We start from the raw sequence: 56710 nt of genomic DNA, 5'->3' as shown, positions 1-56710 counted from the left end.
TCGCGAGCACCGAGGCCGGCAAGATCGCGATGCGCGCGGGCAGCGCCGACATCATCCTGTCGGACTGGCTCTGGGTGTCGCGCGAGCGGGCGCTCGGCGCCAAGCTCACCTTCTACCCCTATTCCAGTGCGCTCGGCGCGGTGATGGTACCCGCATCCTCGCCGATCAAGACGCTCGCGGACCTGAAGGGGCGCAAGCTCGCGGTCGCGGGCGGAGCGATCGACAAGAGCTGGCTGCTGCTCCAGGCGCGCATGAAGCAGGACGGCATCGACCTGAAGTCGGAGGCGACCATCGTCTACGGCGCCCCGCCCCTGATCGCCGCCAAGGCGCTCGACGGCGAGATGGAGGCGAGCCTCAATTTCTGGAACTTCTGTGCCCAGCTCGAGGCCAAGGGTTTTCGCCGCCTCGCCGGCATCGAGGAGATTCTGCCGAAGCTCGGCGCCAAAGGCGCGGTCTCCGCTGTCGGCTATGTCTTCGACGAGAGCTGGGCGGCGAGCCACAAGGACGCGGTGGCGCGCTTCATCGCGATAACCCGCAAGGCCAAGCAACTGCTGGTGACCTCGGATGCTGCCTGGGACAAGATCGCGCCCCTCACCGGCACGGCCGATGCCACCCTGCTCAAGACCTATCGCGAGCGCTATCGCGACGGTATTCCGCGACGGAGCATCACTGAAGAGGAACAGGACGCGCGCGTGCTGTATCGCGTACTGGCCGAGACTGGTGGCCGCGACCTCGTCGGCCCCGCGGCCGAGCTCGATCCCGGCACGTTCTATCACGCCGTGCCTGGAGACTGAGGTGCTGCGTCTTCTGTCGTTCGCCCTGTTCCTCGTGATCTGGTGGATTGCCGCGCTGTTCGTCGGCGGCGCAAAGCTGCCCTCCCCGCCGGCCGTACTCGAGGTGATGATCGCGGAAGCATCAACCGGCGCGCTGTTCCTGCATCTCGGCGCGACGCTGGCGCGCGTGACCCTCGCCTTCGTGCTGGCGATGTCGCTCGGCAGCGCCATCGGCTATTTGATGGGACGGGTCAGGCTCGCGGACAAGCTCGGCGATCCCTGGCTGATCCTGCTGCTCAATCTGCCGGCGCTGGTCGTGATCGTGCTGGCCTATATCTGGGCCGGACTGACCGAGACCGCCGCGATCGCGGCGATCGCCATCAACAAGCTGCCGACCGCGGTCGTCACCTTGCGCGAGGGCACCCGCGCGCTCGACCGCTCGCTCGACGAGATGGCGAGCGTGTTCGCGATGCCGCGCTGGCGCGCGTTCCGCCATGTCGTGCTGCCGCAGCTTGCGCCCTATATCGCAGCCTCCGCCCGCTCCGGGCTGTCGCTGGTCTGGAAGATCGTGCTGGTCGCCGAGCTCCTGGGGCGTCCGAACGGCGTCGGCTTCGAGATCGGCGTCGCCTTTCAGCTGTTCGACACGCCGCGGCTCTTGGCCTATTCGCTGACCTTCGCCGCGGTCGTGCTCGTGATCGAAACCCTGCTGGTGCAGCCGTTCGAAGCCCGCGCAACACGGTGGCGGCCCCGTGCGGCTTGAGATCGACATCACCGGCAAGACGTTCAGGAGTACCGCGGGCGGAACGCACGAGGTGCTCGCGCCGCTCAAATTCGCGCTTCAATCCGGCGAGGTCGGCGTGCTCATCGGCCCCTCAGGCTGCGGCAAGAGCACCATGCTGCGCATCATCCTCGGGCTCGATGGCGATTTCAGGGGCCATATCGCGCGTCCACCGCAGGCGCGGATCGGCATGGTGTTCCAGGAGCCGCGGCTGCTGCCGTGGCGCTCGGTCGAGCAAAATGTGCGGCTGGCCGCGCCTGACGTGAGCGAGGCGAAGTTGTCGGAGCTGTTCAGGATTCTGGAGCTGGACGCGCATCGCAACCATTTTCCCGGCGAGCTGTCGCTCGGCCTTGCCCGGCGCGTCGCGCTCGCCCGCGCCTTCGCCGTCGAGCCCGATCTCCTGGTACTCGACGAGCCCCTCGCCTCGCTCGACGACGCGCTCGCCGGCCGCCTGCGCGATGAGATCGCGACGCTGGTGGCGAGCCGTCCGATGATGACGCTGCTCGTCACGCACAGTCTCGACGATGCAATCCGGCTCGGCGACCGCCTGTTCTTCCTGTCGCCGCGGCCCGCGCGCATCGTGCAGGAAGTCCCGATTGCCGTTCCACGCGCGATGCGCAGCGAGGCCGAACTCGGCAGGATCAGGGCGGAGCTCGCAGCGTTGCAGCTTGAATCGCAATGAAAACTCGTGGTCAACTGGACCAAACGTTGACGAGGGAGGCTTAACTCATGCGGCGTAGGCTGATTGCGATCGGCATCCTCTTGGTTGCGCTGCCGGGCGTCGCGCTGGCGCAGACCAAGGGCAAGGGCATCAGGCTCTGGAACCTGACGGCTGAGACGATCTCCGGCTTCCAGCTCTCGCCCGCCGGCAAGACCGAGTGGGGCCCGAACCAGTGCCTGAACGACAAGGACAAGGAGGTCGACCACGACGAGCGGTTGCGGATCACCGGTGTCGAGCCCGGCCGCTACGATGCCAAGGTCGGCTATCCCAACGGACGCCAATGCGTCGTCCGCGACATCGAGATCAAGGCCGATGGGATATTCTCGATCGCCGACAAGGATTTGAAGGACTGCACCAAATAGCGAGCCGCGTTACGCCTTGTCGTTCGGGTGCGGATATTCGCAGCGCCATTTCACGGCCTGCCACTTCGGATGATCACCGACCCATTGCGCGATATAGGGCGGCGCGGCCATCGCGCATTGCCGCGGCGACCCGCCATAGTTGAACATCAGATGCTGCTCTTCGCAGGTCGCAGGCGAGAGCACCGCACATACAGTCACCACCAAGTCGATCGGGTTCATGCCGGGATCCTCTTGCGGGGGCGATTCAGATTAGCATGAAAGGTTACGGTCCACGGAGATGGAAGTTTCAACTTGCCGGGAGCGGGAACCCCTCCGTCGCGGTGACTGGCCGGACTAAAAGTTGACCCCGAAAATCATCCGGGCCTGATGGCGCTCGAAGTTGACGAGATCGAGATTTGCGGATGACCCGGCCGGACGGCCCCAAGCCTGCATGCTCCAGCTCAGGGTGAGCCGGGAACGCTCGGACAGCTGGACATAGGCCGTCGGCCCGACGAACAGGGCCTGGCCTGAAAACTCCCCGAGCCCAATGCCTTCATATTGCCGGAAGTATCGCAGCTCGCCGCCGAGCAGCACATTGGGCCGCACGCGCACCAGGCCGGCAAACGCCGCGCCGATGGTCGAACTCTTCTCGGACACACCCGCCACCTCGAAGCGCGCCCATTCGGGCTGATAGATCAAATTGAGTGCGCCGATGGCGAAGTTCGGGATCAGCTCGCGGTCGATGGCCAGCGCGAACTCGGTGCCGTACATCCGCCCTTTCGCGCCGCTGGTCTCGTCGATGCGGTCGCCATGAAGCTCGGCGGCGATGGTGAGGCCGAACGGCGCGCGCTCGCGGTCGAGCAGGCGATAACGCAGGTCGAGCGACGCCCCCTGGAAGTTGAATTGGCGGCGGTCGTCGATGTCAGGGACGCCGGTGATGTCGTGCAGGCTGGCGACGCCGCCGAGCTCGATGCGGAAGTTCGGCAGCGGCACGATCTCGATCTCGACTTCGTGCTCCAGGGCGCGATAAGTGCCGCCACCTTTGCCGAAGCGCCCTGTCGTCTGAGTCTGAAGCTCGCGCTCGCCGGGATTGCCGACATCGGTGCCGATCATGAAGCCGAAGATGTGCTCGGTGTCGAAGCCTTCTTCGGCGCTGACGCATACGGGCAAAAGCGCGACCGTGCAGGCAGCAATGGTCCAGAAGCTGGTGGCTCTCGCGCGCATTCCCGACACTACCACGGCTTCGACGGCGTTTGCCATCGAAGCCGCGGCAGGTCGTCAGACTTACTTGCGCGAAGCGCAGGCGTACATGTTGATTTCCATGCCGACCGACACTTCCACGATCTTCGGAGCTTTCCAAGCCATTCGGGGTCTCCCCAAGTATTGAGCGCGACATCGCGCGGCGCAAAACCTAGGGCTGCCTCAAATGCAGTTCAAGCCTCGATTCGTCTGTCGAGCGGGTCCGTGTCGATTCTTCGCGAGCGCATTTCTCTCTGGGGCAAAGCCAGTTCTCTCTTGGTCAAACACGACGTGCAACAGGCTGCCTTGTGCGACGCACCGCGCGTCGAATCGCCACCGACGGCGCCGCGCCGTCAGCAGCCCTTGTCGGCCGTTGCGGCATTCGGCTTGGCACCTTCGGCCCGCTGAGCGGCCGTCGGCTCGCTCTGCATCTGCCGCTGCGCATCTTCGGATGACGCCGGGGTTTCGCCGCTCGCACGATTCATCGTGCTGGTCGGCGGATGCTGGCTGCTGTCGCCCGCAGAGCCGGACGCGTGCGATTGCGCCGAGCCTACGGTCACCGGACCGGAGCCGGCATCCTTGTCAGTGCTGGCGCTGCCCGTGTTGCACGGGCCGGCGATAGCAACGCCGGCGCTCAACGTCAGGATCGCGCAAGCGGCAAGAACGGAACGTTTCGGGTTCATCGGCATCTCCTCTTCTCCCGCGGCGCTGCCCCGGCGCCTGACAGGACATTGCGAGGAGAACAGGCCGAGCTGCCTGATGTTCCGAATGCCGGGGTGGAAATGCGCGCAAGAGCCGCCCTCGTCACGTCTGTTACGCTTGGGCTCACCGCAACAATCGCAGCAGCGCACGGCCGGCGCGCGCATTCAGTTCCTTCGCATCCAGCGTTCCATCCTTGTCGGGATTGGCTGCATTGAAGCGCTGCTCGACCACGGACAGATATTCGTCGAGCGTCAGGGTGCCGTCGCGGTCGGGATCGGCGGCAGCGAGCTCTTTCGCCGAAAGCCGTCCGCGCAATTCGCGCGCATCGAGCGTGCCGTCATGATCGGGATCGAGCTTGGCGAACAGTGCCGCCCCCGCCTTCTTCACTTCGGCAAGATCGAGCGTGCCGTCATTGTCGGTATCGAACAGTTTGACCGCATTGCCGGAGGCCGACCATGCCGGACCGGATAGCAATGCAATCGTGAGCGCGAGCGCAACTGAGCGAGGCGAAATCATCAAAGACCTCCGAGACGATGAGCCCTGGTTCGGGCGGGACGGAAACGACATAAGTCCACAAGAGGCCGCCGGTTCAAGTCCGAAATTGCAACTTGCGCGCGCGACAACCCGGGAACCGAACCCTCTCGCGGCCTCACGCCAGTCCAGAGCTGCTTCGCGGCACGGAATTTTCTCAGCGTCTCCGCGCAAGTGGACTCGCTGCCGTCAGGTTTCCGTCAGGTGACCATCACCTGCGTTCAACGATATCAGCACGACGCATGCGACTTTCGTATTGACGCGTTTTGGTTTCCGACGGAGTGTTGCTCCCGCAGCGTCAAAAGGCGCGCATATTGGGAGGAACGGATGAAACGCTTTGCGATGGCCGCGAGCCTCGTCATGCTTGCATCGACTTGTGCAAGCGCACAGACCACCGAGCAGCTGGTCAAGGGCGCGACTGATACATCGAACGTTCTCAATTACGGGATGGGCTACAATCTGCAGCGCTTCTCGACGCTGAACCAGATCAACAAGGACACCGTCAAGAACCTCGTCCCGGTCTGGAATTACTCCTTCAACGACGATCGCAGCGAGGAATCGCAGCCGCTGGTGTACCAGGGCGTGATCTACGTGACCTCGCACAACGCGACCATGGCGGTCGACGCCAAGACCGGCAAGCAGATCTGGAAAACCAAGGTCGAATATCCCGCCGAAACACCCCGCATCGTCTGCTGCGGTATCATCAACCGCGGCGCCGCGCTGCTGGATGGCAAGGTCTTCCGCACCACCCTCGACGCCAACGTGATCGCGCTCGACGCCAAGACCGGCAAGGAGCTGTGGCGGCAGAAGGCCGCCGACATCAAGGAAGGCTATTCGATGACGATCGCGCCGCTGGTCGCGGACGGCGTGGTCATCACCGGCGTCTCCGGCGCCGAGTTCGGCACCCGCGGTTTCATCGACGGCTGGGATCCCGCAACGGGCAAGCACCTGTGGCGAACCCATTCGATCCCCTCGCCGGAGGAGCCCGGCGGCGATACCTGGAAGGGCGACACCTGGAAGCTCGGCGGCGGATCGACCTGGATCACCGGCTCCTACGATCCCGAGCTGAACACGATCTATTGGGGTATCGGCAATCCCGGACCGTTCAACGCGGCGGTGCGCCCCGGCGACAATCTCTACACCTGTTCGGTGCTGGCGATGGACCCCAAGACCGGCAAGATCAAGTGGCACTACCAATTCTCGCCGAACAATCCGTTCGACTATGATGCGGTGGCCGAGATGGTGCTCGCCGACATGAATGTCGAGGGCAAGCCGACCAAGACACTGATGAATGCCAACCGCAACGGCTTCTTCTACGTGCTCGACCGCACCAACGGCAAGCTGCTGGCGGCCAACCCTTACGTGAAGGTCAATTGGGCAACCGGCGTCGACATGAAGACCGGCAAGCCGATCGAGACCGATGTCGCCAAGGAGGCGCGTGAAGGCAAGAAGGTCACGGTCTATCCGTCGATCCTCGGCGGCAAGAACTGGGAGCCGATGTCGTTCAATCCGCAGACCGGTCTCGCCTACGCCAACACGCTCAACTTCGGCGGCAAGTACAAGGCCGAACCCGTCACCTTCAAGCAGGGTGAATGGTATCTCGGCATGGACCTGACCGATCCCTGGGAGTTCGGCGACGGCCCGCGCGGTTACCTCAAGGCGATCGACCCGATGACCGGCAAGGCGAAATGGGAGGCGCCGAGCGACATTCCACGCTTCTCGGGCGTGCTATCGACCGCGGGCGGCGTCGTGTTCTCGGGCGCCCTGACCGGCGAGTTCGAGGCCTTCGACGCCGACACCGGCAAGAAGCTCTGGCAATTCCAGACCGGGTCCGGGATCGAGGGCCAGCCGGTGACCTGGCAGCAGGATGGCGTGCAATATGTCGCGGTGACATCGGGCTATGGCGGCGTCTATTCGCTGTTCTCCGGCGACGAGCGGCTTGCCAAGGTACCGCCCGGCGGCTCGCTGTGGGTCTTTGCGGTCAAGCAGTAATCCACGGCATGATGCTGAGAGAAATGTCTCACGGGACGGCGGCGATCTTCGCCGCCGCCCTGGCGCTGACGGTCGCGCTTGCGGCGACCGTTCGTGCCGCCGACGAGCCCACCGCCAATCCCATGCAGGCGCAGATCGACCACGGCAAGTCGACCTATGCCGAGAAATGCTCGCACTGCCACGGCCCGAACCTGATGAACTCCGGCACCATCACGCCGGATCTGCGCGTCTTCCCCGACGACAAGACACGCTTCGTCACGACGGTGAAGAACGGCAAGAACAACAGGATGCCGCCCTGGGGCGACATCCTCAGCGACGACCAGATCGGCGATCTCTGGGCCTTCATCTCCAGCCGGAGGAAGCCATGAGGGGCCGGCACGTTGCGTGGAGCGTTGCGGCCGTTCTGTCGACCATGGCGTCGGTCGCGCTTGCGGCCGACGATCCCCTGAAGATCTGTCTCGACGAGGACCGGCCGCCGCTCTCGATGCATCACCGCGGCAAGCCCGATGCCGGCTTCGACGTGCTGCTGGCGCAGGCCGTGGCTGAGCGGCTCGGACGGGCGCTGGCGATCCAGTGGTTCGAGAGCAAGCTGGACGAGGATTCCAGCCCACAGCTCGAGGCCAACGCACTGCTCTCCGACGGGCGCTGCGCGCTGGTCGGCGGCTACGCGCTGACGCAGGATTCGCTGGTCGCCCCCGGCATGAAGACGGCGCGCCTCCCGGACTTCGCCGGGGCCACACGCGACGACCGGCGGCGCCGCGTCGCGCTCGGCGTGCTTGCCCCGAGCCAGCCTTACGTCTATTCGCCGATGACGGTGGTGCTCGGGCCGAAGGCACGCGGCCGCAAGATCGGCGACATCGGTGATCTCACCGGGCTTCGTCTGGTCATCGAGAGCGGCTCGCTCGGCGATGCCATTCTGATGACCTTCGACAAGGGACGGCTGATCGACAACATCACCCATCTCGTCCCCGGCCGCGACGATCTGCTCGGCGCGCTGCAGCGTGGCGACCATGATGCGACGCTGATCGACCTCGCCCGCTTCGACGCCCATCGCGCCGCGCACCCCGACACGGCGCTCACGGCGTCCGGCTATTACTATCCGATCGGCGCCAATCGCGGTTATGTCGGGCTCGCCAGCGATGCCGCGCTGATCGAGGCCGTCAACAAAGCGCTGAGCGGACTCGCGGCCGAGGGCAGGATCGCCGAATTCGGCCGGCAGTCCGGCCTCACCTACCTGCCGCCGCGCGAGCCCGCGATCCTGGGCGACGTCTGGACCAAGATCATCCAGCGGTAGGTCTCGTGTCCCGGACGCGGTGCGGCACGCAGTGATACGCGGCTGAAGGAGCGCTGCGCCGCGCCCGGTGCACGAACTCTGCTCCCGCATCCCAGACCGACGCCGTAGCGAATGCGCCAATCTGTCTCGCCTGACGCCGATGGCAGCGCCAGCCTGGTGCAGTACCCTGCGGGGAACCGGGAGAGAATCATGTCCAAGACAATCGATCGCCGCCACTTCATCGCCACTGGGGCCGGCGCCCTCGCGATGCCTTTCGTCTCGCGTAGCGCCTCGGCGCAAGCCGGCTGGCCGTCGCGGCAGATCCGCATGATCTGCAGCTATCCCGCCGGCGGGCAGACCGACCTGCTCGCGCGCGCCTACGGCGAATTCATCTCCAAGCAGGTCGGCAAGACCGTGGTGGTCGAGAACAAGCCCGGCGCGTCCGGCGCGATCGGCACGGCGGAGGTCGCCCGCGCCGAGCCCGACGGCCACACCATGCTGTGCTCGATCTCCACCACCTACATCATGAACCGCGTGGTGATGAAGAATCCCGGCTACGACATGGACAAGGATCTGACGCTCGTCAGCGTCATTCCGGGTGCCGGCCTGTTGCTGGTGGCGAACCCCAAGACCGGGGTCAAGACGCTGGAGGATTTCGTCGCCTTCGCGCGCAAGAGCGGCAAGGTGAATTTCGGCACCTATAGCGCGGGCTCGGCCCCGCACATGACGATCAACGAGCTCAACAAGCAATACGGCCTCAACATCGAGCCGGTCCATTACCGCGGCGAGGCCCCGATGTGGACGGGGATGCTGGAGGGCACGCTCGATGCCGCGATGGGAAGCTACACGGCAGCACAGTCGGTCCTGCAAAGCGACCGCGGCACCGTGTTCGCGGTGCATTCGAAGAAGGTCGACGCGATCCCCGCGATCAAGACCCTTCCCGAGCAGGGCGCGACCTCGAAATTCTTCACCGTCAGCGGCTTTTCGGGGTGGGCCGTGCCCAGGGCGACGCCGCAAGGGGTCGTCGACCGCCTGGCGGAGCTGTGTGTCGCCGCCAACAACGATCCGAAAGTGAAGGAGGTGCTGGCGACCTTCGTGCTCGAGCCCGCGATTAGCTTCAAGGAGACCAACGCGCTGTATCAGCGCGAACTGCCGATCTGGATCGAGAGTGCGAAATCACTCGGCCTCGAGCCGGCCTAGAGCTTCGGAGCGGCGGCCGGCGTGCCGGGCCGCCCTCCCCGTCCCGGAATCCGACCAAAGCCTAGTGTCGGACGCGCATTTTCCCGCTATGATTGCGCACCTCTGCGGACAACAAGGGCCGATCGCATGACACCGGATGCAGTCGCCGTCGCCGTTATGGTCATTCTGCTGTTTCCGATGGGCTATTTCACGCTGGCCTCACCCGCCTTCCTGCTGGTGAGGCTCGATATTCAGCCCGTCGCCCAGTTGCTGCGCGGAATGTTCAACGCCCATTTTCTGGTGATGCGCGTTGCCGGAATCATCGCGACACTGGCATTGCTGCTCGACGGCCGCCCGCTCGCCGCGATCGGCGTCGGCCTGCTTGCAGCTCTCGCGATCGGCGGACGCCGCTGGTTCATGCAGCGGATGGACGAGCAGCTCAACGCCGGCAAAGCCGGCGATACCGATGCCGCGGGTCGGCTGCGGCGGCTGCATTGGAGCGGAATGCTCTGCAATGCCGCGTTGCTTGCCGCTCTGCTGGTCAGCATTCCCTACGTTGCGGCATCTGCGTGACCGGCATTCGATCGCCGGAACGGCGCGATCGCCGGAGCGGCTTGATCGCCAGGGCGACTTCCGTACCTGCCTAATGCTCGCCCGAACTCGCGACGCCTTGCTGCGCCTTGTGGATCGAGGACGGCACCACGCCAAAGTATTTCCGGAACACCCGGCTGAAATGCGATGAGCTGGAGAAGCCCCAGGAGAACGCGACGTCGGTGATGGTCTTGCCGGCGTGAGCCTCGAGTTCCTGGCGGCAGTTCTGCAAGCGCGCCTGCCAGATGTAGTCGCTCACCGTGGTGCCACGCTCCGAGAACAACATGTGCAGATAACGCTTGGAGCAGCCGAGCTCGGTCGAGATCTGGTCGATGCACAGATCGGGATCGCGCAGGTGCTCGCGGATGAAGAACTGCGCGCGCACATACATCGCTTCGGGCCCGACGCGGTCGAACATCGTGTCGGCTTCGCGCAGCGGCAGCAGCAACAGGTCGATCAGCGAATCGGCGACGCCGACCGCGCTGTTCGCCGACAGCTTGGCCGCCTCGTCGAAGGTGGCATGGACGAAATCGTGCGCGATCCGGCCCGTGCCGGTCTTCGCCGTCAGCTTGCAGGCGGGCATCCGCTGCGAGGGGAATCCGCGGTCTCGCAGCAGTGCCTTCGGCACGATCACCACGTCGTGTCGCGTGAAGGCCGGGCTGATGATCGAATGCGGGCAGGAGACGTCATAGGCGATGATATCGCCGGGGTTGATCTCGATGTGACGGCCTTCCTGCTCGAAATAGGACACGCCGTAGGTCTGGAAATGGATCTTGATGTAGGGGTGTTCATTGGCCTTGGCGCGCGCCAGCGTGTGCGCGATGCGGTGCTGGCTCACCTCGATCTGGCAGAGCTTCAGGCGCGAGACGCTCGTGTAGTCGATGCGGCCTTCGAGCGAGGACGCCTCCAGCGGGTCGACGTCGAAATGCCCGCACAGGCTCGTCAGCCCGTCGATCCAGCTCTGGATCTGGCGCTTCGGCGTCATACCGGTCGTCGAAAGCGTGTGAATGGTGTCGGACATTAATCCAGCCACTGGTTTGATCCGGAGATTCGACGCGAATCGCGACCAGCGCTTGCTGGAGCCCTCAGCCGTGATTGCGTGACGTTTACCTCGATTTTGAGCGGTCTCTTGGCACGAGCGCCATCGTTCCATCGCCACCCTTGAAAGTTAATCCTCCGCCTTAGTTGCAGCGCCGTCAAGGGGAACCTGAGCGTTGAAAGCGGCTGTCATGGCGCGCGGAAGCCGCTGAATTCGCTACTGCAAAATCAAAATCTTTTCCTCCGTGCGCTGTCGAGCAAAGCAGCTTCCCTCTTGGGCAAGTTTCCCGATGGCGAAGTCGTTAGGGATTGCGGCAGGAACAACAAGAACGGGCCGCTCCTGCACGTGGACCCGTGGCTCTCATCAGGAGGAGGAAACAGCACAGCATCGTTTCTGGTCGCAATCGTGACCGCCCTGCACGAGCAGACGCCGGACGAGAAGCCCGGTGAATCAGTGATACTTCGGAAACAATAAACGAGACCAACGGAGGAATGACTATGCGCAAGGTGCTACTGGCGACCTTTCTTGGCTCAGCGGCGGCTCTCGCCGTCGGGAGCGCATCGGCCAATGACGAGCTGATCAAGATGTCGCAGAACCCGAAAGACTGGGTGATGCCGACCGGCGACTATGCCAATACCCGCTATTCCAAGCTCAACCAGATCAACGCACAGAACGTAGGCAAGCTCCAGGTTGCCTGGACCTTCTCGACAGGCGTGCTGCGCGGCCACGAAGGCGGCCCGCTGATCATCGGCAACATGATGTACGTCCACACCCCGTTCCCGAACAAGGTCTACGCCATTGACCTTTCTCAGGAGAACAAGATCGTCTGGAAGTACGAGCCGAAGCAGGATCCGAACGTCATCCCCGTGATGTGCTGCGACACGGTCAACCGTGGTCTGGCCTACGGCGACGGCAAGATCTTCCTGCATCAGGCCGACACCACCCTCGTCGCGCTCGATGTCAAGACCGGTCAGGTCGCATGGACCGCCAAGAACGGCGACCCCAGCAAGGGCGAGACCGGCACGTCCGCGCCCATGGTCATCAAGGACAAGGTGCTGATCGGCATCTCCGGCGGCGAATTCGGCGTCCAGGCTCATATGTCGGCCTACGATATCAAGACCGGCAAGCTGGCATGGCGCGGCTATTCGGAAGGGCCGGACAACCAGATCCTGGTCGACGCCGAGAAGACCACCGCGCTCGGCAAGCCGGTCGGCAAGGACTCGAGCCTCAAGACCTGGCAAGGCGATCAGTGGAAGATCGGCGGCGGCGCCACCTGGGGCTGGATCTCCTACGATCCCGAACTGAACCTCGTCTATTACGGATCGGGCAACCCCTCGACCTGGAATCCGAAGCAGCGTCCCGGCGACAACAAATGGTCGATGACGATCTGGGCACGCAACCCGGATACCGGCATGGCCAAGTGGGTCTATCAGATGACGCCTCACGACGAGTGGGACTATGACGGCGTCAACGAGATGATCCTCTCGGATCAGGCGATCAACGGCCAGCCCCGCAAGCTGCTGACGCATTTCGATCGTAACGGCCTCGGCTATACGCTCGATCGCGCCACCGGCGAGCTGCTGGTCGCCGAAAAGTACGATCCGAAGGTGAACTGGACCTCCGGCGTCGACATGGACAAGAACTCGCCGACCTATGGTCGTCCGAAGGTGCTCGACGCAGCTTCGACCGACAAGGCGGGCGAAGACCACAACGTGAAGGGCATCTGCCCGGCCGCGCTCGGCACCAAGGACGAGCAGCCGGCAGCCTACTCGCCGGACACGCAGCTGTTCTACGTTCCGACCAACCACGTCTGCATGGACTACGAGCCGTTCAAGGTGAGCTACACCGCGGGTCAGCCCTATGTGGGTGCGACGCTGTCGATGTATCCGCCGCAGGGTGAAAGCCACATGGGCAATTTCATCGCCTGGGACGGCAAGACCGGCAAGATCGTCTGGTCGAACAAGGAGCAGTTCTCGGTCTGGTCGGGTGCGCTCGCGACCGCCGGCAACGTGGTGTTCTACGGCACGCTCGAAGGCTACCTGAAGGCGGTCGATGCCAAGACCGGCAAGGAGCTCTACAAGTTCAAGACTCCCTCCGGCATCATCGGCAACGTCACGACCTATGAGAACGGCGGCAAGCAGTATGTCGCAGTGCTCTCCGGCGTCGGCGGCTGGGCTGGCATCGGTCTGGCGGCAGGTCTGACCGATCCGACCGCAGGCCTCGGCGCAGTCGGTGGCTACGCGGCCCTCAGCAACTACACGGCGCTCGGCGGCACGCTGACCGTGTTCTCGCTGCCGAACTAGGCCCATCAGCATCGCTCCGGCGCGTGGATCAACCCCACGCGCCGGCTCGTCTCCCCCGGGCACCTTCGAGGATAAATCTCTTGCGTAAAATCTGCTCTCTCATTGCTGCGACGATCTTTGTTGCGTCCGGAGGAATTGCGGTCGCGGACGGTCCGGGCGACCCGACCGCCGTGAAGAAGGAAGACGACGGAAAGTGGCTCGATAAGGAGGGAACGCCGACCTACAAGATTTCGGCCGACGGCACCGTGGACTGGTTCACCTATTCCGGATACCGCCGCTACCACTCCGACTGCCACGTCTGCCATGGGCCCGACGGCATGGGCTCCACCTATGCGCCGGCGCTCAAGGATTCCGTCAAGACGATGAGCTATGGCGACTTCCTCGGCGTGGTCGCCTCCGGTCGCAAGAACGTCTCGACGGCGCAGGAGAACGTCATGCCGGCGTTCGGCGACAACCCGAACGTCGCCTGCTACATGGACGATCTCTACGTCTATCTGCGGGCCCGCTCCACCGAAGCCTGGGGCCGCCAGCGCCCGGCCAACAAGGAGGCGAAGACGGAAGCCTACACCAAGGCCGAAGACGCCTGCATGGGCAAGAAATGAACGTTACTGGGATTGCCGAGACGAATTCTTGGCGCCCGATGAGAATCTGAGGAGTTTACGATGAAGACACGTGCCGCCGTCGCTTTCGAGGCCAAGAAGCCGCTTGAGATCGTCGAGCTCGATCTGGAAGGCCCGAAGGCCGGCGAAGTCCTTGTCGAGATCAAGGCCACCGGCATCTGCCATACCGATGCCTATACGCTCGACGGCTTCGACAGCGAGGGAATTTTCCCATCGATCCTGGGCCATGAGGGTGCAGGCATCGTCCGCGAGATCGGCCCCGGCGTGACCTCGGTGAAGCCGGGTGACCATGTCATCCCGCTCTACACGCCCGAATGCCGGCAGTGCAAAAGCTGCCTCAGCCAGAAGACCAACCTCTGCACCGCGATTCGCGCGACGCAAGGCAAGGGCGTGATGCCCGACGGCACCAGCCGCTTCTCCTACAAGGGCAAGCCGGTCTACCACTACATGGGCTGCTCGACCTTCTCGAACTTCACCGTGCTGCCGGAGATCGCGGTCGCCAAGATCCGCGAGGACGCCCCCTTCGACAAGAGCTGCTACATCGGCTGCGGCGTTACCACCGGCGTCGGCGCCGTCGTCAACACCGCGAAGGTCACGCCGGGCTCCAACGTGGTCGTGTTCGGTCTCGGCGGCATCGGCCTCAACGTGATCCAGGGCGCCAAGATGGCCGGCGCCGACAAGATCATCGGCGTCGACATCAACGATGCCAAGGAAGATTGGGGCCGCAGGTTCGGCATGACCGAGTTCGTCAATCCCAAGAAGGTCACCGGCGACATCGTCCAGCATCTCGTCGGCCTCACCGACGGCGGCGCCGACTACACGTTCGATTGCACCGGCAACACCACGGTGATGCGCCAGGCGCTGGAAGCCTGCCATCGCGGCTGGGGCACCTCGATCATCATCGGTGTTGCCGAGTCCGGCAAGGAGATCGCCACCCGCCCGTTCCAGCTCGTCACCGGACGCAACTGGCGCGGCACGGCCTTCGGCGGTGCGCGCGGCCGCACCGACGTGCCAAAGATCGTCGACTGGTACATGAACGGAAAGATCCAGATCGATCCGATGATCACCCACGTGCTCAAGCTCGAGGAGATCAACAAGGGCTTTGACCTCATGCACGAGGGCAAATCCATCCGTTCAGTCGTCGTGTACTAACTCGAAAGCGTCACCCCAAGGAGGATCGACCCATGACTGTTGCACTCCATCCCTCGATCGACAACGGCCTCAAACAGGGCAGCGGCAGCTTTGCCGGCGGCACGCTGGCCTGCAAATGCAAGGACCACCAGGTCAAGGTCGGCATCAAGGGCGACGTCGCCCATAATCACGCCTGCGGCTGCACCAAATGCTGGAAGCCGCAAGGCGCGACGTTCTCCGTCGTCGCCGTGGTGCCGCGCCAGAACGTCACTGTGCTCGAGAACGGCGACAAGCTCCAGATCGTCGATCCCTCCGCGGTGATCCAGCGCCATGCCTGCAAGGCTTGCGGCACGCACATGTACGGCCGCATCGAGAACACGGGCCACCCGTTCTACGGTCTCGACTTCATCCATCCCGAGCTGTTCCAGGAGCAGGGCTCGCAGGCGCCGCAATTCGCCGCCTTCGTCTCCTCGGTGATCGAAGCGGGCGTGAAGCCGGAGCAGATGGCGGGCATCCGCTCGCGGCTGAAGGAAATCGGGCTCGAGCCCTATGATTGCCTGTCACCGGCGCTGATGGACGCGATCGCGACCCACGTCGCCAAAGCCAAGGCGGCTTGAGTAGGGCCGCTTGAAGGCTGCCTGAGCAAGGCCGCCAGACCTTCGCCGAACCCCGTCCGCTCGCTGGCCTCGATCCGTGCCAGCGGGCCGGACGGCCCGGCTCCCGGGACGATCGCGGCGATGCCGCCGCCTCTGCGATCTACGTGTCCACGAGGGTGATGAGCTCCCTCAGTCCTGGTCTCTGAATGACTGCGCAGCGCCGCCAACTTCCATCCTGAAGTTCCGGCCCTGCGTTTCTCCCTCCCTCGACTGAGGCATCCTGCTTCGTCCGCGCAGTCATTCTGTCGGACGAAGCTTTTTTTCGTGGCAGCTCCTATTTTGCAAACGCGCGGCCCACGCGGCGCGATGACGCGCCCTGCTTTTGACAAACCATCGATGCAATCTTTTCCCGGTGAGAACACCCGGCTGTGAACGCCGGGCCGGCGCGATCTCTGTTACGGTCGCGCCGTCACGATGCCGCGCGGAATACAATCAATTAAGAACAAAACGGGAGGTATCGAACACATCCGGACAATCGAGATTCACGTTCCTGCCTCCTGCCGGGATCTGCCCGTGCAGGGCCGCGGGCGAAATGTGAACGACACGACGCAACCGGCATTGCGCCGATGGGCGTCGGCACGTTTTGAATTTGGCATGCTTATGAAGAGCGAGGGATGATCATGATCAAGGTGAAGATCAACGGCCAGGAACAGAGCTGGGACGGCGACCCGGATCTCCCGCTACTCTGGTTCCTGCGTGACGAAGCCGGGCTGACCGGCACCAAATACGGCTGCGGTCAGGCCCTGTGTGGCGCCTGCACCGTCATCGTCGACAAGGAGGCCGTGCGCGCCTGCATCACGTCGGTGAAGGACGTCTCCGGACGCGAGGTCACGACGATCGAGGGGCTGCATCCGAACGGCGACCATCCGGTGCAAAAGGCCTGGCGCCAGGTCAACGTGCCGCAATGCGGCTTCTGCCAAGCCGGCCAGATCATGCAGGCCGCGGCACTTCTGATGGACAACCCGAAGCCCTCGCATGACCAGATCCGCGAGGCGATGTCCGGCAACATCTGCCGCTGCGGTTGCTATCAACGCATCGAGAACGCGGTCCATCTCGCATCGACGGGAGTGTGACATGAATTTCATCGACAATCCCCGCAAGCTTCGCGGTTTCGAGAAGCACGTCAGGGTCGAGAAGATCTCGCGCCGCAGCATCCTGAAGGGACTCGGCGTCACGGGCGGCTTCGTGCTCGCCGCCCCCGTGATGTCGCGCCAGGCGCTCGCCTATGAAACCGGTGCCGGCAAGATGCCGCACGGCGTCGTGGTCGATCCCCGCGTGTTCGTTTCGGTCGCCCCCGATGGCATTGTCACCATCATCGGACACCGTTCCGAGATGGGCACCGGCGTGCGCACCAGCCTGCCGCTGATCGTGGCCGAGGAGATGGAAGCCGACTGGTCCAGGGTCAAGGTGCAGCAGGCCCATGGCGACGAGGTCAAGTTCGGCAACCAGGACACCGACGGCTCGCGCAGCACGCGGCATTATCTGATCCCGATGCGCCAGATCGGCGCCGCCGCCCGCACTATGCTGGAGCAGGCCGCGGCCAAGCGCTGGGGCGTGCCGGCGACCGAGGTCAAGGCCGTCAATCACGAGGTCGTCCATAGCGCCAGCGGCCGCAAGCTGGGCTTCGGCGAGCTCGCCGCCGATGCCGCCAAGGAATCGGTGCCTGCAATCGAAGGCCTCAAGCTGAAGGACCCCAAAGACTTCCGCTATCTCACCAAGGGCCAGGTCGGCATCGTCGATCTCCACGACATCACTACCGGCAAGGCGCGTTACGGCGCCGACGTGCGGTTGCCAGGCATGAAATATGCCGTGATCGCGCGCCCACCGGTGACCGGCGGCACGCTCGTCTCGTTCGATCCGGACGCGGCGCTGAAGGTCCCCGGCGTCGAGAAAGTGATGAAGGTTCAGGGCTGGCCGTGGCCGTCAAAGTTCCAACCGCTCGGCGGCGTTGCCGTGATCGCGCGCAACACTGGCGCGGCGATCAAGGGCCGCGATGCGCTGAAGCTGGTCTGGGACGACGGCGCCAACGCCAAGTACGATTCGGTCGCCTATCGCAAGGAGCTCGAGGAAGCCTCGCGCAAGCCGGGCCTCGTCGTGCGCAAGGAGGGCGACGCGGATGCTGCGCTGAAGGGTGCCGACAAGGTGATCGTCGGCGAGTACTACATCCCGCATCTTGCCCATGTCAGCATGGAGCCACCGGTGGCGGTCGCCGACGTCAAGGGCGACAAGGCCGAGATCTGGGCGCCGGTACAGAGCCCGGGCGGCACCCGCGACGACGTCGCCAAGACGCTCGGCATTCCCGAGGGCAACGTCACCGTCAACGTGACGCTGCTCGGCGGCGGTTTCGGCCGCAAGTCGAAATGCGACTTTGCGCTCGAGGCCGCCCTGCTCTCCAAGGAGCTCGGTGCGCCGGTGAAGGTGCAGTGGACGCGGGAGGACGACATCCACAACGGGTTCCTGCACACGGTCTCGGTCGAGCGCATCGAGGCCGGCCTCGACAAGAGCGGCAAGGTGATCGCTTGGCGCCATCGCAGCGTGGCCCCCAGCATCGCCTCGACGTTTGCGGCCGGCACGGTGCACCAGGCGCCGTTCGAGATCGGCATGGGCCTCGCGGACATGCCGTTCGAGATCGCAAACATCTCCTGCGAGAATCCGGAAGCCGCCGCGCATACCCGCATCGGCTGGTTCCGCTCGGTCTCCAACATCCCGCGTGCCTTCGCGGTGCAGTCGATGGTCGGCGAGATCGCGCAGGCGACGGGGCGCGACCAGAAAGACATGCTGCTCGAGCTGATCGGCAGCCCGCGGATCGTCAAGCCGGCGGTGAAGGACCTCTGGAACTATGGCGAGCCCCAGGACAGCTACCCGATCGACACCGCGCGCCTGCGCAAGGTGGTCGAGCTGGTCGCCGAGAAGGGCGAATGGGGTCGAAAGGTGCCGAAGGGCCACGGTCTTGGCATTGCCGTGCACCGCAGCTTCGTCAGCTACATCGCGACCATCGTCGAGGTGGCCGTCGACGACAAGGGCAAGCTGACAGTCCCGCGGGTCGATACCGCCATCGACTGCGGCACCTATGTCAACCCCGAACGCATCGCCTCGCAGATCGAGGGCGCCGCGATCATGGGGCTGAGCCTCGCCAAATACGGCGAGATCAGCTTCAAGGACGGCAAGGTGCAGCAGAAGAATTTTGACGACTTCCAGGTCGTCAGGATCGACGAATCTCCTGTTGTGACCAACGTCTATATCGTGCCGCCCGGTCCCGACACGCCGCCGAGCGGCGTCGGCGAGCCCGGCGTGCCGCCATTCGCGCCGGCGCTGATCAATGCGATCTTCGCCGCGACGGGAAAGCGCATCCGCTCGCTTCCGATCGGCAAGCAATTGGAGGCTTGAGGCGAAACTGAAGCGCGAGACGGAACACCAGGCGTCTCGCGCCGTTTCCATCGATCTGACAGGAGCAGATCGATGACCAACATCTCAAGGGCGCTCGCAGTCTCGCTGTCGAGCGCCTTTCTTTTGACGGCCTCAGGCGCATTCGCCCAAAGCAGCACAACGCCGCCAACCACGGCAACGCGCCCAGGCACGCCGGACCAGACCTCACTGCCAAACGCCAGCGCCCCGCCCGCCTCGACCACACAGACAACTGGGCAGCACAATCCCGATCCGAAGGTTCAGGAAATGAACCAGAAGGAAAAGGACAAGGTCGACCGCCAGGGGAAATAGACCTTCTGGTCCTTCACGCAGTCATGGCCGGGCTTGTCCCGGCCATCCACGATCTTTGCCGCGACCCGAAGAGCGTGGATGCCCGGGACGAGCCCGGGCATGACGAAGAGTCCGCGGGCCGTCCATCACAAAAATGCGGCGGACGTTGCCGTCCGCCGCATTCACCACCCCCCTGCTACTCCGCTGTCTTCGATCCGCCCGCGGAGCTACTTCTTGAGCGCGAACACCCAGATGACGCCGCCTTGCGGCACGTTGGCTTCGATGCCGATGTTGTTGGTCACCAGTGCATCCTGGATGCGCTGCGCGTCCACGCCCCAACCCGACTGGATCGCGATGTACTGCGTGCCGTCGATCTCATAGGACACCGGCATGCCCATGATGCCGGAGTTGGTCTTCTGCTCCCACAGCAGCTCGCCGGTCTTGGCATTGAAGGCGCGGAAGTTGCGATCATTGGTGCCGCCGACGAAGATGAGATCGCCCGCGGTCGCCGTCACCGAGCCGAACAGCTGCGATTTCGGGAAGTTGTGCTGCCACACCTTCTTGCCCGTCGAAGGATCCCAAGCCTGCAGCTCGCCGAAATGATCCGCGCCCGGCTTCACCTTCAGGCCGATGTCCTCCGGCTTGGTGCCGAGCCAGAGCTCGCCCGGCTTGAGCGCGACTTTCTCGCCGGTGAACCCGCCGCAGAAATTCTCGTTGGCGGGCACGTAGACGAGGCCGGTCTTCTGGCTGTAGGCCGCCGACGGCCAGTCCTTGCCGCCCCATAGCGACGGACAGAACTCGACGCGCTTGCCGATCACCGGCTTGTGCGCGGGATCGACGATCGGCTTGCCGCTCTCGGGTTCGATACCCTTCCAGACGTCGGTGGAGACGAACGGCCAGCCGGCGACATAGTTGATCTTGGTCGGCGTGCGCTCGAGCACCCAGAAGATCGCATCGCGGCCCGGATGGACCAGGCTCTTGATGTTCTTGCCGTCGCGCTGCAGGTCGATCAGCATCGGCGCCTCGACCTCATCCCAGTCCCAGGAATCGTTCTGGTGATATTGATGATGGGTCTTGATCTTGCCGGTGTTGGGATCGAGCGCGAGCACCGAGGAGGTGTAGAGATTGTCGCCGGGATGGGTCTCGCCGGGCCATGGCGCGGCGTTGCCGACGCCCCAATAGATCGTCTTGGTCTCCTTGTCGTAATTGCCGGTCATCCAGGCCGAGCCGCCGCCGTTCTTCCAGTCGTCGCCCTGCCAGGTTTCATGGCCCGGTTCGCCTTCGCCGGGAATGGTGAAGGTCCGCCATAGCTCCTTGCCGTCCTTGGCGTCGTAGGCGGCGACATAGCCGCGCACGCCGAACTCGCCGCCGGAGCCGCCGACGATGACCTTGCCGTCGACGATCAACGGCATCAGGGTCATGTACTGGCCCTTCTTGTAGTCCTGCACCTTGGTGTCCCACACCACCTTGCCGGTCTTGGCATCGAGCGCGACGACGTGGTCGTCCGTGGTGGCGAGGAAGAGCTTGTCCTCCCACAGACCGACACCGCGGCTGGTCGGGTGCAGCTGGAACAGATCGTCGGGGAGCTGCCGCTTGTAGCGCCAATATTCGTCGCCGGTCTTGGCATTCAGGGCGATCACCTGCCCCATCGGGGTCGCCACGAACATCACGCCGTTGTTGACGATCGGCGGCGCCTCGTGGCCTTCGACGACGCCGGTGGCAAAAGTCCAGACCGGCGTGAGGTTCTTGACGTTGGAGGTGTTGATCTGCTCGAGCGGGCTGTAACCGTGGCCGTCATAGGTGCGCCGATAGAGCATCCAATTGCTTGGCTCCGGATTCTCCAGCCGCTGCGCGGTGACCGGCGTGTAGCTCTCGATCGGGCCAGCCGCAGCGGCGGTCGAAACAAGGCAGGTGAAGGCGACGAAGCCGGACAGGTAGAATTGCTTCCTGGTCATGGAAGTGTTCATGGACGTTCCCCTTTTTCATCCGTTTGAATTCTTGTGTTGAATTCTTGTCGTTCGTCCCGTCGTCCGCCCGTCGGCGGATACGACCTTTCGTGACGCGGGCGCGGGGCCCGCACCGTCCGTCATCCTGGCTGCGCGCCACCTACCTTTCCGATGAAATTGCCGGCGACGCTGAGCGAGCCGTCAGCGAGCGCGAGCGGCAGCGCCGCGAGCCGTCGCGGCGCCGGTCCGAACACGACCTGTGCGCCCGCACGAGGATCGTATTCGGAGTTGTGACACATGCATTTGAACACCTCCTTGTCGCCGACATCGCTCTTCACCCAGGCGGTGACGGGACAGCCGGCATGGGCGCAGATCGCCGAATAAGCGATGATGCCGTCGACGGCGCGCTCGCGTGTCTTGTCGTCGAGCTCCGCCGGATCGAGCCGGATGATCAGGATCTCGTTGAGCCGGGAGGCGCTGCGCACCACCGATGTCTTGGGGTCCTTCGGCCAGGCATGCACCGGCGGTCCGCCGGCCGGCAGGTCGGCCGCGGTGATCAGTTTTCCTTCCTTGTCGCCTTCGGAGAAGACGAGCACATCGCCCTTCTGCGGCCGCTCGTCCGAGCCAGGCGGATCCTCGCCCTCGCCCGCCCGCGCGGGCGGGGGACAACCGAGGCATGCCGTGGTGGCGAGCGCGCCGAGCAGCACGGTTCGCCGCGTCTGCTCACAGCACGCGTCGGCGTTTGGTTCCGTGGAGTTCTCGGACGATGAGAGGTCGGTCGTGAACGATGCGCGGGACATGCCCACAAGCAGGCGCTGGAACTCTGCCGAAAACAAGGCGGAGAATTGGCGCCGCAGTGCATCAATATGGCTTCACTCGCGTTGATTGAATGAGAATGAACGCATTCAAACGCGTTTTCGCAAAATCAACGTCATGCCGCGCGATCGGCATGATGATTTTGCAGATCAGACCGATGATGTCGGAATTGGTGCAGCGCTCTATCGATCGCGCTGCGCAAAAACGCACCGCGATACGTTTGCACACTCTGCAGGCGTCAGGGCCTCAGCACGTGACGCGGCGCGGCGATCGAGCCGGCGACGGTCGCCGACGCCATCTCGAAACTGTCGGCGATGCGGCGCGCCTTGTCGATGAACAGGCTGGCGGCCGGCGGCGGGCAGACCTCGCGCGCAGTCTGCTCGAACAGATCGAGCCAGCGGTCGAAATGGCCACCCACCAGGCTCAGGGGCAGATGCGCCCGCATCGGCGAGCCGTGATAGCGGCCGCTCATCAGCACGACCGAGGACCAGAAATCTTTGAGCTTGGCGAGATGCTCGTCCCAGTTTTGCACGACGCCGAACACCGGCCCCAGCAGGGTATCTTCGCGCACGCGTCCGTAGAAGCGGGTGACGAGTTCCCCGATCATCTCCTCGGTGATTCCGGTGCGCTCGATCGCATCCTGGGTCAACAGGTTCCGCCGCGCGGCCGCAGCTTCCCGCTCGGCCTTCAGTCGATCCGACATGTCCTACGTTATCCGTTCCGTTGTTCCGCAAGCCGCCCGTTCAACATTGTCGAGCCAATTGCGCGCGTCGTCTTTGTCGCAGCGCAAAGTGCGGAATCCGGCGGCGGACCAGGGCCCGCCGCCGACGCCCTGATCAGGCGCCGTAAGAGTAAAAGCCCTGCCCGGTCTTGCGACCGAGATGGCCGGCATCGACCATCTCCTTCAGCAGCGGCGCTGGCCGATATTTGGGGTCGTTGAAGCCCTTGTAAAAGACCTCCATCACCGAAAGCATGGTGTCGAGCCCGACGAGATCCGCCAGTGCCAGCGGTCCAATCGGATGGTTGCAGCCGAGCTTCATGCCGGCGTCGATCTCTTCCGCCGTCGCGATCCCCTCCTGGAGCGCGAAGATGGCCTCGTTGATCATCGGGCACAGGATGCGGTTGACTGCAAAGCCAGGGCTGTTCTTCGCCGTGATCGCCACCTTGCCGACGCGCTGGGCGAAATCGAGCGCCTTGGCGTGAGTGTCGTCCGAGGTCTGCAGGCCGCGGATCAGCTCCAGCAGCGCCATCACCGGCACCGGGTTGAAGAAGTGCATGCCGATGAAGCGGTCGGGACGGTCGGTCGCGGCAGCGAGCTTGGTGATCGAGATCGACGAGGTATTGGTCGCGACCAGCGTACGCGGCGAGAGCGTTGCGCAGAGATCCTTCAGGATCTTGACCTTGAGCTCCTCGTTCTCGGTCGCGGCCTCGATGACGAGATCGCAATCGGCTAGCTTCGCCCGGTCGGTGGTGCCGGTGATGCGCTTGAGCGTCGCATCACGATCGGCCGCCGACATCTTCTCCTTCTTGACCAGGCGCTCGAGGCTGCCGCCGACGGTCGAAATCCCGCGGTTCACCGCCGCATCGGAAATGTCGACCATCACAACCGAGAGCCCGGCTGCCGCGCAGATCTGCGCGATGCCGTTTCCCATGGTCCCTGCCCCGATGATGCCAACGGTCTGGATCATTGCCTCATATCCTTCATCCTTGCGGCTCGCGCCGGGACGGCACGGCCCATTGTTCCTGCACCAGGGTCTAGCACCGCCACCGGGCGGCTGCGACCTGATCCTGCCCCTTCCTTAAAGCATCCATGGCCGGAATAAAGCCGCCTCGAAGCGCGAAAAGACCTGAATTTGGCGCCTTCGAGGGCAATCCGCGCCGAATTCGGCGCATGGTCCTTGCCCGGCGCAGGGACTGCGGGGAGCGGCCCGGATCGCCTGAGATCTACACCAATCGGATGACGCGGCGACCGCTGACGGTGTGCTGTAACCGGTGCGCCATGGCCAGCGCGAACGCCTCGCGATCGGGTTGTGACATGGACCACATCGGCCTCGTGCCCCAGCTGTTAGCTCTGCGCATATGAACAAACATATTGCACTTCCAATTATCTTCACCGCCCTGCTCGTCGCAACCCAAGGCCTGTCAACTCAAGGCTCGGCAGCCGAGACCAAAGGGGCGGGCTCAACCTTCGTCTCGCCGGTGATGGCGAAATGGACCGACGCCTATAGGGCGAAGACGGGCAACGCCGTCAACTATCAAGCGGTCGGCTCGAGCATCGGCATCGGCTTGGTCAAGAAAGAGGCCGTCGATTTCGGCGCAAGCGACATGCCGCTCGATCCCAACGAGTTGGACAAGCTCGGCTTGATGCAATTCCCGATCGTGATCGGGGGCGTCGTTCCCGTGGTCAATATCGACGGCGTCAAGCCCGGCCAGATCCGCTTCACCGGACAGATGCTCGCGGACATCTATCTCGGCAGGATCAAATCCTGGAACGATCCGGCGATCGGCGCGATCAACCCCGAGATCAGATTGCCGAACGCGCCGATCACGGTGATCCATCGTGTCGACGGCTCCGGCACGACGTTCAACTGGTCGAACTATCTCTCGAAAGTCAGCCCGCAATGGAGATCGCGCGTGGGCGAAGGCACCTCGGTCGAGTGGCCGCTTGGCCTCGGCGGCAAGGGCAATGACGGCGTCGCTTCGCTCGTCAGTCTCATTCCCGGCGCGATCGGCTATCTCGAATACACCTACGCGCTGCAACGGCTGGACCGGATTTCCTTCGGAATCGTGCAGAACAGCGCCGGCAATTTCGTCGTCCCCGACGCCGCGTCCTTTCAGGCCGCGGCCTCCAGCGCGGACTGGAAGGCGGAGAAGGATTTTCACCTCGTGCTCACAAACGCACCCGGCGAAGATGCCTATCCGATCACGGCGACGACCTTCGTGCTGATGCCGAAGGGCCCCAAATATCCGGAGCGTTCCGCCGCCGCCATCGACTTCGTTCGCTGGGCACTCCAGAACGGCAAGTCCCAGGCCGAGACGCTCAACTACGTCCCGCTTCCACCTGCCTTGATCGACCAGATCGAACGTTATTGGCGGGAAAGCATTGGAGCAGCCTCGACGGTTTCGGCTTCGGCCACCGTCAAGCGCTGAGGCCGAATGCGGCCCGGTTAAATCCGGTTTCCAAACCGCTCCATGTGAGTATTCTGTGATCGGCCTGCTGCCGGGAAACCCCTTCCCGGCGGCAGGCGAAGCCACGAGGTGCCAGACCAACGCGACCGCGCCGCTGCCTTGCACCAGGATACTCGCAGGAAATCTTACGTGAAACGCCTTCGCAGTCCCGACCCCGACGCCCCCGAGGCATTGCGGCCGGCGCCGACGTCCAGACCTGGATGAACGACTTCTCGCAATCCATCGCTGCCGCCTTCACGCTCATCGGCGAAGCCGACGCCGAGCTGCTCGGCGTCGTCGCCCTGTCGGTGCGAGTCAGCCTGACCGCAAGCTTCATCGCGCTCGTGATCGGCGCGCCGCTCGGCGCCATGCTCGCGATTACCCGTTTCCGCGGGCGACAGGTCGTCATCGTCCTGACCAACGCGCTCCTCGGCCTTCCGCCGGTCGTGGTCGGACTCGCGCTCTATCTCCTGCTATCGCGGTCCGGCCCGCTTGGGGCAGCCGGACTGCTGTTCACGCCGGCTGCCATGGTGATCGCGCAGACGCTGCTGGCCACCCCGATCGTGGTGGCGCTGGTGCACCGGCCCGCGAGCCTGCTGTGGGCGGAATATGGCGATCTGGCCCGGATCGACGGCCTGTCGGCCTTCCGGAGCATGGCGCTGCTGTTCGCACTCGGCCGAACCTCGCTGCTGACGGCCTTTCTCGCGGCGTTCGGGCGCGCCATCGCCGAAGTCGGCGCCATCATGATCGTCGGCGGCAACATCCGCGGCTTCACGCGCACGATGACGACCGCGATCGCGCTGGAGACCAGCAAGGGCGACCTGCCGCTGGCGCTCGGGCTGGGGCTGATCCTGCTCGCGCTCAGCGTGGCGGTGTCGACAATCGCCTTCCTGCTAGTGGGACGCGTTGGGGAAAAATAGCTGCTCGCCGCCGACCTTGTAGCCGGCGATCGCCTCCTGCCCCCGAGACGAGACGAGCCACTCGATAAAGGCCTGACCGTCCTTGGCCTTCACGTTGGGGTGCTTCTCGGGATTCACCAGCATGACGCCGTATTGGTTGAAGAGCCGCTTGTCACCCTCGGTCAGGATAGCAAGCTCGCCGCGGTTCTTGAAGGACAGCCAGGTGCCGCGGTCCGACAGTAGATAGGCGTTCGACGAGGAGGCCATGTTCAACGCCGGGCCCATGCCCTGGCCGATCTCGCGATACCAATTGTCCTTGCCGGCACTGAGATCGACACCGGCCTCTTTCCACAGCCTCAGCTCGGCTGCGTGCGTGCCGGACTTGTCGCCGCGCGAAATGAACGGTGCCTTCGCCGCTGCGATCTTGCGCAGCGCGTCCGCAACGTCCTTGCCACCGGCGATTTTTGCAGGATCGCTCTTCGGACCGACGATGACGAAATCGTTGTACATGACGTCGAAGCGCTTGACGCCCTGCCCTTCCGACATGAACTTGTCTTCGGCGGGCCTGTCATGGACGAACACCACATCGGCATCGCCGCGCCGCCCGATATCCAGCGCCTGGCCGGTGCCGACGGCGACGACCTTCACGCCAATGCCTTCGGCCTTGGTGAACAGCGGCAGCAGATGGCCGAACAGGCCCGATTGTTCCGTCGAGGTGGTCGAGGCGACCGTGATGGTGCGATCCTGCGCGAATGCGATGGTAGACCAGAGCAGAAGCGCTCCGACGGCGGCAATCTTCCTCATGCGTCGTTCCCTGACCAACAATGACGGTCCTGCATAGCCCCTGCCGATGACAACGGGAACCCCGACGTTAGGCCGCATAGAGTTGAACGGACGGCTGCAACGCGACAGGAACGTCGCTGACGCAGGCGGATTGTCTGGGCATGTAAAGTCAAGGAGAATCCCATGAAGAAGCTCATCTTGGCATCCGCATGCATCATGGCGCTGGCGACCGGTGGCGCCGTCGCGCAGACACAACCCGCTCCAGGCGCCTCCGGCCAGGGCGACGTCGGCCCGTCATCGCGAGGTCCCGCTACCAAAGGCATGACGACCGGACGTTCGTCGAACATGCAGAACGAAGCCGCCGACAGCAAGGGTGCGCAGCAACCCTCGGCCGGCGGCACCAACACCAACAACACCAACACCAACAATATGGGCAGCCAGGCTGGCGGCGGTGCCGGCTCCGGCAAATAGTCGAAAAGTTCGCGGATACCGGGAGGGGACGTCGTCCCCTCCACGGTCCGACAGGGGTCGATCAACGACCGGGACAATATCTCATCACGCGGCGGACGCCCTGTGACTCCGGCTCCTTCATCCAATCGATCTTCCACGCCAGCCAGAGCTTGTCGTCGTCGATGACATAGGCGAACGTCGATGTCGAAAAGCCCCGGGGATTGCGAACCGTGACCTCGCCGCAGACCACCTCGATCGCGCGGCCCTCGGGATCGGATGCAGGACTGGTCCAGGAGATGTGGATCTCCGGATTGGGCGGAATGAGGTGAGCGGCGATTTTAGGCGTGAGATCGTCGGCAAACGCCGGCACGCCCATGGATGCGGCGAAGGCCGCAGCAAGACAAATCTTGTGGATCACTTCCCTCTCCTACCGCTTCGGAAGGAGCGTGCCTGCTTCGGCGCGGCTGTACTGTGGTCGCGGTCACGCTGGTTCGGCCAAACCGTGGCCTCTACGACGATGACCGCGTCGCCGTGATGGCTGACACGTCGCACGCGCCGAATGCGCGGATGTTCTGCAATTGGTCTCACCTAGATTGACAGGGGTGTGACGGCCGGGGCAGTTTTTCACATTGCTGGCGAATCAGCGATTGCCTCACGTCGAGGACTTCTTGGACAACTCCTAGTGCTTTCGAGACTGATATCGTTGCTGCGCCGCATCCCCGCGGTGAAATGGGCATTCACCCGGCTTCGGCCTGTGCCGGATGGCGGCAGCATCGACGTCACGCCGGTCACCGCTGACGTCTCGCCCATCATCGCTGAAGCCGCTGTCGCCGAAGTCGTTGTCGCGGAAGCCGCTTCGACTCAAGTTGCCGACATCGGCACGACTTCGCGGCGCGACGAAGCCGAAAGCGAAGCTCGTTCGACCCAGGATGATTCCGCGATCTCCGTCATCTCGGAGAGCCCGCCGGCAGCACCAACCGACGCGGTCGTCGGCGACGATGTCTCCCGGGATACGCCGCCCCACATCGCGCCGGTCGTCGAGGAGGAGGCTTCGGCCGTCGAGATCGAAACCGCGTCCGAGCCCGCCATCAGCAGCGGCCCGGTTGCGGAGGCCTCGACAGAGGTTGAGCCCTTCGATGCAATGCGGGTCGCGATCGACGAACCGGTCGACGCCGCCGAAGTCGTCATTGACAACGATCCATTCCCGATCGAGGCCAAGGCCATTGTCACGGTGGAGACATCGCCGTCGGCCGTCGATGTCGAGCCTGATCCGCTTGGGGCCAATGCCCTCATCGTAGACGACGATCGGCCTCCCGGCGTCGCTGTTGATGTTGAGCCGATCCTCGATGCGCCGTGCGTCACCTCTGGCGATGCCGAACTTCTGGTCGAGCCTGCCTCCGAGACTCATTTCGCCGGCGATTCCTTGCCGGACGATGCGGTGGCCATCGAGCCGGCAGCTGCGGATATTGCGGCGCCCGTAGCGGCGGTGGTCGCGGAGCAAAATTCCACTGATGCGGCCAGCGTCATCACCCACATCGGTCCGGCGCTCGTGTCGCCTGCTCCGGAAATCCGCAGCCCGCCGAAAGTTCGCGCCAGACCCACGGAACCTGCCGATCGCACCGCGCTGATCCGGCAGCGCTGGACGGAAAGCGGGATCAGGATGTGGAATCCTCGGCTGCACGGCACCGGCGAAGCCACGCTGAACATCCAGGGCAGCATCGGCCTGCTGCCGCCCGCGCCCGGCGAGACGATGCCGCGCTACGACAAGCTGGAATTCAAGATGCTCGGCGGACAGATCGTCTGTGAGGGCGTCATCGTCGAGGCCCCCGCGCAGGCGAGCCATCGCAGTTTCACGCGGCTCGCCGAGCCCTCGAAAGTCGAGCGGTCCCGCGAGCCGGCGCTGGAACGCCAGGCCGCACTCGCCTGATCCTTTCTTCCGCGATCGCTGTCCTGATGTGCTAGGCTGATATCCCGACAAGGGAGATCGCATATGCGCGCAAGCTCGTTGCTGCTGGTCGTGATCACCGCCCTCTATGTCTCGCAAGCCGCCGTTGCGGCGCCCGGCAAGCGGTCGCGCCAACCGCACGCGACAGGCTCCGCCACCGATCCGGCCGCACCCTACAAGGCCGACCGGCTGTCCTCCTCGCGCGGCGAGACGGTCCTCAACACGCCCGGTCAGACCACCGTGCTGACGCGAGACGTACTCGACGACAAGAACGCGACGAGCCTCGGGGACGCCATGCGCTCGACCGCCGGCGTGACGATCGGGCGCTAGGCGCTCCGGCTTCCAGCCGCCGCGCCGCCGTTGTCGAACGGCGCACCGAATCCGTTCGTCGAACCGGCTGAGCGTGCGAGCTATGCGCCCGGCCTGTCGGAGCATTTTCGACGAGCAGCTCTCACATCGGCGGTGCGGCAATACGTTGCGCTCTCTCACATGGTTAGCAGAACGTAGCTGCACCTATTACGGCCGTTTGCAACCAAACCGCGGGCTTCTTCCGCGGCTTATGCTTAACGTGGCCTCACTGGAGCACCAGGCCGGAGCATCTGTGGCCGCGCGCAACCCGCGACGAGGGGATCGATCTAACGCGCCCTTTACCCCCGCCGTGCAAGATCGCTTGCGTTTTTGAAGATATCCAGGGCTCGTATTGCAATGCCTGTCGCCAGATTCAAGTCTCATCTCGCCGCCGTCGTGGATCTGTTCCGGGTCCCGGTCGACAATCCTGAGCTCACGCGCGCGCAGTTCGAAGCCTTCTCCAAGCAGATCCCGCTGCTCTACTTCATCCTGATCACCAACACGATCGCTGTCGCCTATACCTATGTTCCGCTGGCGCCCGCCTCGCTCAGCATGATCGTGCCGGGCGCACTGATCGCAGTGGCGGGCTATCGGACCTTCTGGTGGCTGCGGCAGCGCCACGTCGTACGCAACGACGCCGACATCCTGCGCAGTCTGCGTCTCACCAACTGGATCGCGGCACCGATCGCAGCGGGCTTCACCGCCTGGTCGTTTGCGCTCTATCCCTACGGCGATCCCTTTGCCAAGAGCCAGGTTGCCTTCTACATGGCGGTGACCGTGATCGGCTGCATCTTCTCGCTGATGCATCTGCGTTCGTCCGCACTGATCGTGACCCTGGTCGTCGACGTACCCTATGTGGTGTTCTACTTCGCCACGGGCGAGCCGACGCTAGAGGCGATGGCCGTCAACAATTTGCTGGTCACCGGCGCGATGGTGACGGTGCTGACCATCTACTATCGCGACTTCGCCGACCTCGTCGCCAGCCGCAAGTCGCTGCTCGCACAGCAGGCCGCGACGCAGGCGCTCTCGGACGAGAACTTCCGCCTTGCCAATCTGGATTCCCTCACCGAGCTGCCGAACCGCCGCCGCTTCTTCGCCGAGCTGTCGAGCGCCTTTGCCGACGCCGAGCGCCGGCACGTCCGGGTCGCGGTCGGGATCATCGACCTCGACGGCTTCAAGCCGATCAACGACAATTACGGCCACTCGGTGGGCGACCGCGTCCTGATCGAAGCGGGCCGGCGCATTCGCGAGGTTTGCGAGGGCTTTGGCCCGCAGCGTGTGGAGTTGGCCCGGCTCGGCGGCGACGAATTCGGTCTCGTCGTGTGCGGCGACCCCGAGGATTCGGACCTGATGCGGCTCGGCGAGCGCATCGGCGATCAGGTCAGGCTGCCCTACCAGCTCGACACCGCCCATACCGGGCTGTCCTGCTCGATCGGCTTCGCATTATTCCCGTACTCCGCGACGACGTCGGAGGCGCTCTACGAATGCGCCGACTACTCGCTCTATCATGCCAAGCGCCATCTGCGCGGCCGCACCGTGATCTTCTCGAGCGAGCTCGAGGCCGAGATCCGCAGCCGCGGCGTCATCGAGAATTTGCTGCGCACGGCCGATTTCAGCACCGAGATGGACCTGGTGTTCCAGCCGATCGTCGATGCCATGAGCGAGCACACCGCGGGCTTCGAGGTCCTGGCACGCTGGCACAGCTCCCGCCTTGGCCTGGTCTCGCCGGCCGACTTCATTCCGGCGGCCGAGCGCATCGGCCTGATCCGTCCCCTCACGCAGGCGCTGCTGAGGCGCGCGCTCGCGACGGCCAGAACCTGGCCCGATCACATCCGTCTGTCGTTCAACCTGTCCGCCCACGACGTCTGTGCCGCCGAGGGCATCCTGCCGCTGATCTCGATCATCGAGAAGAGCGGCCTGTCTCCGCACCGGATCGATTTCGAGATCACCGAGACCGCAGTTACTTTCGACTTCATCCGCGCACAGCAGTCGATCGCGACGCTGAAGGCGATGGGATGCGGCGTTTCGCTCGACGATTTCGGCACCGGCTATTCCTCGCTGAGCCACGTGCACCGGCTGCCGCTGGACAAGATCAAGGTCGACCGCAGCTTCGTTTCCGACATCAACGACAATCCCGTGAGCTACAAGATCATCAAATCGCTCACGGGCCTGTGCGACGACATGGAGATCGCCTGCGTCGTCGAGGGCGTCGAGACACGTGCCCAGCTCGACACATTGCGCCGCCTCGGGTGCGACTTCATCCAGGGCTATTATTTCGCAAAGCCCATGCCGGGGGACGCGATTGGCGATTATCTGGCGAAGGAAGAACTTCGCCTCGCCGGCGCCGCGGCCAAAGTCGTGGCCTGACGTCAGACCGCGCAGTAGCGCTCCTGGATGTCCTTGTCTGCGAGCAGCGCCGCCGCGCTGCTTTGATGGACGACCTCACCCTGGTCGATGATGACGGCGCGGTCGGCCAGCCGCAGCGCCCATTCCACGTTCTGCTCCACCAGCAGCAGGGTCTTGCCCTCGTCGCGCAGGCGGCGGAACAGCACGCCCATCTCCTCGACGAGCACCGGCATGATGCCCTCGGAGGGCTCATCCAACAGGATCATCTTCGGCCTGGCGATCAGCGCGCGCGCGATCGCCAGCATCTGCTGCTCGCCGCCGGAGAGCGTCACGCCTTCCTGGTCGAGGCGTTCCTTCAGGCGCGGAAAGGTCTCGGCAATCTCGTCGATCGCCGTGCGTTCCTCGATGCCGCTGCCGGCCGCGACCAGGCCGAGCCGCAGGTTCTCGCGCACGGACAAGCCGGGGACGATGCGGCGCTCCTCGGGCACATAGGCAAGGCCCAGGTGGAAGCGCTGATGGGCGCGTAGTGGCAGCAGCTCCCTGCCAGCAAAGTGCACGCGGCCCGTCGCTTTCGGCATCAGGCCCATCATCGCCCGCAGGGTCGTGGTCTTGCCGGCGCCGTTGCGGCCGACGAGGGCGACCACCTCGCCCTCCTTCACGTGCAGCGAGATGCCGTGCAGGATATGGCTTGCGCCGTACCAGGCGTGGAGGTTCTCGATCTCGAGCAATGCGGTCTCAGCCATAGCCTTCACTCTGTCCGAGATAGACCCGGCGGACTTCCGGATTGCTCCTGATCTCGTCGGGCGCGCCGTCCGCGAGCAGGCGGCCGTGATGCAGCACCACGACGCGCTTGGACAGGCCCAGCACCATCTTCATCTTGTGCTCCACCAGGAGCACGGTGCGCTTGTCGGCGAGCCGCTCGAGCAGCGCGACCATGTCCTTAGTCTCTTCCGGTCCCATGCCGGCGGTCGGCTCGTCGAGCAGCAACAATTCCGGCTCGGAGACCAGCGCGATCGCGATCTCGAGCGCGCGCTGCTGGCCGTGCGACAGGAACTTTGCGAGTTCGTTCCGCTTGCCGAGAAGGCCCACCGCGTCGAGTGCCGCGTCGGCTCGCGCCTGCAGTTCGGTCAGCCGGGCGCGATTCCGCCAGATGTCGTAGCTCACGGTGAGGGCCTGGACTGCCACGCGCACGTTCTCATGCACGGACAAATCGGGGAAGATGTTCGTGATCTGGTAGGAGCGCGAGATGCCCTGATGCACGAAGCGGTGCTGCGGCAAGCCGTTGAGCTTGCGTCCCCTGAAATGCAGCTTGCCGGAGCTCGGCGTCAGCGCGCCCGAGAGGATGTTGAAGAACGTGCTCTTGCCGGCGCCGTTCGGCCCGATGATCGAGGTGAGCTGGCCGGCCGCGAACGACACGCTGATGCCTTCGAGCGCGACGAAGCCGCCGAAGCGCTTGCCGATCCCTTCGGCGCGAAGCAGCTCGCCGCTCATGGCCGCGCCTTTCCGACGCCGATGGCATCCAACAGCGTGCCCCAGATGCCCTTGGGCAGGAACAGCACGAACAGCACGAAGATCGCGCCGACGAAGATCTGCCAATGCGGCGTCCACAGCGAGATGACATCCTCCAGGATCAGGAAGCTCGCCGCGCCGACAAAGGGCCCGAAGAAGCTGCGGGCGCCGCCGAGCAGCACCATCATCACGATCATGCCCGAGGTCTGGTAGTGCAGAATGTCGAGCGGCACGATCGACAGATGCAGCGCCAGCATGCAGCCGCCGAGGGAAGAGATCGCGCCCGACAGCATGAACACGACCAGCTTGCTGCGCTCGACATCGTATCCGCAGGCCCGCGCGCGCTGCTCGTTCTCGCGGATGGCCTCGATGACCGCCCCGAACGGCGAGTTGAGAATGCGCGACTGGAACCACATCGCCAAGCCCGCGAAGGCCATCAGCACGTAGTATTTGTTGACGGGGTCGAGGAAATTGACCTGGAGGCCGAACAGGCTGATGCGGTCGACGGTGAAACCGCGCAGGCCGTTCTCGCCGCCGGTGAAGGACGACGCCTGGAGCGCGACGTAGTAGACCAGTTGCGCCAGAGCGAGCGTCACCATCGAGAAGTAGATGCCGCGGGTGCGCGTCGAAACAATGCCGATCACAGCCGCAAGACAGGTACTGAGCAGCACGGCAATCGCGACCGCGGCAAACCACGGCACACCGTAGCGGCCGATTGCAATGCCGGTGAAGTAGGCGCCGGCACCGAAGAACGCCGCCTGGCCGAACGACAACAGCCCGGTGTAGCCGAACAGCAGATTGTAGCCCATCACCACGACGCCGTAGATCAGGACGTTGACCGCCAGCGCCTTGGACGGCAGCAGCCAGGGCAAGATGGCCAGCACCGCGATGGAGAGCAGCACGCGGTGGTCGAGAAGCCGCCCGAGCCCGCCCGGCGCAGGCTTGGCGAGAAGCTCGCCGCTGGATGGTCCGCTCATGCCGTCCTCCCCCTGACGCCGAACAGGCCTTGCGGGCGGATCAAAAGCACCACCGCCATCAGCGCGAACATCACGATGGTCGCCATTTCAGGAGCGAACAGCGCCACCAGGCTGATGGAGATGCCGACCATCAGACCGGCCACCACCGCGCCCACGATCGAGCCGAGACCGCCGATCACGGTGACGACAAAAGCTTCGGCCAGCACCAGCGAGCCCATCTCCGGATTGACGCTGCGCATGGGACCTGCCAGCACGCCACCGAGCGCGGCGAGCCCGACGCCGAGGCCGAAGATCGCAAGCCACACCCGGCCGATATCGACACCCAGCACCTGCATGATGACGGGATCGCGCGCACCGGCACGCACGATCAGGCCAACGCGGGTCTTCTCCAGTGCCAGCCAGAGCGCCAGCAGCACCACGGCGACCAGCACGATGACGAACAGGCGGTAGCGCGGGAAGAAGCCGATGCCGAGATCAAGCACGCCGATCAGTTGCGGCGGGGTTGGAAACGGAATGCCGTCGCTGCCGAACACGATGCGCACGCCCTCGACCAGGACGTAGCTGAGGCCGAAGGTGAGCAACAGCGGATCATCGATCGAACGGCCATAGAGCCGGCGGATCAGGACGAACTCGATCAGCATGCCGAAGGCGCCGATCAGAATAGGCGCCAGCAGGAGCCCCCACCAGAAGCTGCCGGTGAGCGAGGCCAGATACAGCCCCGCATAGGCCCCGATCATGAACAGCGCGCCATGAGCGAAATTCACGACCCCGAGCATGCCGAACACGATCGTCAGTCCAAGCGCAGTGATCACCAGGACCGCCCCAAGGGCGATCCCGGAGAGAAGCTGCATGATGATCAGCGACAGGTCCATCGGCCAGGCTTCAGGTCGCGTGGCCGAGCTCGCTGCAGGATCGCAGCATGTCGTCGGAGCCGGTGTCGTTGGCGAGGACGGCGAACAGATCATTGTCGCCCGCCATCGCCGACTTCTTCTTGGACTCCAGCACCAGCACCGACTGCACCGATTGATGGTCGCATTTGCGGTAATGCTGCGGGCCCTTGGTCAGATCGTATTGCAGCTTCTCCAGGGCATCGACGACCTTGTCGGTATCGGTGCCGCCGGCCGTCTGCATGGCGGCCAGCAGGGATCCGACGCCGGAATAGCCGTAGGCGCCGTAATCGGTCGGGATCGCGCCGCCGTTGGCGGCCTTGAACGCCGCGTTGAAGGCGGCCGCCGACTTGCTCTGCCCCTCCAGGCCCCAATAGTAATTGGCGCCGCCGACCACGCCTTCGAACACGTCGGGGCCGACGGCGAGGCGCTGGTTGTGCAGGATGACGGGCACGACGATCTTCATCTGCTGCTTGACGCCGAAATCCACCGCCTGCTTGATCGCATTGGCCTGATCGCGGCCGAAATTGGAGATGCACAGCACGTCCGGCCGCATCGACATCAGGCGCGGCATGAAGGTGGAATAGTCGGCAGCGCCGAACGGATGCAGGATCTCGCCGACATTGTCCGCGCCGATCGCCGCCTGCGCACGCTTGAAGCCGCGCAGCATCTCGTGACCATAGGCATAGTCCGCGACGAGATGGGCAACCTTCATGCCCTTCTTCAGGGTCTGCCGCGCCACCGCTGCGGTCGTCATGTGCGGATTGAGCGCCTCATGGAAGGTGTATTTGCTGAAATCCTTGGCCTCGTTGATGGTGTCGGACTGGCTGATCGAGACGTAGATCACGCCACGGGCGCGCGTGACCTCGTTGACCGCGAGCTGCACGGCGCTGGAGAGCGCGCCGACCACGGCATGGACCTTGTCCTTCTCGATCAGCTCGAGGGTGCGCGTCGCGGCCTCGCCGGCATTGAGCTTGTCGTCACGTACCAGGAGCTCGACCTTGCGGCCGCCGATGCCGCCCTTGTCGTTGACGAGCTTGACCGCGAGCTCGGCGCATTTGACCTGGTCGCGCGCTTCCGCGGCGAACGGGCCGGTCAGCGGCGTCGGAAAGCCGATGCGGATGGTCTCGTCGGCGGCGCGGCCGATCCTGGGCATGGCGAGCAGGGCCGCGCCGGCCGAGAGGCCGGCGAGCGCGGTGCGGCGGGTTATCTTCGACGTCGAACCGGATTTGGGCATGATATCCTCCAATGTCTTTTTCAATTGTCTCTTCTAGAGGCGCTTCAGGGCTTTCAGGACTTTTGCGGGCGTAATCGGCATCGAATTGATCGTGGCATCGAACGGCGCGAGCGCATCGTTGACAGCGTTGAGCACGCAAGCGGACGCCGCCGCGGTGCCGGCCTCGCCGACGCCCTTGGCGCCCAGCACGGTGTCGGCCGTCGGCGTCTCGACATGTGCGATGACGATGTCGGGCATCTCCATCGGCATCGGCACGAGATAGTCGGCGAGCGAGCCGTTCATGAGCTGGCCAGTGTCGCTGTAACGACACTCCTCGAACAGCGCCGCGCCGAGCCCCTGCACGATACCGCCGCGGAGCTGCTCGTCGACCAGCATGGGATTGATGACACGACCGCAATCCTCGACGATGAAATGCTTCAGCAGCTTGACGAGGCCGGTCTCAACATCGACGTCCAGCACGCAGCCCTGGATGCCGTTGGTGAAAGCAAACGGATAACCTTGCGGCGCGAAATGATGGCTGACGGTGAGCTGCGCCTGCGTGCCCGGCGGCAGCGTGTCGGAGCGGAAATAGGCGATGCGCGCGATCTCGGCGATCGGCAGGCGCGGCTTGCGTGTCGCGGCGTCCACGACCTCGCCGTCGATGATATCGAGCGCCGAGGGCTGCTCCTGCAGAATGAGCGCCGCGATCTCCAGGATGTTGCGCTTGAGCGCGCGCGTCGCCTGCAGCGCGGTCTCGCCGCCGATGCCGGCGCCGCGGCAGGCCCAGGTGGCGCCGCCATGCGGAGTCACCTCGGTATCCCCGGTGATGACCTTGACGTGCTCCTGCGCGACCCCGAGCTGATCGGCCACGATCTGGCTGATGATAGCTTCAGTGCCCTGCCCCTGCTCGGTGACCGAAATCATGCAACGAACTTCGCCGGAGGGCGTCAGGCTGAGAATCGCGCCGTCCTGCGAGGAGATGCGCGCACCTCCGACACCATAGAAGGCGGGACTGGGATTGGTGATCTCGACGAAGGCCGCAATCCCGATGCCGCGATAGATGCCGCGCTTGCGCAAATCGGCCTGCTCGGCGCGCAAGCCGTCATAGTCCATGATCTCATGCAGACGCTTCAGACAGGCCTGATGCGACAGCGCCTCGAAGCGGTAGCCGGTCGGTGAGGTCTGCGGATAGGCATCGTCTGGAATCACGTTCTGCGCGCGGATGGCGAAGGGATCGAGGCCGATCTTGCTTGCGGCCATGTCCATCAGCCGCTCGGTGACGGCGCAAGCGATGGGATGGCCGACGGCGCGGTACTGGCTGGTCTGCACCTTGTTCTGGAAGATCACCTCCAGCGTAGCGCGGTAGTTCCTGAAGCGATAGGGCGCGCCGATCAGGCGGATCACCTGGTTGCCCTCGACCACGCTGGTGCGCGGGTAGGTCGAGAACGCGCCAATCGCGGTGAGGTCAAGCACATCCATCGCCAGGATCTCGCCCTTGGCGTCGAGCGCCATGCGGGCGCGGACGCGATGGTCGCGCGCGTGGATGTCGGAGACGAAGGATTCCATGCGATCGGCAACGAATTTCACGGGCCGCCCGAGCAGGATCGAGAGGCCGACCACTGCCATGTCCTCGTGATAGACATGCAGCTTCATCCCGAACGAGCCGCCGATATCGGTCGCGATCACCCGGACGCGGGCCTCCGGAATGCCGTAATGGCGCGAATAGAGGTCTTGAAACTGATACGGCGTCTGCGTGGCGTGATGCACGATGAGCGCGCCGGCGGCAGGATCGTAATCCGCGACGATCGCGCGCGGCTCGAGCGTCACCGCAGTGTGGCGGCCAAACGTGAATTCTTCTTCCACGACGTGTGCAGCATGCGCAAAGGCATCGTCCACAGTGCCGCTGTCGAGCTGACTTCGGAAGCAGGTGTTGTTGGCACTGCCGGGATTGACCAGTGGACCGCCCGCGACGCGCGCGCTGTCGATATCGACGACGACGGGGAGGTCTTCGTAATCGATCTCGATCAGCTCCAGCGCATCTTCGGCGATCGCCCGGCTCTCGGCGACGACCGCGACCACGGCCTGCCCGGCCCAGACCACGCGATCCAGCGGCAGCGGCCATTGCGGCGCGGAGGTCATGCCCTTGAAATGGTCGAGCGTTCCTGTCCACGGCGTGCAGAGCTTGGCGAGATCCTCGCCGGTGGCGACGAGGTGAACGCCTTCGACCCCGCGCGCCGGCTCAGTATTGATCGAGCCGATTTTCGCATGCGCATGCGGGCTGCGCAGGAACGCGGCATGGAGCATGCGCGGCAGCTTGAGATCGCTGACATAGCGCCCCCGCCCGGCCAGCAAGCGCTTGGCGTTCGGGCGTGGCACGGAGCGGCCGATGTAGGAATTGGGACGGTCGAGCGAGGTCAGCGGTGTGCTCATGCTCCGCCTCCGCCTTCGCTGCGCGCTTTGGCGACGGCATCGATGGCATCGACGATCGCCTCATAGCCGGTGCAACGACAGTAATTGCCCGACAGCGCGTCGCGGATCTCGTCACGGCTCGGCTGCGTCATCCGCGACAGCAGCTCCTGCGCGGTGACCAGCATGCCCGGCGTGCAGAAGCCGCATTGCAGCGCGTTGCGGCGGTGGAATTCGGCCTGAAGATCGCCGAGCACACCGCTCTCGGTGAGCCCCTCGATGGTGTTGATGGCCGCACCATCGGCCTGCACCGCATACATCAGGCAGGAATGCACGGCGCGGCCGTCGATCTGCACGAGGCAGGCGCCGCAGGCGCCCATCTCGCAACCGGCATGCGTGCCGGTCAGCTCGAGCTTGTCGCGCAGGCAATCGACCAGCGTGTCACGCGGCGCGACCTCGCAGGCAACCTTGCGGCCGTTGACGACGAAGCGCACCCGCACAGTCTCGTCGGCCTCATCCAGCGGGGTTTCGTCGAAGCCGCTCATGCGCCCTCTCCGAGACGTCCGAGCAGGCGGCCCAGAAGCACGCGGGCGAGATGCAGTCGCATCGCAGGCGGCACCTCGTCGCTGTCCGGCGGCGCGAGATCGCCTTCAAGTACGCCTTGCGCGGCGGCGATGCGCTCTGCATCGAGACGCGCCCCGAGCAAGGTGTTTTCTGCCCCCCTCACCCGCGTCGGGGTATTGCCGACGGAGAAGAACGAAATGCGGATATCGTCGACACGGTCGCCCGTGCATGTCGCCATGATGCCGCAACCGACCAGCGCATAATCCCCGCGCCGCCGCGCCAGCTCGTCGAAGGCAAAGCGCTGATCGGCCTTGAACAGCGGCACGTGAATTGCGGTGATCAGCTCGCCAGGCTGCAAGGCGGTCTCGAACAGGTCGATGAAAAAATCGTCGGCTTTGACGCGCCGGCGGCCAGACGGGCCGGCAATCTCGATCTCGGCATCCAGCGCCAGCGTCATCGCGGGAAATTCGGACGCGGGATCGGCGAGCGCGACGCTGCCGCCGAAGGTGCCGCGGTTGCGGATCGCGGGATGGGCGACAAACGGCGCCGCCGCATGCAGCAGCGGCGCGAACTCGGCGATCAACGGCTCGCTCAGCATCTCGCAATGGCGCGTCAGCGCACCGATGCGCAAAGTGCCACCTTCGCGCCTGACGCCGCGCAGCTCCTCGATATGGGTGATGTCGATCAGGAGCCGCGGCGCCTGCAGCCGCAGCGACAGCGCCGGCACCAGGCTCTGGCCGCCGGCAATGAAGCGCGCGTCGTCGCGGGCGCGTGCATGAGCCTCCAGCGCCTGGTCGATCGTCGTCGCCCGAAAATAGCTGAAAGCCCTCGCCTTCACTGCCGTTTCCTCGAGATCCACCGGCCCATCAGCCGGGATGCCAGATTTGTAACCATCTGGTCTCAAAATCCTGACACGCCTCCCGGGGCTGGTCAACAGAAAATGACCATTTGGTCACAAAAGCAGCTTGGGCTATGAAGGCAGCGGTACGTTGATTCAGCGACGAGATGGCCCGAAAAGCGCAGAAAACGGCGAAGCGAACGGTCCGCAAGCAGATCGAGACAGGCAGCAAGTCCGCGCCAAAGCGTCGCAACATGCGCGCGGCCGACCGCGAGCGCGCGATCGTGGACGAGGCGATCCGCTTCTTCGCGGAGCATGGCTTCGAAGGCCAGACACGTGAACTGGCAAAGCGCATGGGCATCACCCATTCGGCGATCTATCGCCACTTCCCGAGCAAGGAAGCGCTCATCGAGCGCGTCTACCAGGAGGTCTATCTCAGCCGCTGGTCGCCCGATTGGGCGCCGATGATCCGCGATCGTTCACTCTCACTCGAAGCGCGGCTGACGCGCTTCTATCTCGACTATGTCGAACGCGTCTTCGAGTACAATTGGGTGCGGATCTTCGTCTTCTCCGGCATGAAGTCGTTCGGCATCACCGGCCGCTATCTCGATATCGTCCGCCGCGAGATCATCGAGCCGGCGGCCGCCGAGCTGCGCCATGAGTTGAAGCTGCCCGACGCGAAGGCACACTCATTGAGTGAGCGCGAGACCGAGCTGTTCTGGGGCCTGCACGGCCGCATCTTCTATCTCGCCATCCGCAAGTTCATCTACGAGACGCCGATCCCGCCCGATCTCGACGCCATCGTCCGTGACGCCGTCCAGACCTTCATGGACGGCGCCAAGACGACGATGCCCAAGCTGCTGGTAAGCGACTAGCTACTTCGCAAGGCTCGGCAGATCGAGCCCTTTCTCGCGGGCGCAGTCGATCGCAATGTCGTAGCCCGCGTCTGCATGGCGCATGACGCCGCTGGCGGGATCGTTCCACAGCACGCGCTCGATCCGCTTCGCAGCCTCAGGCGTGCCGTCGGCGACGATCACCATGCCGGCATGCTGAGAATAGCCGATGCCGACGCCGCCGCCATGATGCAGCGAGACCCAGGTTGCGCCGCTGGCGCAATTGAGCAGCGCGTTGAGCAACGGCCAGTCGGACACCGCGTCCGAGCCGTCTTTCATCGCCTCGGTCTCGCGGTTGGGGCTGGCCACCGAGCCGCTATCGAGATGATCGCGGCCGATCACGATCGGCGCCTTCAATTCGCCGCGCGCCACCATCTCGTTGAAGGCGAGGCCGAGGCGATGGCGATCGCCGAGCCCGACCCAGCAGATCCGCGCCGGCAGGCCCTGAAACTTGATGCGCTGCTTGGCCATGTCGAGCCAGTTGTGCAGATGCTTGTCGTCGGGCATCAGCTCCTTGACCTTGGCGTCGGTCTTGAAGATGTCCTCAGGGTCCCCCGACAGCGCGGCCCAGCGAAACGGCCCGACGCCGCGGCAGAACAGGGGACGGATATAGGCGGGCACAAAGCCGGGGAAATCGAAGGCGTTCTTCAGGCCCATGTCCTGCGCCATCTGGCGAATGTTGTTGCCATAGTCGAGCGTCGGAATGCCCTGCGCGTGGAAATCCAGCATGGCCTGGACGTGCTCGACCATCGACATCTTCGAGGCACGCTCGACCGCTTTCGGATCGGAGGCGCGCTTGGCCTCCCAATCGGCGAGCGTCCAGCCCTTCGGCAAGTATCCGTTGATCGGATCATGCGCGCTGGTCTGGTCGGTTACGATGTCGGGCTTGACGCCATGGCGCACCAGCTCCGGGAAAATCTCGGCGGCATTGCCGAGCAGGCCGACCGAGACGGCCTTCTTGGTCTTCGCGGCCTCCGCCATGATCGCGAGTGCTTCGTCGAGCGTTGCGGCCTGGCGGTCGAGATAGCCGGTGCGCAGGCGCATCTCGATGCGGCTGGGCTGGCATTCGACCGCGAGCATCGAAGCCCCCGCCATGGTCGCGGCCAGCGGCTGCGCGCCGCCCATGCCGCCGAGACCGGCCGTCAAAATCCATTTCCCCGCAAGGCTGCCGCCATAGTGGCGACGGCCGACCTCGACGAAGGTCTCATAGGTGCCCTGCACGATGCCTTGGCTGCCGATATAGATCCAGGAGCCCGCCGTCATCTGGCCGTACATCATCAGGCCCTTGCGGTCGAGCTCGTTGAAATGATCGAGCGTCGCCCAGTGCGGCACGATGTTGGAATTCGCGATCAGCACGCGCGGCGCATCCGCATGGGTGCGGAACACGCCGACCGGCTTGCCGGACTGCACCAGCAGCGTCTGATCGGCTTCGAGCTTGCGCAAGGCTGCGACGATCCGATCGAAACTCTCCCAGTCGCGCGCAGCGCGGCCGATGCCGCCATAAACCACGAGCTCGCTCGGGCGCTCCGCGACATCGGGGTCGAGATTGTTCATCAGCATGCGCAGCGGTGCTTCCGTCAGCCAGCTCTTGGCGCTGATGTCGCTGCCGCGAGGGGCGCGGATGGTGCGGTCGTTGTCCAGTCGGCGGTTCATGCGGACACCCTTCAGTCAAGCTTTGGAAACGGATCGGATGAGAGCGCGGCAATCGCGGCGGTCGGCAGTGCGTCGGCCTCGATCAGTGCAGCAGCCCTGGCGAGATCGCCGGCCATGTAACGGTCGGCCCCGAGTGCGGGCACCTGCTCGCGAAGCCTCGCGATGACAGCGACGAGCGGCGCGCTGGTTGCATGCGGCGCGCGCAGCGTGATGCCTTGGGCAGCGACCAGCAGCTCGATGCCGAGGATGGCGGCGAGATTGTCGGCCATGTCGGACAAGCGCCGCGCAGCGTGCGCCGCCATCGAGACGTGATCTTCCTGGTTGGCGCTGGTCGGCGTCGAGTCGATCGAGCAGGCGAGCGCCCGCTGCTTGTTCTCGGCGTAGAGCGCGGCGGCCGTCACCTCCGCGATCATAAAGCCGGAATTGATGCCGGGATCTGGCGTCAAGAACGGCGGCAGGCCGAAATTCAGCGCGGAATCCACCAGCGTCGCGATACGCCGCTCGCTGATCGCACCGATCTCCGACAGCGCCAGCGCGATGGCATCGGCGGCAAACGCCACCGGCTCGGCGTGGAAGTTGCCGCCCGAGACGATCTCGCCGGTCTCGACCAGCACCAGCGGATTGTCGGTGACGGCGTTAGCCTCGACGATCAGCGTGCGCGCTGCCTGCGCGATCAGGTCGAGCGCGGCGCCTGCGACCTGCGGCTGGCAGCGCAGGCAATAGGGATCCTGTACACGCTCGTCGCCTTCGAGATGCGACAGGCGGATGTCGCTGCCCTCCAACAGAGCCATCAGCGTTACGGCCGCGGCGATCTGTCCGGGATGGCCGCGTAGCGCCTGGATCTCGGGCCGGAATGGTGCGGTCGACGCCATCGCGGCATCGACCGACAATGCGCCGGTGACGAGCGCGGCGCGCGTCAGGCCGAAGGCGCGCAGGACGCCAGCGACGGCATAAGCGGTCGAGAATTGCGTGCCATTGATCAGCGCAAGTCCTTCCTTGGGACCGAGCGTCAACGGCGCGAGGCCTGCGGCGGCGAGCGCCTCGTTGCCGGGCACGATTGTCCCGTCGACGATCGCCTGTCCCTCGCCGATCATCACCGCCGTCATATGCGCGAGCGGCGCGAGATCGCCGGATGCGCCGACCGAGCCCTGCTGCGGCACCAGCGGGGTGACACCGCGCGCCAGCATGGCCTGCAACTGCTCGATCACCGCGCGGCGCACGCCGGAGGCGCCACGGCCGAGTGAGATGATCTTCAACGCCATCATCAGGCGAACGATCGGCTCGGGTGTGGGCTGACCGACGCCGCAGCAATGCGACACGATCAGGTTGCGCTGGAGCAGCGCGGTCTGGTCGGGCGGAATCCGCTTCGACGCCAGTTTTCCAAAGCCGGTGTTGATGCCATAGACAGGGACATCGGCCTGCGCAGCCTTCGCGACGATCTCCGCGGCCGCGTCCACCCGCGGCCAGAACGACGGATCGAGCACGACAGGCGCGCCCGCCAGCACGCACGCGAGATCGTCGAGGCTGACCGTTCCCGGCTTGACGACGATCGCTGCGCCCTGCTCCGTCACTGTCCCCTCCATACCCGCCGATGCAGCGGATTGAAGCCGATGCGGTAGACAAGCTCGGCGGGCCGCTCGATGTCCCAGATCGCGAGGTCGCACCATTTGCCGGCTTCCAGCGTGCCGGTTTCAGCGAGCACGCCGAGCGCCCGCGCGCCTTCACGGGTGACGCCGGCGAGGCATTCGGCAACTGTCATCCGGAACAGCGTCGCGCCCATGTTCATGGTGAGCAGCAACGAGGTCAGCGGCGAGCTGCCGGGATTGCAATCGGTCGCGAGCGCCATGTGCACGCCGTGCTTCCGGAAGGCTTCGACCGGCGGCTTCTGCGTCTCGCGGATGAAATAGAACGCGCCGGGCAGCAGCACGGCCACGGTGCCAGCCCTCGCCATCGCGGCGGCGCCGGCGTCGTCGGTATGCTCGAGATGATCGGCCGACAGCGCCGAGAATTTTGCGGCAAGCGCCGCGCCGCCGAGGTTCGACAGCTGGTCGGCATGGAGCTTGACAGGCAGCCCAAGCGCTCTCGCCGCCTCGAACACGCGCGCCGTCTGCTCCGCCGAGAACGCGATCCCTTCCATGAAGGCGTCGACGGCATCGGCGAGGCCAGCCTTCGCGACGGCCGGCAGCATCTCGTTGCAGACGAGATCGATGTAGCGATCCTTGTCGCCATCCGCTTCCACCGGCAGCGCATGCGCGCCGAGGAACGACGTGCGGATCGCAACCGGCCGCTGACGACCCATGCTGCGCGCGGCCGCGAGCTGCCGCATCTCTGTCTCGGTATCCAGGCCATAGCCGGACTTGATCTCGACGGTGGTGGCACCCTCGCCGATCAGTGCATCGAGCCGCGGCAGCGCGCTGGCGACGAGTTCGGCCTCGCTTGCCTTGCGTGTCGCGGCCACCGTCGAGACGATGCCGCCGCCGGCGCGTGCGATCTCCTCGTAGCTCGCACCCTTGAGCCGCAGCTCGAATTCGTGCGCGCGGTTGCCGCCATAGACGAGATGGGTGTGGCAATCGACGAGGCCCGGCGTGGTCCAGCGTCTCTCGCAATCGATCCGCTCAATGGCGTCCGCATCCGCCGGGAAATCTGCTTCTGCACCGGCGTAGACGATACGGCCGCCGCGCGCGGCGATGACACCCTGCTCGATCTCGCCGAGATCCGGGCGGTCGGCCCGCATCGTGGCGAGCCGGGCATTGTGCCAGATCCGGTCGAAGCGCTCTGCCATGCCACTGTCCCCTGGTGTGGGATGCTTGACTTATATGTCTAGACATATAATCGTAAGGCGGTTCTGTCCAGCCGGCGTGTCATCAATCATGTCCCGACTGCATTTCGCCTCCGCGCTCCTGCCTTCGGGCTGGGCCAATGACGTGCAGGTGGTGATCACCGCCGGCGCGATCGCGGAGGTGACGCCGGGCGCGGCACCGGCTGCCGGCGACGAGCGCCACGCCATCGCGCTGCCGGGACTGGCGAGCCTGCACAGCCATGCCTTCCAGCGCGGCATGGCGGGCCTTGCAGAACTGCGCGGCGACAGCACCGACACGTTCTGGACCTGGCGCGAGACGATGTACCGCTTCGCCCTCGCCATGACGCCGGATGATGTCGCCGCCGTCGCCACCCTCCTTTATGTCGAGATGCTGGAGCTGGGTTTTACCCGCGTCGGCGAATTCCACTATCTGCATCACGACCGCGATGGCTCGCCCTATGCCGATCCCGCCGAGATGGCCGCGCGGATCGCGCAGGCCGCCGAGGCCTCCGGCATCGGCCTGACGCTGCTGCCGAGTTTCTATGCACACGGCTCGTTCGGCGGCGCCGCGCCCCACGACGGCCAGCGCCGCTTCATTTGCTCGGTCGATCAGTTCGCCGCGCTGATGACGGCCTCGCGCAAGGCGATCAGCACGTTGCCCGGCGCGAATATCGGCATCGCGCCGCACAGCCTGCGCGCGGTGACGCCGGACGAGCTTGCGGCAATCATTCCGCTGGCGGAAGGCGGGCCGGTGCATATTCATGCCGCCGAGCAGGTCAGGGAAGTCGAGGATTGCCTGGCCTGGTCGGGACGACGGCCGGTGCAATGGCTGCTGGAACACGCGCCGGTCGACCGGCGCTGGTGCCTCATCCACGCGACGCATATGACGAACGAGGAAGTGGTCGCATTCGCCGCGAGCGGCGCGGTCGCCGGCCTCTGCCCGATCACGGAAGCGAGCCTCGGCGACGGTATCTTTTCGGCGCGCGAGTTTCTCGACGCTGGCGGCGCTTTCGGTGTCGGCACCGATTCCAACGTGCTGATCGGCGCTGCCGACGAACTGCGCCAACTCGAATACGGCCAGCGGCTCAAGCATCGCCAGCGCAATGTGCTCTCGGCCGGCGCCGGCCGCTCGACCGGACGCACGCTGTTCGATCACGCGCTCGCGGGGGGCGCCCAGGCGCTGGCGCATCCGGCAGTCGGCCTCGCCCCGGGCGCGCGCGCAGACATCGTCACGCTCGACACGGCACATCCTTCGCTGGCTGGACGCGCTGGCGATGCCGTCCTCGACGGCTGGATCTTTGCCGCGGGCAGCGGCGCGATCGATTGCGTCTGGACCGGCGGCCACAAGGTGGTCGAGGGCGGTCGTCACAAGTTGCACCAAGCCGCACGCGAGCGCTTCACCGCGGCGGTGCGGAGGCTCGTTACATGAGCCTCGCGACCGAGACCGCCGACAAGCCGACGCTGTACAAGCGGATTCGCGCCGACATCGAAAAGCGCATCCTGACCGGGGAATGGCCGCCCGGGCATCGCATTCCGTTCGAGCACGAACTGGTCGCCCGCTACGGCTGCTCGCGCATGACCGTGAACAAGGCGCTGTCGGAGCTGGCGCAGGCCGATTTGATCGAGCGGCGGCGCCGTGCCGGCTCGTTCGTGCGCCGTCCGCAACATCAGTCGGCCGTGCTGAAGATCGCGGACATCCGCGCCGAGATCACCGCGCTCGGTCGCGCGTACGGCTATGAGCTGATCCATCGCAAGCTGCGCACCGCCACCGCGGCCGACCGAGACCGTCTCGGCGTACGGAAGGCCGGCAAGGTGGTCGCGATCACCTGCCGGCACAGCGCCGACAAGGTGCCCTTCGCCATCGAGGACAGGCTGATTGACCTGTCCTCCGTTCCGGATGCCGCAACCGCGGACTTCTCGCGCGAGCCCCCCGGCTCGTGGCTGCTTCATCATGTCCCATGGACGGAAGCCGAGCACACGATCAGCGCCATTGTTGCAGACGACCACACCGCGGCCGCACTCGCGATTGCCGTTGGCGCGCCATGCCTGGTGATCGACCGCTACACCTGGCGCAGCGCACGCACCATCACCGCCGTGCGCCTGCTCTATCCCGGAGATTCTCACCGCCTTGTCGCGCGATTCAAGGGAGGCTGAGACGATGCATCGGCACAAATCGTGCAACGCTTCATGAAGAGACCAACAGGACGTCAATCCACCGATCGGCAGAGGACGACAATCATGCGTAATTCGACAATTTTCGCGACAATCATTGCAATCGCGGCCGCCACTCCCGTGCTCGCCGACGACGTCAAGGTCGGCGTCGGCATCTCCGGATGGACCGGCTTCGCGCCGCTGACGCTGGCGAAGGAGGCTGGGATCTTCAAGAAGAATGGGCTCGACGTCACCATCAAGAAGATCCCACAGAAGGACCGTCACCTCGCGATCGCGTCCGGCGACATCCAGTGCGCGGCGACCACGGTCGAGACCTGGATTTCCTGGAACGCCAATGGCGTTGCCACCAAGCAGATCTTCCAGCTCGACAAGAGCTTCGGCGCCGACGGCATGGCCGTGCGCAACGACGTCGCGGCAATCAAGGACCTCAAGGGCAAGACCGTCGCCGCGTCCGCACCGGGCACGTCGCCGTATTTCGCGCTGGCCTGGATGCTCAAGAAGAACGGCCTCACCGTGAAGGACGTCACCGTCGTCAACCTCGAGCCGGCGGCGGCGGCGCAGGCCTTCGTCTCCGGCCAGAACGACGCCGCGATGACCTATGAGCCGTATCTGTCGACGGTGCGCGCCGCGCCCGACAAGGGCAAGATCATCGCCACCACGCTCGATTACCCGATGGTGATGGACACCTTTGGCTGCACGCCCAAGTTCCTGACCGAGAATCCCAAGGCCGCCAAGGCCCTCGCCGACAGCTATTTCGAGGCGCTCGACATGATCGCCAAGGACCAGGCCAAGGCCTATGAGATCATGGGTTCCGACGTGAAGCAGACCGGCGAGCAGTTCGCCAACTCGGCGAAATATCTGCGCTGGCAGGACAAGGCCGCCAATCAGAAGTTCTTCGCCGGCGACTTCCTGACCTTCAACAAGGAGGCCGCCGAGCTGCTGCTCGAGATCGGCATCATCAAGGCCGCGCCGAAGGTCGAAGACCTCTACGACGCCAGCTTCATCAAGTAAGTCACCCAGGAGCTGCCGGCCTCGTCTCACGGCGGGGCCGGCAATTTCGTTCACTGCCCGGATAGATCGTCGATGCGTCCCCTGGACCCTGTTACATCGAAGCAGCGCTTGGCTTACGGCCTTGCGTTCTTCGTCGTGTTCGTTGCCTTGTGGTCGTGGGCGACCTTCGGCGGCCATGTGTCGAAAGTGTTCCTCGCCAACCCGCTCACCATGGTGCAGGAGGGCGTCGACCTGATCACCAAGCAGGGCTTCCTGTACGACATCGGCATGACGATCTGGCGCGTCGTCGGCGGTTTTGTGCTCGCCGCGATCATCGCGGTTCCGCTCGGACTGCTGATGGGCGCCTACAAGCCGGTCGAAGCGTTCCTCGAGCCGTTCGTCTCCTTCGCGCGCTATTTGCCGGCCTCGGCCTTCATTCCGCTTCTGATCCTGTGGGCCGGGATCGGCGAATTGCAAAAACTGCTCGTCATCTTCATCGGCTCGGTGTTCCAGGTCATTTTGATGGTCGCGGTGACCGTCGGCGCCACGCGGCGCGATCTGGTCGAGGCCGCCTATACGCTCGGCGCCAGCGACCGCGGCATCATACGCCGGGTGCTGCTGCCCTCCTCCGCGCCCGAGATCGCGGAAATCCTGCGGCTGGTGCTGGGCTGGGCCTGGACCTATGTCATCGTCGCCGAGCTGATCGGCTCGTCCTCGGGCATCGGTCACATGATCACCGACAGCCAGGCGCTGCTCAACACCGGGCAGATCATCTTCGGCATCATCGTGATCGGGCTGATCGGCCTGCTCTCGGACTTCATGTTCAAGGCCTTCAACGCCTGGCTGTTTCCGTGGAGGCTCGCATGACGATCCTCAAGGTCGAGCAGGTCTCGCGCACCTTCCCGGCGCGGCACGGCAACGCGCCGACCAAGGCGCTGGAGCCGACCGACCTCACCATCGGCAACAACGATTTCGTCACTATCCTCGGCCCGTCCGGCTGCGGCAAGTCCACGCTGCTGCGCATCGTCGCCGGGCTCGATCGCCCGACCAGCGGGCGCGTCACGCTCGACGGCCGCGAAGTGACGGGCCCCGGCGCCGATCGCGGCATGGTGTTCCAATCCTACACGCTGTTTCCCTGGCTCACCGTGCGCGAGAACATCGCGTTCGGCCTGCGCGAGCGCGGCGTGTCCGAGGCGGAGCGGAACAAGATCGCCGATGCCTTCATCCGCCAGGTCGGGTTGTCCGGCTTCGAGAATCATTGGCCGAAGCAGCTCTCCGGCGGCATGCAGCAGCGCACCGCGATCGCCCGCGCGCTCGCCAACGATCCGAAAATCCTGCTGCTCGACGAGCCGTTCGGCGCGCTCGACAACCAGACCCGCGCCCTGATGCAGGAGATGCTGCTCGGGATCTGGGAGCGCGACCAGAAGACCGTGCTGTTCGTGACTCACGACATCGAGGAAGCGATTTTCCTCGGCAGCCGCGTCATCGTCATGAGCGCGCGCCCCGGCCGCATCAAGGCCGAGATCAATGTGGACCTGCCGCATCCGCGCTCCTACAAGATCAAGACGACGCCGGAATTCGTCCAGTTGAAGGAACGGCTGGTCGAGGAGATCCGCACCGAGGCGCTGAAGGTTACTGAGCATGCCTGACACCAATTCGCGCGCCGACGGCCAGCGCGTTCTCGCCGATCTCAATGCGCTCCGCGCCATCGGCGCCTACAAGACCGGCGTGCACAAGCCGACGTTCTCCGAGCCGCACAAGCTTTCGCTGGACTGGCTCGTGCGCAAGCTGCCCGACGCAAGGCTCTCCGCTTCGATCGACGGCATCGGCAACGTGTTCGGCACCAGTGCCAAGCCCGGCCCCAAGCTGCTGGCCGGCTCGCATCTGGAGAGCCAGAACTATGCCGGCTGGCTCGATGGCCCGCTCGGCGTCGTCTACGCACTGGAAGCCGCGCGCGTGCTCAATGCCGATCCCTCGGTGAACGGCGCCATCGAAGTTGCCGCATGGTGCGACGAGGAAGGACATTTCGGCCATTTCCTCGGCTCGCGCTCCTATGTCGGGCAGGTGACCGAGGCCGACATCGACGCCGCGCGCGACCGCACCAGTGGGCGCACCATGCGCGATGCCCTCGCCGAGATGGAGCTTGCCGGCCGGCCGCGCGTCGCCGCCGAGCCGGGCCGCCACGTCGGATATCTCGAGGCGCATATCGAGCAGGGCGACACGCTCGAAAGCGGCAAGCTCGCGGTCGGTGTCGTGACTTCGATCGTCGGCATCTGGCAATACCAGATCAATTTCGCCGGCGAGCAGAACCATGCCGGCACCACGCGCATGGCCGTGCGCAAGGACGCTGGGTTGGCGCTCGCCAAATTCTGCGTCGCGATCGACGAGCGTTTTCCGGCCGCCTGCGGCCCGCGCACGGTCTGGACCACCGGGCGCATCACGCTTGATCCGGGCGCGCCGAGCATCATTCCGGGCGGCGCCGAAATGCTGTTCCAGATCCGCGACGACGATCCCGCCGTCATTGCCCGGCTGGAGCAGCTGCTGCGGGCCATGGCGAATGATGCCAGTGCGAACGGTCCCTGCACCGTCACCGTGACGAAGCTGCGCACCGGCGCGCCGGCCATGATGAACCCAAGCTTTCAGGATGCGATCGAAGCCGCAAGCAAGGCGCTGGCTGGTGGGCGGTCCATTCGCATGCCCAGCGGGGCCGGTCACGATGCGCAGATGCTGGCGACCATCATGCCCGCCGCGATGCTGTTCGTGCCGTCGATCGGCGGCATCAGCCATCACTGGACCGAGAACACCGCCGATGCCGATATCGTCACCGGCGCGGAGGTCTTCGTCGATGCCTGCCGGCGGATCCTCGGGCGCTAAAACGACGTCCCTCCTCCGAACCTGAACTCCTGGACCACGTCGTATTTGCCCTTCGTGATCGGCACCGCATAGTCGAAGCGCAACGGTCCGAACGGCGAGGCCCAGATCAGGCCGACGCCGACCGACGATCGCACCGCCTTGCCGTCGTCATATTGCAAGCCGCAGGTCGGGCATGCCTTGGTGTTGACCTCGCCCGTGGCCGACCACGAGGTCGGCCCCTGATAACCCCAGAGCGAGCCGGCATCGGCGTAGACCGCGCCCTTGAGGCCGACTTCCTTGGGCAGGAACCAGAACGGCATCTGCAATTCCGCGGACGCACCCCAATATTTGGTGCCGCCGAGCGCATCGCCGCTGGCACCCAAGCTCCAATACGTGATGTCGCGTGGACCGATCCCGTTCGAGGCGAAGCCGCGCACCAGGCTCGGGCCCATCTGGAAGTGATCGAGCATGCGCAGATCCTGGTTGCCGAGCTTGCTGAGAACGCCGCCCTGGAGATGGATCACGCTGACGATGTCGGAGACGAGCGGCGTGTAGTATTTGGTGTCCAGCGCGGTCTTCAGATAGGTGACGTCGCCGCCGACGCCCGCGAAATCCTGCCGGAACTCGACCAGCAAGCCGTCCGTCGGGTTCTTGGTGTTGTCGAGCGTGTTGTAGCTCAGCGTGTAGCCGAGCGCCGAAGTCCAGGTCGCGCCATTGGCCAGCTCCTTGCGAACCGGCAAGCTCGACTCGCCGTCGCCGTAACAGCCATAGCCATAGACGCCCGAACTCGTGGAATTGGTCGGGTCCACGCCGCCCAGCACGTTCTGGATGTAGGCCGGCGTCGGATTAAAGGCCAGCGAGCTGTTCGACGCGTTGTTGTTGCAATTGTTGTAGGCGCTGGCGAGCGTGATGCTCTGCTGATAGAGCGAATAGCGGAGCTGGAGCGAGAGGTCCTCCCGCAAGGCGAGGCCGATGCGGGGCGAGAAGCCGAGAGTCGTGACGCCGTAGCTCGTGTAGCTGTTCGACTTCTGCTGCTTCCAATAGGTGTCGAACCCCAGCGCCATCCGATAGTCGAGCAGGTACGGTTCGACGAACGACAACGATATGCCGCGCGAATATTGGCCATAGCTGACCGATGCCTTGGCAAACAGGCCGCGGCCGAGCAGGTTGCGCTCGGAGATCGAGACTTCCGCCAGTGCGCCGTCGGTGGTGGAATAGCCGCCGGAGATCGAGAAGTCGCCGGTCGACTTCTCTTCCATCTCGACGACCAGGATGACGCGATCGCTGGAGGAGCCCGGCTCGGTGACGATCTTGACGCTCTTGAAATAGTCGAGGTTCTTCAGGCGCCGCTCGGCGCGGTCGACCAGCGCGCGGTTGTAGGCATCGCCCTCGGAGAGATCGAATTCGCGACGGATTACGTAGTCGCGCGTGCGCGTGTTGCCGCGCAGATTGATGCGCTCGACATAGGTGCGCGGACCTTCGTCGATGTTGAACACGACGGAGACGGTATGCGCCTCGAAATTGCGGTCGCCGCCGGGACGGACCACGGCGAAGGCATAACCGCGGCGCGAGGCCTCGATCTGCATCTCCTCGACCGATTTCTCGACCAATTCGACGTTGTAGAGCGAGCCGGCACCGACGCGCGAATAGGTGCGAAGCGTGCCCGTGTCGAAATTGGCAATGCTGGAGCGGAAATCGACGGAGCCGACGCGATATTGCGCGCCTTCCTCGATCTTGAAAGTGACGAGGAAGCCCTTCTTCTCGGGGTCGTATTCAGTCAGCGCGGCTACCACCTCGACGTCGGCGTAACCGTTCTTGAGATAGAAGCGGCGGATCAGATCGCGGTCGGCCTCGACGCGATCGGGATCGTAGATGTCGTTGCTGCCGAGGAAGCTGAGCAGATTGCTCTCATGCGTCTTGATGACGTCGCGCAGGCGCGAGGCCGAAAAGGCGCTGTTGCCGACGAATTCGACCGACTTGACCGAAGTCTTGGCGCCCTCCTCGATCGTGAAGACGAGGTCGACGCGGTTATTCGGCTGCTCGATGATCTCGGGCGTGACGCGGACGTCGTAGCGGCCGGAGCGCCGGTAGATTTCGGCGATGCGCAGCGTGTCGGACTGCACCAGCGCGCGCGAGAAGGTCCCGCGCGGCTTGGACTGGATTTCCGCCGAAAGCTGCTCGTCCTTGATCTTCTTGTTGCCCTCGAAGGCGATGCGGCCGATCACGGCATTCTCGACCACCGACACCACGATGCGGCCGCCGCCCTGATGGATCTTCACGTCCTGGAACAGGCCGGTCCCGATCAGCGCCTTCAGCCCGTCGTCGACCGCGGATTGATCGAGTCGCCCGCCGGGGCCGGGCCTGAAATAGGAGCGGACCGTCTCGGCCTCCACCCGGCGATTGCCTTCGATGACGATCGCCTCCACCGCTTGCGCGGCCGCCGGCCGCGGCAACAGCGCAAGCGAGCTTGCAATCGATACAGCACTCACCGCCACGACGATCAGCCAGGCCCGCAAAAACGACATTCCACACCTCAGCAGCACTTCACGTGCTCTGAAAACGGGAGCGCTGTGGCCGCGGTGTGGCTTTGAGATTACCGCATGTTTCTGCGCGTTGAATTTCGTGCGGTCAGTCGATCGCGCACGCCGCACACGCGCATGGGCTGCGGCGGTCTGCAGGGGCCGTTCACCGGCAAACAACCGACGTTGCCGCCTTCGCACACCTGGCGCGCTCGCAGGGATATTCGACAACATTCGGTAACGTGTGAATTCTTTACAAGGTCGGGGACCAGTGCGAGAGGCGGCGCCATCAGGAACTCGCATGGGGTATTTGCCGATGAGCGCGCTTGTCATGACCAGAACGGCGCTGGCCGCCCTCCTCCTCTCGACTCTGACCGCGCATGCCGCGACCACCGGCAAACGCGTTCGCCAACAGACGACACAAAGCGCCGTCTATGAATACGGACCGCGCGGCCCCAACCGCTCCTATCAGTCCGGCCCGCATACGCGCATCTATGTCAGCAAGCGGTCGTGGCTGGATGGCGGCACCGAGGTCCTTCCCGGCGAGCGCAAGTTCACCGACTATGCCTTGCCCCCCGGCGCTTCGTTCGCACGCAGCAACAACAACCGGCCACTCGATCGCCAACCGCTGAGCACGGATTCGGATCTGGGGGGATTTGCGCAGAGAATACCGATTTCGTGGTGAGCCGAGTGTAGCGCAGCTTCTTCCGCATCGTCATTGCAGTGCGCCAGTGCAGATCCCAGCGGCGGTGCCGTAGCGTGGGCAAAGGCGCACGGCGCCGTGCCCTCGATCTCCATCCAGAAGCAACAGGGCGTGGGCACGCTTGCGCTTTGCCTACCCTACGAGATCGAGCTTGTGGCACGCAGCTCGGCTTCCAGACATGGCTTTGCAGCCTCGCGGCTTGAATCGCCCGAGCTTTGCTTGATCTCTCTGCCCTCTGATCCAAGAGGGCACAGGGAAGGCCGGGTGCCGGCTCGCACCCGCGGTCCGCTGCGCGAAATGCACACGCAGAAAGAACCGCACAGCAGCATACAGGTGTGGCCGATCACACGGCCTTCCCTGCGCGATGGTCGGACGGCTTATGCCGTGCTCTCCCGGGAGCCGAACTTTCCTTTGGCCTCCCTCGCCGTCCGAATTGGATGATGCCGTCTGCCCGGTTGGGCTCGCGCGCATCTTCGAACGACTTGACCGTAGCAACGACGGCCAGGACCACACGGTTTTGCCGTACGCGTTCAGCGTCGCTCGTCTGCACGCGGTCTCGGGCTCACAGGGACTACCCGCCCTGCCCGCTGCCATCATGCCGACGCTGCCGCGTCCACCGCAAGCCCGGCTCGCGATCAAGACGACCTCGAGATCGCCCCTCTTGGTGAGCCGGGATGGGCGACACATACGCTAAAACCGAATTTCGGTAAAGTGGAATATTTTCAGCGGAAGGGATTGACAGCGGGCGACACAGGCGAGGTGCAGTAGCCCGGATGGAGCGCAGCGCAATCCGGGACGGTGCCAGATGCCGGGCGGGCGGCCCCGGATTACGCTTTCGCTCCATCCGGGCTACAGGTCGTCCCGGGACATCCGCTCTTCGGCGGCGCCGAGACCTCCGGCAATACCTGTTTACATTCAGCAACATTGCGGCTGCCGAAACGCCACGATCGGCCGGCTAGTGGCAGTTCCCTCGCCATTCCCTGAGAACCATGAATCTCCTCCGGGCCGAGGCCCATGGATTTCAACCGATTTGATGCCGCCATACCCGTTCCTCGCAAGTCCCCCGCCATCTGCCAAGGAGGCCCATCGTCCAAAGCCCGTGCCGTTGCGCAGCCTCGTGGCGCGCGCCGGATCGGGCTGCGTTGCGCTGATGCTGGGGGGCGTCCTGGCTGGCTGTGCGGTCGGCCCGGATTATGCCGGCCCGCCCGGGCCCGCCTTGCCCTCGCACTGGAGCACCAAGACAGTCTCGCATCGGGGGGCCGGCAAGCTTGATCGCTGGTGGCTGCGCTTGCGCGATCCCCTGCTCAACCGGCTGATCGAAGAAGCCGTCGAAGCCAACCCCGACGTCGCGAAGGCCAAGGCAGTCGTGCGCGAGGCACGCGCCACGCTGCAACAGACGACGGCGGGCCTGTTTCCGTCCATCAGCGGCACGGCCTCGGTGACGAACAACAAGACCAGTGCCGG

At 64.8% G+C, this 56710-nt stretch carries 55 protein-coding genes (1 of these 55 running past the window's edge); 31 read left to right on the top strand and 24 right to left on the bottom strand.

The window, feature by feature from the left end; translation table 11 throughout:
• The 4 genes in view from SE92_RS32805 to SE92_RS32790 are tightly spaced (at most 47 nt apart) and all read left to right on the top strand, a layout consistent with a single transcriptional unit that may run on beyond the window.
• Nucleotides 1-794: the 3' portion of an ABC transporter substrate-binding protein gene (locus SE92_RS32805; protein ID WP_063202744.1), read on the top strand. Its footprint begins 205 nt before the window's first position; 794 of the gene's 999 nt are visible here — the last part of the coding sequence; the start codon falls outside the window, past its left edge; its stop codon occupies nt 792-794.
• A 1-nt stretch (nt 795) separates the two neighbouring features.
• The gene (locus tag SE92_RS32800) at nt 796-1533 is read left to right on the top strand and encodes an ABC transporter permease (RefSeq protein WP_063202742.1); all 738 of its coding nucleotides are present in this window, start codon (nt 796-798) and stop codon (nt 1531-1533) included.
• Nucleotides 1523-2233: an ABC transporter ATP-binding protein gene (locus tag SE92_RS32795; RefSeq protein WP_063202740.1), complete on the top strand. Its 711-nt coding sequence runs from the start codon at nt 1523-1525 to the stop codon at nt 2231-2233. The genes SE92_RS32800 and SE92_RS32795 overlap by 11 nt, the downstream gene beginning before the upstream one ends.
• A gap of 47 nt (nt 2234-2280) precedes the next feature.
• Nucleotides 2281-2634 carry a hypothetical protein gene (locus SE92_RS32790; protein WP_063202738.1) on the top strand — a complete coding sequence of 118 codons (354 nt, stop codon included), beginning with the start codon at nt 2281-2283 and terminating at the stop codon, nt 2632-2634.
• A 9-nt stretch (nt 2635-2643) separates the two neighbouring features.
• Here the strand turns inward: SE92_RS32790 and SE92_RS32785 are convergent, their stop codons facing one another.
• The 5 genes from SE92_RS32785 to lanM all read right to left on the bottom strand — a co-directional run bounded on the left by SE92_RS32785 (nt 2644) and on the right by lanM (nt 5070).
• On the bottom strand, nt 2644-2853 hold the full coding sequence (locus SE92_RS32785; RefSeq protein ID WP_063202736.1) for a hypothetical protein: 210 nt from the start codon (nt 2851-2853) through the stop codon (nt 2644-2646).
• Nucleotides 2854-2967: 114 nt separating this feature from the next.
• A complete protein-coding gene (locus SE92_RS32780) occupies nt 2968-3873 on the bottom strand; it encodes a DUF6662 family protein (RefSeq protein ID WP_063202734.1) in 906 nt (301 codons plus the stop codon).
• Nucleotides 3874-3897: 24 nt separating this feature from the next.
• Nucleotides 3898-3978, bottom strand: coding sequence for a pyrroloquinoline quinone precursor peptide PqqA (gene pqqA, locus SE92_RS32775; RefSeq protein WP_035663753.1), 81 nt, complete (start codon nt 3976-3978; stop codon nt 3898-3900).
• Between the two features lie 227 nt (nt 3979-4205).
• Nucleotides 4206-4541: a hypothetical protein gene (locus tag SE92_RS32770; protein WP_063202732.1), complete on the bottom strand. Its 336-nt coding sequence runs from the start codon at nt 4539-4541 to the stop codon at nt 4206-4208.
• Nucleotides 4542-4677: 136 nt separating this feature from the next.
• On the bottom strand, nt 4678-5070 hold the full coding sequence (gene lanM, locus SE92_RS32765; RefSeq protein ID WP_063202730.1) for a lanmodulin LanM: 393 nt from the start codon (nt 5068-5070) through the stop codon (nt 4678-4680).
• Nucleotides 5071-5412: 342 nt separating this feature from the next.
• Between lanM and SE92_RS32760 the strand changes: the two genes are divergently transcribed.
• From SE92_RS32760 to SE92_RS32740, 5 genes are all read left to right on the top strand, one after another.
• The gene (locus tag SE92_RS32760; protein ID WP_063202728.1) at nt 5413-7077 is read left to right on the top strand and encodes a methanol/ethanol family PQQ-dependent dehydrogenase; all 1665 of its coding nucleotides are present in this window, start codon (nt 5413-5415) and stop codon (nt 7075-7077) included.
• An 11-nt stretch (nt 7078-7088) separates the two neighbouring features.
• Nucleotides 7089-7445 (top strand): c-type cytochrome, encoded by a 357-nt coding sequence (locus SE92_RS32755; RefSeq protein WP_063203883.1) that lies wholly within the window; start codon nt 7089-7091, stop codon nt 7443-7445.
• Nucleotides 7442-8371, top strand: a complete 930-nt coding sequence (locus tag SE92_RS32750; protein ID WP_063202726.1) for a substrate-binding periplasmic protein — start codon at nt 7442-7444, stop codon at nt 8369-8371. Before SE92_RS32755 ends, SE92_RS32750 begins: the two co-directional genes overlap by 4 nt.
• A gap of 189 nt (nt 8372-8560) precedes the next feature.
• Nucleotides 8561-9550, top strand: a complete 990-nt coding sequence (locus SE92_RS32745; protein WP_063202725.1) for a Bug family tripartite tricarboxylate transporter substrate binding protein — start codon at nt 8561-8563, stop codon at nt 9548-9550.
• Between the two features lie 126 nt (nt 9551-9676).
• Nucleotides 9677-10102 carry a hypothetical protein gene (locus SE92_RS32740; RefSeq protein ID WP_063202723.1) on the top strand — a complete coding sequence of 142 codons (426 nt, stop codon included), beginning with the start codon at nt 9677-9679 and terminating at the stop codon, nt 10100-10102.
• Between the two features lie 70 nt (nt 10103-10172).
• On the opposite strand, the gene SE92_RS32735 is transcribed toward SE92_RS32740, so the two are convergent.
• Nucleotides 10173-11141 (bottom strand): helix-turn-helix domain-containing protein, encoded by a 969-nt coding sequence (locus tag SE92_RS32735; protein ID WP_063202721.1) that lies wholly within the window; start codon nt 11139-11141, stop codon nt 10173-10175.
• A 515-nt stretch (nt 11142-11656) separates the two neighbouring features.
• Here SE92_RS32735 and xoxF5 point away from each other — a divergent pair.
• From xoxF5 to SE92_RS35395, 7 genes are all read left to right on the top strand, one after another.
• A complete protein-coding gene (gene xoxF5 / locus SE92_RS32730) occupies nt 11657-13462 on the top strand; it encodes a lanthanide-dependent methanol dehydrogenase XoxF5 (RefSeq protein WP_063202719.1) in 1806 nt (601 codons plus the stop codon).
• Nucleotides 13463-13542: 80 nt separating this feature from the next.
• Nucleotides 13543-14064: a c-type cytochrome, methanol metabolism-related gene (locus SE92_RS32725; RefSeq protein WP_063202717.1), complete on the top strand. Its 522-nt coding sequence runs from the start codon at nt 13543-13545 to the stop codon at nt 14062-14064.
• A 60-nt stretch (nt 14065-14124) separates the two neighbouring features.
• A complete protein-coding gene (locus SE92_RS32720) occupies nt 14125-15234 on the top strand; it encodes an S-(hydroxymethyl)glutathione dehydrogenase/class III alcohol dehydrogenase (RefSeq protein WP_063202715.1) in 1110 nt (369 codons plus the stop codon).
• A gap of 32 nt (nt 15235-15266) precedes the next feature.
• Nucleotides 15267-15830 (top strand): S-(hydroxymethyl)glutathione synthase, encoded by a 564-nt coding sequence (gene gfa / locus SE92_RS32715; RefSeq protein WP_063202713.1) that lies wholly within the window; start codon nt 15267-15269, stop codon nt 15828-15830.
• 659 nt (nt 15831-16489) lie between these two features.
• On the top strand, nt 16490-16942 hold the full coding sequence (locus tag SE92_RS32710; protein ID WP_063203882.1) for a (2Fe-2S)-binding protein: 453 nt from the start codon (nt 16490-16492) through the stop codon (nt 16940-16942).
• Between the two features lies 1 nt (nt 16943).
• Nucleotides 16944-19256, top strand: coding sequence for a xanthine dehydrogenase family protein molybdopterin-binding subunit (locus tag SE92_RS32705; RefSeq protein WP_063202711.1), 2313 nt, complete (start codon nt 16944-16946; stop codon nt 19254-19256).
• 72 nt (nt 19257-19328) lie between these two features.
• Complete coding sequence (locus tag SE92_RS35395; RefSeq protein ID WP_084251931.1) at nt 19329-19586, top strand: hypothetical protein; 258 nt, start codon at nt 19329-19331, stop codon at nt 19584-19586.
• A 206-nt stretch (nt 19587-19792) separates the two neighbouring features.
• On the opposite strand, the gene SE92_RS32700 is transcribed toward SE92_RS35395, so the two are convergent.
• The 4 genes from SE92_RS32700 to SE92_RS32685 all read right to left on the bottom strand — a co-directional run bounded on the left by SE92_RS32700 (nt 19793) and on the right by SE92_RS32685 (nt 24015).
• Nucleotides 19793-21520 carry a methanol/ethanol family PQQ-dependent dehydrogenase gene (locus SE92_RS32700; RefSeq protein WP_157095996.1) on the bottom strand — a complete coding sequence of 576 codons (1728 nt, stop codon included), beginning with the start codon at nt 21518-21520 and terminating at the stop codon, nt 19793-19795.
• Between the two features lie 131 nt (nt 21521-21651).
• The gene (locus tag SE92_RS32695) at nt 21652-22311 is read right to left on the bottom strand and encodes a QcrA and Rieske domain-containing protein (protein ID WP_063202709.1); all 660 of its coding nucleotides are present in this window, start codon (nt 22309-22311) and stop codon (nt 21652-21654) included.
• A gap of 254 nt (nt 22312-22565) precedes the next feature.
• Nucleotides 22566-23030: a group III truncated hemoglobin gene (locus tag SE92_RS32690; protein WP_063202708.1), complete on the bottom strand. Its 465-nt coding sequence runs from the start codon at nt 23028-23030 to the stop codon at nt 22566-22568.
• A 133-nt stretch (nt 23031-23163) separates the two neighbouring features.
• On the bottom strand, nt 23164-24015 hold the full coding sequence (locus tag SE92_RS32685) for a 3-hydroxybutyryl-CoA dehydrogenase (RefSeq protein ID WP_063202707.1): 852 nt from the start codon (nt 24013-24015) through the stop codon (nt 23164-23166).
• Between the two features lie 391 nt (nt 24016-24406).
• Here SE92_RS32685 and pstS point away from each other — a divergent pair, with 391 nt between their 5' ends.
• The gene (gene pstS / locus SE92_RS32680) at nt 24407-25477 is read left to right on the top strand and encodes a phosphate ABC transporter substrate-binding protein PstS (protein ID WP_063202706.1); all 1071 of its coding nucleotides are present in this window, start codon (nt 24407-24409) and stop codon (nt 25475-25477) included.
• 239 nt (nt 25478-25716) lie between these two features.
• Nucleotides 25717-26415, top strand: coding sequence for an ABC transporter permease (locus SE92_RS32675; protein WP_063202705.1), 699 nt, complete (start codon nt 25717-25719; stop codon nt 26413-26415).
• On the opposite strand, the gene SE92_RS32670 is transcribed toward SE92_RS32675, so the two are convergent.
• Complete coding sequence (locus SE92_RS32670; RefSeq protein WP_063202704.1) at nt 26389-27198, bottom strand: ABC transporter substrate-binding protein; 810 nt, start codon at nt 27196-27198, stop codon at nt 26389-26391. The genes SE92_RS32675 and SE92_RS32670 overlap by 27 nt on opposite strands.
• 162 nt (nt 27199-27360) lie before the next feature.
• On the opposite strand from SE92_RS32670, the gene SE92_RS32665 reads away from it, so the two are divergent.
• Complete coding sequence (locus SE92_RS32665) at nt 27361-27648, top strand: hypothetical protein (RefSeq protein WP_063202702.1); 288 nt, start codon at nt 27361-27363, stop codon at nt 27646-27648.
• A gap of 61 nt (nt 27649-27709) precedes the next feature.
• Here the strand turns inward: SE92_RS32665 and SE92_RS32660 are convergent, their stop codons facing one another.
• A complete protein-coding gene (locus tag SE92_RS32660; RefSeq protein ID WP_157095781.1) occupies nt 27710-28045 on the bottom strand; it encodes a hypothetical protein in 336 nt (111 codons plus the stop codon).
• Nucleotides 28046-28231: 186 nt separating this feature from the next.
• Between SE92_RS32660 and SE92_RS32655 the strand changes: the two genes are divergently transcribed.
• The 3 genes from SE92_RS32655 to SE92_RS32645 all read left to right on the top strand — a co-directional run bounded on the left by SE92_RS32655 (nt 28232) and on the right by SE92_RS32645 (nt 32287).
• Complete coding sequence (locus SE92_RS32655; protein ID WP_349510044.1) at nt 28232-29554, top strand: hypothetical protein; 1323 nt, start codon at nt 28232-28234, stop codon at nt 29552-29554.
• Nucleotides 29555-29617: 63 nt separating this feature from the next.
• On the top strand, nt 29618-29902 hold the full coding sequence (locus tag SE92_RS32650; protein WP_063202697.1) for a TonB-dependent receptor plug domain-containing protein: 285 nt from the start codon (nt 29618-29620) through the stop codon (nt 29900-29902).
• A gap of 375 nt (nt 29903-30277) precedes the next feature.
• A complete protein-coding gene (locus tag SE92_RS32645) occupies nt 30278-32287 on the top strand; it encodes a putative bifunctional diguanylate cyclase/phosphodiesterase (protein ID WP_063202695.1) in 2010 nt (669 codons plus the stop codon).
• 2 nt (nt 32288-32289) lie between these two features.
• On the opposite strand, the gene SE92_RS32640 is transcribed toward SE92_RS32645, so the two are convergent.
• From SE92_RS32640 to SE92_RS32605, 8 genes are read right to left on the bottom strand one after another with little or no spacing between them, the layout of a single operon-like run.
• Nucleotides 32290-33009: an ABC transporter ATP-binding protein gene (locus tag SE92_RS32640; protein WP_063202693.1), complete on the bottom strand. Its 720-nt coding sequence runs from the start codon at nt 33007-33009 to the stop codon at nt 32290-32292.
• Nucleotides 33002-33757, bottom strand: coding sequence for an ABC transporter ATP-binding protein (locus SE92_RS32635; RefSeq protein ID WP_063202691.1), 756 nt, complete (start codon nt 33755-33757; stop codon nt 33002-33004). Before SE92_RS32635 ends, SE92_RS32640 begins: the two co-directional genes overlap by 8 nt.
• Nucleotides 33754-34752, bottom strand: a complete 999-nt coding sequence (locus SE92_RS32630) for a branched-chain amino acid ABC transporter permease (RefSeq protein WP_063202690.1) — start codon at nt 34750-34752, stop codon at nt 33754-33756. The genes SE92_RS32635 and SE92_RS32630 overlap by 4 nt, the downstream gene beginning before the upstream one ends.
• On the bottom strand, nt 34749-35624 hold the full coding sequence (locus tag SE92_RS32625) for a branched-chain amino acid ABC transporter permease (protein WP_063202688.1): 876 nt from the start codon (nt 35622-35624) through the stop codon (nt 34749-34751). The genes SE92_RS32630 and SE92_RS32625 overlap by 4 nt, the downstream gene beginning before the upstream one ends.
• A 10-nt stretch (nt 35625-35634) precedes the next feature.
• Nucleotides 35635-36876 carry an ABC transporter substrate-binding protein gene (locus tag SE92_RS32620; RefSeq protein ID WP_063203881.1) on the bottom strand — a complete coding sequence of 414 codons (1242 nt, stop codon included), beginning with the start codon at nt 36874-36876 and terminating at the stop codon, nt 35635-35637.
• 33 nt (nt 36877-36909) lie between these two features.
• Entirely contained in the window at nt 36910-39285 is a 2376-nt protein-coding gene (locus SE92_RS32615) for a xanthine dehydrogenase family protein molybdopterin-binding subunit (RefSeq protein ID WP_063202686.1), read from the bottom strand.
• Nucleotides 39282-39806 carry a (2Fe-2S)-binding protein gene (locus SE92_RS32610; RefSeq protein WP_063202684.1) on the bottom strand — a complete coding sequence of 175 codons (525 nt, stop codon included), beginning with the start codon at nt 39804-39806 and terminating at the stop codon, nt 39282-39284. The genes SE92_RS32615 and SE92_RS32610 overlap by 4 nt, the downstream gene beginning before the upstream one ends.
• Nucleotides 39803-40663 (bottom strand): FAD binding domain-containing protein, encoded by an 861-nt coding sequence (locus SE92_RS32605; protein ID WP_063203880.1) that lies wholly within the window; start codon nt 40661-40663, stop codon nt 39803-39805. Before SE92_RS32605 ends, SE92_RS32610 begins: the two co-directional genes overlap by 4 nt.
• Nucleotides 40664-40917: 254 nt before the next feature.
• Between SE92_RS32605 and SE92_RS32600 the strand changes: the two genes are divergently transcribed.
• Nucleotides 40918-41538 (top strand): TetR/AcrR family transcriptional regulator, encoded by a 621-nt coding sequence (locus tag SE92_RS32600; protein ID WP_063203879.1) that lies wholly within the window; start codon nt 40918-40920, stop codon nt 41536-41538.
• On the opposite strand, the gene hutU is transcribed toward SE92_RS32600, so the two are convergent.
• From hutU to hutI, 3 genes are read right to left on the bottom strand one after another with little or no spacing between them, the layout of a single operon-like run.
• Nucleotides 41539-43209 (bottom strand): urocanate hydratase, encoded by a 1671-nt coding sequence (gene hutU / locus SE92_RS32595; protein WP_063202682.1) that lies wholly within the window; start codon nt 43207-43209, stop codon nt 41539-41541. It abuts the gene before it with no gap.
• 11 nt (nt 43210-43220) lie between these two features.
• On the bottom strand, nt 43221-44780 hold the full coding sequence (gene hutH / locus SE92_RS32590) for a histidine ammonia-lyase (protein ID WP_084251929.1): 1560 nt from the start codon (nt 44778-44780) through the stop codon (nt 43221-43223).
• The gene (gene hutI / locus SE92_RS32585; RefSeq protein WP_063202678.1) at nt 44777-45991 is read right to left on the bottom strand and encodes an imidazolonepropionase; all 1215 of its coding nucleotides are present in this window, start codon (nt 45989-45991) and stop codon (nt 44777-44779) included. Before hutI ends, hutH begins: the two co-directional genes overlap by 4 nt.
• An 88-nt stretch (nt 45992-46079) precedes the next feature.
• Between hutI and SE92_RS32580 the strand changes: the two genes are divergently transcribed.
• The 6 genes from SE92_RS32580 to SE92_RS32555 all read left to right on the top strand — a co-directional run bounded on the left by SE92_RS32580 (nt 46080) and on the right by SE92_RS32555 (nt 52045).
• On the top strand, nt 46080-47438 hold the full coding sequence (locus SE92_RS32580; RefSeq protein ID WP_063202675.1) for a formimidoylglutamate deiminase: 1359 nt from the start codon (nt 46080-46082) through the stop codon (nt 47436-47438).
• Nucleotides 47435-48163 carry a histidine utilization transcriptional repressor HutC gene (hutC, locus tag SE92_RS32575; protein ID WP_063202673.1) on the top strand — a complete coding sequence of 243 codons (729 nt, stop codon included), beginning with the start codon at nt 47435-47437 and terminating at the stop codon, nt 48161-48163. The genes SE92_RS32580 and hutC overlap by 4 nt, the downstream gene beginning before the upstream one ends.
• 84 nt (nt 48164-48247) lie before the next feature.
• Complete coding sequence (locus SE92_RS32570) at nt 48248-49192, top strand: ABC transporter substrate-binding protein (protein ID WP_063202671.1); 945 nt, start codon at nt 48248-48250, stop codon at nt 49190-49192.
• A 72-nt stretch (nt 49193-49264) separates the two neighbouring features.
• Nucleotides 49265-50038, top strand: coding sequence for an ABC transporter permease (locus tag SE92_RS32565; RefSeq protein ID WP_063202669.1), 774 nt, complete (start codon nt 49265-49267; stop codon nt 50036-50038).
• The gene (locus tag SE92_RS32560) at nt 50035-50820 is read left to right on the top strand and encodes an ABC transporter ATP-binding protein (protein WP_063202667.1); all 786 of its coding nucleotides are present in this window, start codon (nt 50035-50037) and stop codon (nt 50818-50820) included. Before SE92_RS32565 ends, SE92_RS32560 begins: the two co-directional genes overlap by 4 nt.
• Nucleotides 50813-52045, top strand: a complete 1233-nt coding sequence (locus SE92_RS32555) for a Zn-dependent hydrolase (protein WP_063202665.1) — start codon at nt 50813-50815, stop codon at nt 52043-52045. The genes SE92_RS32560 and SE92_RS32555 overlap by 8 nt, the downstream gene beginning before the upstream one ends.
• On the opposite strand, the gene bamA is transcribed toward SE92_RS32555, so the two are convergent.
• Nucleotides 52042-54549: an outer membrane protein assembly factor BamA gene (gene bamA / locus SE92_RS32550; RefSeq protein WP_063202663.1), complete on the bottom strand. Its 2508-nt coding sequence runs from the start codon at nt 54547-54549 to the stop codon at nt 52042-52044. The genes SE92_RS32555 and bamA overlap by 4 nt on opposite strands.
• Nucleotides 54550-54844: 295 nt before the next feature.
• On the opposite strand from bamA, the gene SE92_RS32545 reads away from it, so the two are divergent.
• Complete coding sequence (locus tag SE92_RS32545; RefSeq protein WP_063202662.1) at nt 54845-55228, top strand: hypothetical protein; 384 nt, start codon at nt 54845-54847, stop codon at nt 55226-55228.
• A 1117-nt stretch (nt 55229-56345) separates the two neighbouring features.
• On the top strand, nt 56346-56710 hold a 365-nt coding region (locus SE92_RS32540), incomplete at its 3' end, for a TolC family protein (protein ID WP_245324846.1).

Source organism: Bradyrhizobium sp. AT1, assembly GCF_001590795.1.
GTDB lineage: Bacteria > Pseudomonadota > Alphaproteobacteria > Rhizobiales > Xanthobacteraceae > Bradyrhizobium.
Note: the sequence above shows the minus strand (reverse complement) of the source record. Positions and strands in the feature narration are given on the sequence as shown.

Bases quoted from the DNA above. Each gene is read 5' to 3' on its own strand.
- SE92_RS32600 (WP_063203879.1), top strand. From the start codon at position 40,918: ATGCGCGCGGCCGACCGCGAGCGCGCGATCGTGGACGAGGCGATCCGC.
- SE92_RS32645 (WP_063202695.1), top strand. From the start codon at position 30,278: ATGCCTGTCGCCAGATTCAAGTCTCATCTCGCCGCCGTCGTGGATCTG.
- SE92_RS32665 (WP_063202702.1), top strand. From the start codon at position 27,361: ATGAAGAAGCTCATCTTGGCATCCGCATGCATCATGGCGCTGGCGACC.
- SE92_RS32670 (WP_063202704.1), bottom strand. From the start codon at position 27,198: ATGAGGAAGATTGCCGCCGTCGGAGCGCTTCTGCTCTGGTCTACCATC.
- SE92_RS32565 (WP_063202669.1), top strand. From the start codon at position 49,265: ATGCGTCCCCTGGACCCTGTTACATCGAAGCAGCGCTTGGCTTACGGC.
- SE92_RS32555 (WP_063202665.1), top strand. From the start codon at position 50,813: ATGCCTGACACCAATTCGCGCGCCGACGGCCAGCGCGTTCTCGCCGAT.
- pqqA (WP_035663753.1), bottom strand. From the start codon at position 3,978: ATGGCTTGGAAAGCTCCGAAGATCGTGGAAGTGTCGGTCGGCATGGAA.
- SE92_RS32640 (WP_063202693.1), bottom strand. From the start codon at position 33,009: ATGGCTGAGACCGCATTGCTCGAGATCGAGAACCTCCACGCCTGGTAC.
- SE92_RS32560 (WP_063202667.1), top strand. From the start codon at position 50,035: ATGACGATCCTCAAGGTCGAGCAGGTCTCGCGCACCTTCCCGGCGCGG.
- SE92_RS32735 (WP_063202721.1), bottom strand. From the start codon at position 11,141: ATGTCCGACACCATTCACACGCTTTCGACGACCGGTATGACGCCGAAG.
- gfa (WP_063202713.1), top strand. From the start codon at position 15,267: ATGACTGTTGCACTCCATCCCTCGATCGACAACGGCCTCAAACAGGGC.
- pstS (WP_063202706.1), top strand. From the start codon at position 24,407: ATGAACAAACATATTGCACTTCCAATTATCTTCACCGCCCTGCTCGTC.
- SE92_RS32570 (WP_063202671.1), top strand. From the start codon at position 48,248: ATGCGTAATTCGACAATTTTCGCGACAATCATTGCAATCGCGGCCGCC.
- SE92_RS32690 (WP_063202708.1), bottom strand. From the start codon at position 23,030: ATGTCGGATCGACTGAAGGCCGAGCGGGAAGCTGCGGCCGCGCGGCGG.
- SE92_RS32785 (WP_063202736.1), bottom strand. From the start codon at position 2,853: ATGAACCCGATCGACTTGGTGGTGACTGTATGTGCGGTGCTCTCGCCT.
- SE92_RS32740 (WP_063202723.1), top strand. From the start codon at position 9,677: ATGACACCGGATGCAGTCGCCGTCGCCGTTATGGTCATTCTGCTGTTT.
- SE92_RS32790 (WP_063202738.1), top strand. From the start codon at position 2,281: ATGCGGCGTAGGCTGATTGCGATCGGCATCCTCTTGGTTGCGCTGCCG.
- SE92_RS32650 (WP_063202697.1), top strand. From the start codon at position 29,618: ATGCGCGCAAGCTCGTTGCTGCTGGTCGTGATCACCGCCCTCTATGTC.
- lanM (WP_063202730.1), bottom strand. From the start codon at position 5,070: ATGATTTCGCCTCGCTCAGTTGCGCTCGCGCTCACGATTGCATTGCTA.
- SE92_RS32580 (WP_063202675.1), top strand. From the start codon at position 46,080: ATGTCCCGACTGCATTTCGCCTCCGCGCTCCTGCCTTCGGGCTGGGCC.
- hutU (WP_063202682.1), bottom strand. From the start codon at position 43,209: ATGAACCGCCGACTGGACAACGACCGCACCATCCGCGCCCCTCGCGGC.
- SE92_RS32685 (WP_063202707.1), bottom strand. From the start codon at position 24,015: ATGATCCAGACCGTTGGCATCATCGGGGCAGGGACCATGGGAAACGGC.
- hutC (WP_063202673.1), top strand. From the start codon at position 47,435: ATGAGCCTCGCGACCGAGACCGCCGACAAGCCGACGCTGTACAAGCGG.
- SE92_RS32615 (WP_063202686.1), bottom strand. From the start codon at position 39,285: ATGAGCACACCGCTGACCTCGCTCGACCGTCCCAATTCCTACATCGGC.
- SE92_RS32780 (WP_063202734.1), bottom strand. From the start codon at position 3,873: ATGGCAAACGCCGTCGAAGCCGTGGTAGTGTCGGGAATGCGCGCGAGA.
- SE92_RS32700 (WP_157095996.1), bottom strand. From the start codon at position 21,520: ATGACCAGGAAGCAATTCTACCTGTCCGGCTTCGTCGCCTTCACCTGC.
- SE92_RS32635 (WP_063202691.1), bottom strand. From the start codon at position 33,757: ATGAGCGGCGAGCTGCTTCGCGCCGAAGGGATCGGCAAGCGCTTCGGC.
- SE92_RS32695 (WP_063202709.1), bottom strand. From the start codon at position 22,311: ATGTCCCGCGCATCGTTCACGACCGACCTCTCATCGTCCGAGAACTCC.
- SE92_RS32610 (WP_063202684.1), bottom strand. From the start codon at position 39,806: ATGAGCGGCTTCGACGAAACCCCGCTGGATGAGGCCGACGAGACTGTG.
- SE92_RS32760 (WP_063202728.1), top strand. From the start codon at position 5,413: ATGAAACGCTTTGCGATGGCCGCGAGCCTCGTCATGCTTGCATCGACT.
- SE92_RS32675 (WP_063202705.1), top strand. From the start codon at position 25,717: ATGAACGACTTCTCGCAATCCATCGCTGCCGCCTTCACGCTCATCGGC.
- SE92_RS32705 (WP_063202711.1), top strand. From the start codon at position 16,944: ATGAATTTCATCGACAATCCCCGCAAGCTTCGCGGTTTCGAGAAGCAC.
- SE92_RS32545 (WP_063202662.1), top strand. From the start codon at position 54,845: ATGGGGTATTTGCCGATGAGCGCGCTTGTCATGACCAGAACGGCGCTG.
- SE92_RS32620 (WP_063203881.1), bottom strand. From the start codon at position 36,876: ATGCCCAAATCCGGTTCGACGTCGAAGATAACCCGCCGCACCGCGCTC.
- SE92_RS32630 (WP_063202690.1), bottom strand. From the start codon at position 34,752: ATGAGCGGACCATCCAGCGGCGAGCTTCTCGCCAAGCCTGCGCCGGGC.
- SE92_RS32745 (WP_063202725.1), top strand. From the start codon at position 8,561: ATGTCCAAGACAATCGATCGCCGCCACTTCATCGCCACTGGGGCCGGC.
- SE92_RS32720 (WP_063202715.1), top strand. From the start codon at position 14,125: ATGAAGACACGTGCCGCCGTCGCTTTCGAGGCCAAGAAGCCGCTTGAG.
- xoxF5 (WP_063202719.1), top strand. From the start codon at position 11,657: ATGCGCAAGGTGCTACTGGCGACCTTTCTTGGCTCAGCGGCGGCTCTC.
- SE92_RS35395 (WP_084251931.1), top strand. From the start codon at position 19,329: ATGACCAACATCTCAAGGGCGCTCGCAGTCTCGCTGTCGAGCGCCTTT.
- SE92_RS32770 (WP_063202732.1), bottom strand. From the start codon at position 4,541: ATGCCGATGAACCCGAAACGTTCCGTTCTTGCCGCTTGCGCGATCCTG.
- bamA (WP_063202663.1), bottom strand. From the start codon at position 54,549: ATGTCGTTTTTGCGGGCCTGGCTGATCGTCGTGGCGGTGAGTGCTGTA.
- SE92_RS32755 (WP_063203883.1), top strand. From the start codon at position 7,089: ATGCTGAGAGAAATGTCTCACGGGACGGCGGCGATCTTCGCCGCCGCC.
- hutI (WP_063202678.1), bottom strand. From the start codon at position 45,991: ATGGCAGAGCGCTTCGACCGGATCTGGCACAATGCCCGGCTCGCCACG.
- SE92_RS32710 (WP_063203882.1), top strand. From the start codon at position 16,490: ATGATCAAGGTGAAGATCAACGGCCAGGAACAGAGCTGGGACGGCGAC.
- SE92_RS32750 (WP_063202726.1), top strand. From the start codon at position 7,442: ATGAGGGGCCGGCACGTTGCGTGGAGCGTTGCGGCCGTTCTGTCGACC.
- SE92_RS32625 (WP_063202688.1), bottom strand. From the start codon at position 35,624: ATGGACCTGTCGCTGATCATCATGCAGCTTCTCTCCGGGATCGCCCTT.